The sequence below is a fragment of the Polyangiaceae bacterium genome (assembly GCA_020633205.1).
Lineage (GTDB): Bacteria > Myxococcota_A > Polyangia > Polyangiales > Polyangiaceae > JAHBVY01.
In genome coordinates, this window is record JACKEB010000019.1 from 1 (window position 1) to 57,671 (window position 57,671).

The following is a 57,671-nucleotide window of genomic DNA, read 5'->3' on the forward strand; positions in this document are numbered from 1 at the left end:
GCAATCCGATCCTCGTCGATGTGCTGCGAGACTACGGCTACGTGGACGCCCGAGGCATGGGCGTGCGCCGCAAGATGCCTCTAGTCCGCGCGGCAACAGGAAAGGACGCGCGCTTCGAAGCCACCGACCACTTCGTGCGCGTAATCCTGCCGAAGGGAGACGGCGCCACAAGCCCTGGAGAGCAGCATGCTTGAGCACTTACCCCTGAAGAACGTAGGGCCGGCGCCGGAGATGGAGCTGGAGCTGGCACCGAGACTGAACTTGATCAGCCTTTCGTTCCTGGAGCGATGCGCGCCGTTCATCGCGCACGAGTTACGGCGTCAGAAGCAGTTGGTCCGAGGAGACGCCTGATGCACCCACTCCACGAGTACATCGCGACTCTCCTCGCCCACCAGCTCAAGCCCGCTCGAGTCGTGGTCTGGTACGATCCACGCTCGGAGTTTCAGCCGTTCGTGAACGAGCTTCGCGGTGGCGCCCGGAGCAGCGCGGAGCCGGTGTGGGTGGAGTTCGGGAGCCAGAGCACGCAGCTGCTCGAGTTTGCGGGGTCGATGTTCGAGCTGCGTCTGGCTGCGGAGCCGCTGGTTGGCGGCGACGCTCCGGCCATGCTCGTCCTCTATCTCCCCGGGGAAAAGCGAGACTCGAAGGCGTCTGTCTTGATGGAGCTCGAGAAGGCTGGAGAAACCTGGGAGCCAGGGCTCAAGCGACTGGCCCGGAACGTGCTCGAGCAACGCTACACCCAGGGCGTCGTTGACGAGATGTTGCGCCACGAGCGGAGCGTCACCTACGAAGATCTCGCACGGCTGACCAGCTCGAGCGGTGGCTCGGAGCCGCCATCCATCTTGCGGAGCATTTTCCACGATGCCAGCGGCAGCGATGGGCTCCTCGCGGCGTGGCTCTCGAACGACGATCGAGACGACCAGATCGCCGAGAAGCAAGCCGAGTCGGAACTTCTGAAGCTCATTCAATCGCGACTGGGTTTGGAGCCTGCGAGTGACTCGCCCTTAGCAAAGCTCCGCGCCATCACGCTGCGCTACGTGTTGGCGAGCGAGTTTCGGCTGGATCTGGCATGCGAGCCGCCCAGCAGCCTGGACGGCGTTCCCTCTCCCCCCAATCGAGACGCGGAAGCGGCGATCAGGGCCCTTGCGGAGCGGCTCCGGAACAGCCACGCGGAAACGTATCCAGCGCTGGCCGATCGAGTGGAAGCGGAGCTGGGACTGGCGAAGGCGCGCTTGGCTCCAGAGGCGCTCGGCAGCATCGACACCTTCCGCTTCGAGGAGCGCGCGCTGCTGCGTCACGCGGGCGAACTGGTCACTGGGAAAAAGTTCGATGACGCGCTCCGCCTCGTGACGGAGCGCGAGCGCAGCTTCTGGCTGGATCGCGACCTGGAGCGGAAGGCGCAGTGGGAGGCGCTGCGCAAGATGGCCGAGCTCGGGCGCGAAGCGGAGCTTGTCGGCAAAGCCGTGCGCAAGGTCTCGGGGGGCGCGGGCGCGTGGTTGAGCGCATATGTTGGCTCGGATGGTCGCGCAGGTTGGTTCCGCGTCGATCAAGCTCAGCGACGCCTGGAGGCCTGGGTCACGACGTTGCAAGACGAACCGGAGGAACAGCCGCTCGGCGTGGTGCGGCGGATCCACGAGGATACGTGCCACAAGATGGCGGAGGGATTCACGCGGGCGCTGAACGACAGCGGGTGGACGGTGCCGAACGTGTTGCACCAGACACGCATCTGGAGCGAGGTCGTCGCGAATCAACCCAAGCCTGTGGCCTACTTCCTGGTCGACGCGATGCGCTTCGAAATGGGGATCGAGCTCGCCGAGCGCCTGCCCAAGACCTCCGAGGTCTCGGTTCGCCCAGCCGTGGGTAGCTTGCCGAGCATCACACCCATCGGCATGGCGGCGCTCATGCCCGGTGCCTCAGCAAGCTTTTCGGTGACGGAGGCGAAGGGCAAGCTTGGGTCCCAGATCGACGACCGCTTCCTTCCAGACCTTGCCGCACGGAAGAAGCACATCAGCTCCAAGGTGCCGGAGTTGGTTGACCTCGCCCTGGACGAGCTACTCGGGCTCCAGCCGTCCAAGCTAAAGAAGAAGCTCGACGGCGCACAAGTCATCGTCGTGCGCTCTCAGGAGATCGACCACGCGGGCGAGACCGGGTTCACCTTCCAGGCGCGGCAGGTGATGAACACGGTGATCGACAACCTCGCGCGCGCGGTGCGAAAGCTCTCCGCCGCGGGCGTCGAGCACGCCGTGATCAGCGCCGACCACGGACACCTGTTCTTCGCAGACGATCGCGACGAGTCCATGCGCTGCGAAGCCCCAGGAGGCTCGACGGTGGAGCTTCACCGCCGCTGCTGGATCGGCCGAGGCGGCTCCACGCCAGCAGGGGCTGTGCGGGTCTCCGCCGCATCCCTGGGCTACGCCTCCGATCTGGACTTCGTGTTCCCCAGGTCCACTGGCGTGTTCAGGGCGGGTGGCGATCTGGCGTTTCACCACGGCGGCCCGTCGCTCCAGGAGCTGGTCATCCCGGTCATCACCGTGCGCACCAAATCGCGCCAATCTGCCCGTCCATCCGCGGGCCCCATCTCCGTCTCCTCGCTGCCTCCAGCGGTCACCAACCGCATCATCACGGTCACCCTGACCTTCGGCGAGAAGCAGCTCAGCTTCGACACCCCACGGATACAAGTGCGACCGCTCTTGATGTCCTCTGGCAAACAAGTTGGTGCCCTCGGCATGGCCGTGGACGCGCCGTTCGATGCGTCGACGGGCTGCGTCACCCTCGAGCCCAACAAGCCTGTCACGGTCGCGCTCCTGCTCGCCGACGACGCCGCCAGCTCGGTTCGCGTCGTGGTGCAGGATCCCAGCAGCGACGTCGAGCTGTACCGATCGCCCAGCGACCTCCCTGTGCGCATCCTCACCTGATCCCGACTGCGAGCATGAACATGAGCAACGGAAGCACTCCCACCCGCGACGCCCTCGACGACAAGCTGAATCGCCACTTCGCTGGCAAGGTCGTCCGCAAAGATCTCGTACGCAAGGTCAAGGTCGGCGCGAACGTCCCGGTCTTCGTGCTCGAATTTCTGCTCGGGAAATACTGTGCGTCCTCCGATGAGGTGGCGATCCAGATGGGTCTCCAGGTGGTGAGCGACACCCTCGCCAACAACTACATCCGCTCAGACGAGTCGATGAAGGCGCAGGCGATGGTGAAGGACCGCGGGCGCCACGCATTCATCGACAAGGTGAAGGTGCGCTTGGTCGACTCGGACTACTGGGCGGAGGTGACGAACTTCGGTCATAAGTACGTGCACGTTCCAGAGCACTACGTGCGCGACTACGAACGCCTCGTGATGGGTGGCGTGTGGGCGCAAATCGACATGCGCTTCGAATACGACGAGGAGTCCAAGGGAAAGAACCCCTTCTGGATTGATCGCCTGACTCCAATCCAGATCGCCACCTTCGACTTGGAGGAGTACCGCCGCGTCCGGAGCGAGTTCACTACCGATGAGTGGCTAGACCTGATGCTGCGTAGCATGGGCTACGAGCCAGGCGAGATGTCCCGGCGCCTCAAGCTACTCTTCCTGGTGCGCCTCATTCCACTTGCCGAGCGGAACTACAACCTCGTGGAGCTGGGCCCGCGAGGGACGGGAAAGAGCTACGTCGTGCAGGAGGTATCGCCGTACTCGGCGCTGCTTACGGGCGGCACCACCGTCGCGAACCTCTTCGGCCATATGACAGGACGTCAGAAGGGCATGGTGCAGATCTGGGACGTCGTGGGCTTCGACGAAGTCGCGGACCTCCAGAAGATGCCCAAGGAGGTCATCACCACGATGAAGACCTACTGTGAATCGGGGACCTTTCAACGCGGCCAGGAAGCCGTCTCCGGCGACGCGAGCATCGCCATGTTCGGTAACACGAATCAGCCCGTCGACGTGATGGTGCAAACGGGTCATCTGTTCGCGCCGATGCCGGACATCATCCGGGACGACATGGCGTTCATCGATCGCCTGCACTTCTACCTCCCGGGGTGGGAGATCCCCAAGATGCGCAACGATCTGTTCACGGACCACTATGGGTTCGTCGTCGACTACCTCGCGGAAGCGCTCCGCGAGATGCGCAAGCACAACTTCACTGAAGTCATCGACCGCCATTTCGCCATGGGCGCCCACCTCAACGCGCGAGACCGCAAAGCGGTGCGCAAGACGGTCTCCGGACTGATGAAGATCCTCTTCCCGCACGGCGACATAAGCCAGGAAGAGCTCGGCGAGCTCCTGGAGTTCGCCCTGGAGGGCCGGCGCCGCGTGAAGGAGCAGCTCAAGAAGATGGGCTCCTTCGAGTATTACCACACCTCGTTCAGCTACACCGTTCAGGAAACGGGTGAGGAGAAGTTCGTCGGTGTACCCGAGCAAGGTGGACGAGATCTGGTCTCCAGCGATCCATTACCTCCCGGAACTACCTATAGTGCTGGCGTCACTTCAGATGGCACCGTGGGCCTCTATCGCGTCGAGGTCTCGCTCTCCAGCGGCACCGGGAAGCTGAAGCTCGCGGGTGGCATCGCGGGAGCCACCAAGGAGTCGGTCCAGCGCGCTTTCGGTTACCTTCGCGCGAAGAAGAGCGACTTGGGGCTCGCGCGAGACCTGGACACCTCGGATATCCACGTGGAAGTCATCGACTTACTAGGCAACCACGTCGAGGCAGAGCTCGGCGTCGCGTTCTTCGTGGCTTGCTACTCCGCGCTGCGCAAGATGCCCGTGAGCCCGGCGCTGTTGGTGCTTGGTGACTTGAGCATCCAGGGCAACATCAAGCCCATGCGATCACTCACAGAGCCCTTGCAGGTCGCGAAGGACAACGGCGCCAAGCGCGCGCTGATCCCCATCGAGAACAAGCGCAACTTCCTCGATGTGAGCGCGGACATCATGGAACACGTCGACCCCATCTTCTTCAGTGATCCGAAGACGGCTGCGATGAAGGTGCTAGGCGGCTGAGCCTGATGACCAAGCCGAAGGTCGACCAACAGCTTCAAGCCTGGATAGACGCGCGACGGCGCCACCGGCTCTCCCACGCCCACGTCCAGATGGCACGGGAGCTTGGACTGAACCCAGCAAAGCTGGGCAAGCTCGACAACCACCGACAGGAGCCGTGGAAGGCTCCGCTCCCAGACTTCATCGAGCACCTCTACGAGCGGAGCTTCGGCAGGCGTCGTCCCGAGACGGTGCTCACCCTCGAGCAGGTCGCGCGGGAACGAACGAAGAAAGCCAGAGCCCGGCGCGAAGCGAAGAAGCAACGAAAACTCCAAGGCACGCAAGGCGAAACAAATTCTGCGGGCAACCCGACGGATCCGCCACCGAAGGACAACTTGGGCTCGAGCTGAACGCTACGTCCGCGGCGCTGAAGGTGTTTCTACGTCCTCTTTACTCCCTTCACCGGATCGGGCATCCGCTGTGGCATGGGGAAAGCAGGCGACCAGGACGTCCTGAACGACGTCGACCTCGACGCGATCAAGCAGCGCATTCAGCGCACTCACTCGCTGCCTATCCGGTCCTTGCCCGCACAGCTCTCTCGCAACGGGCGCCTTTGGTTGTTCGAACAACTCGAACGGGCTGGGTTCGAGCGCACGCCAAGCGCCATCAGACGCCCGTTGGAACAACAGCTGCTCGAACGGCTCGCGGATGGCCCCATCGCCAAAGCGGTGCTCCTCACCCAAATCAAAGGTGCGTCGAAGCAGGAGAGCACGCGCCTGCTGGCTCAGCTCGTGAAGGCGGGACGCGTCGCACTGGTACGCCGGGGGCGAGCGGATCTCGTGATCCTCCCGGAAGCGTGCGCCGCGGAAGAGCGCGTCGCTGAGCTGCGCAAGCTCAAGCAACAGTTGGATCGGATGCTCAAAGCGACTCGCGTGGGCAGTCAGCCGCGCCGGCTCTTGATAGCCGACGTGCAAAGGGTCCTCGACCTCGTGCCAGACGACGGTCGTAATCCTCAAACCTCGCTGCTCGAACGACTCAAGTCGCTTGGGGCGAAAGACCCCGTCGTGTTCATTCCAGAACTCTTGAAGGGCTTGGATTTTGGGGGTGAGGAAGCCACGAAGCTACTCCTCGAGTTGGCGCGCGCAAGGCGTATCGAGCTACGCCCTGAGAGCGCCAGCGGCCTGCTGAGCCCGGCGGACGCCGCGCTGTGTCCGATTGGACCCGGCGGGATCCCTTTGAGCTACGTGCGATTGATCGAAGGAGCCAGAGCATGAGCAGCCACCTGAACCCGTTTCGCGCGGAGCATGCGGATCCCTGGGGAGACTCCCCTGACGTCCTGAGCCTTAACAAAAGCGCCAGCGATTCGGTCGTCAACGCGACGAAACGAGTGCGCAGCGAAGCTCGAGAAGCGGCACCTCGTTCGAGTATCATCACCATCCTCGGCCCTGCCGGCATCGGGAAGACGCACCTCTTTCAGCGACTCAGGCGGCAGTGTGGAGCGAAAGCCGCCTTCGTGTTGCTGCGCCCCGATCTGGCGGCTCCTTCGACCCCACGGCACGTGCTGATGAGCGTGATCGACTCGTTGAAGCATTCGCCAACGAACATTTCCGATCCGCAACTCGACGTGTTGGTTGGAGCGTTCCTCACCGAGTGCGACCCGCTAACGGGGGAGTGGCCGCAAGTCCTCCTTGAACAGTACCGCGCAGCACCAGCGGACGAAGTCGAACGCCTCGTGGAAGCCGGCGTGGAGCTGCTGGAAGACCGCCTTGGAGGCGAGATCAGCACCGACTACCTGGAGCTGCTCCTGCGCACGCCGTTCATGTCGAGAACCGACCGGCGCGCCGCGCTCACCTGGCTCTCTGGACGCGAACCAAGCGAACCCCACCTGAAGCGACTGGGTCGGACCCAGCCGCTGTCGGACGCCGAGATCGTCCCCGCGCTACGTACGCTCTCTGCTGTGGCCAGCTTCGGTGCGCCGATTGTGTTGGTATTCGACCAACTCGAGAACTTGATCGGCCCAGGAGACGACACGGACAAAGTGATTGCCCACGCGAATCTAGTCGCGGAGCTCTTCGACAGCATGCGCGGGATGGTCGTCGTACAGATGGGCCTCGACAGCGAATGGCGGCGCCGGTTCCGTCCGGTACTGAGCGATGCCCAGCTCTCGCGGCTGGAGCGCGAGTTGATCCAGCTCGACCTACCTGACCCAGAGCAGAAAGAAGAGCTGGTCCGACAATGGATAGCCCGCTTGCCTGAGGAAGACCGAGCGCACCCCTACCCGTTTCCCTTCACGGAGGGACAGATCTCCACCTGGCTCGACACCCCAGGCTGGACCCCACGTCGTTTGATGCTTGCCTGCCGCGACGTACTCGATGGCACGCAAAGCGACGCCTCGGAGGTGAACGCGCAGGTGGAGCCCCTAGCGAGCAGCTCCCAGAGCGAGGAGCTGGAGCAACTGTGGCAGGCTCACCTACGCGTAATCCGCGCGGAACTCACCGATCTCGCGGTCGCCGGTCAATGCCTAGACGGAACTCGACTCATGAGTGGGCTGCTGGCCGCCATCGGTCTGCTGGACGGGGCTCAGGTCAAACAGCGCATGTCCAAAGACATGGCGGGAGCCAGCGTAGACCTCACTCCCCACAGCCTGCGCGTCTACGCGCTTCAGCAGTCCCACCACCGCAGTGTGGGGGCCGCGCTCAAGCGCATGCTCATCGAGTCGCAGGAGGCGACCGTGCTCGTGCTGCGAGAATGGGCGCAAGAGTTCCCTCCCACCTGGAAGTCGGTCAACACTGACGCCGCGAATTTCCTCGCGGCAGCCAATTCGACTCTACACTGGCTGTCACAAGATGACCTCAGCCAGTTGCTCGCCCTGCATGACTTGCTCCGTTCGGCGCGTTCTCAAGACGTAACGGGCCTGAACGGTGAACCAATTCCGTCACAGGAAATCCTCGCGTGGGCCAGTGAAACGTTGGGTTGGCGCGAGTGGCAGGTGATGCGCAGCCTGATGACTCTGCTCGGACTCGAGGTGGCTGCACTCGAGAGCGAAACTCTTCCAGACTCGACCCCGGAACTCGGTCTCGATGAGCCGAAGTCCACCGGGCCGGTAGCGCCCCGCACCTCGCACGCTCCAAAGACAGCGCTGGAAGCCCTGAATCTGCTGCGGTTCGCGTCCGTCGAGCGCCTCGTACGAGAGGTCCGCCACGGCGACTCCAGCATTACGCGAACGCGGATCCTCGAGGAATTAAAAGGGTTGGCGGGGGAGGTCCATTGGTTGGGCCAGAGCTTGGTCACCCTGAGCGCCGTCCTGCCCCTGGCACGTCATACGGAGGAAGCGTGACCAGCTTCAACGTAACCGAGGTTCGCAACGCGTTGCGCTGTCCCCGAGTATTCGCTCTGGGTCGCATCCGAGGGAATCAAGTTGCGTTCCCAATTGGCGCCTCGGCACTAGGCGGGACATTCCACCGGATCGCCGAGCGTTTGCACGCTCAAGCTGCAGACCCGCCCGCAGCCCTCACGGCGCTACCGGACAACGCACCCGCGGACACCATCGCTGAGGTGCTCAAGGACTGGGTTCTGGGATACCTCGCGGAAACTCTAGTAACCAACGCGGCACTTCAAAGCATGCCTACGGAGGTCGATGAGCTTGCCGAGGCGCTGCGAGAATTCGCGCAGTATCTCGCCGAACGCGTCGCGGCGCGCCCCGAAGGGCCAGCGACGGCGCTGGCGGCGTATCTCAAAGGTGCTGAGATAGCCGTGGAGCAAGTGCTCGGAGAGAAGAGTCAGGAACCAGTACGCCTTTCCGGACGCGTCGATGCGATCTTCGAACCCGAGGCACAGCTGTTCGAGGTCGCGGAGTACAAGCTCACGGACGAGGACAACGAGGAGCTGGATAGCGCGCAAGTCGCGCTCTATCGACAAATGCTGCGCTGGGATCGCGGTGTCGATGCCACCCCCGTCGTGCTCCGCTTCACTCCGACGCTGTCGACGACTCGGCTAGCACCCGAAGCCGCCGATCGGCTCGCCGAGCGAGAACTGTTTCCACTCATCCAGCGCATGGTCGTGTGGGAAGACGAGCCGTTGTCGGCGCCCGCAACCCAACGCAAAGACTTGTGCCCTTCGTGCCCGGTACGCGACGCGTGTCGAGAGACCTACTCCGAGCGACTCGCACAGCGGGACGAGCCACCCTCCAGTGCTTGGAGACCACGCCCAGATCCGACGGGCGAGATCGTCCTGCCTCCAGAACCGGAGCGACCAAAGAGCGTCGACGGCGATGAAGTCGGCGAGCGTGAGGCCAGCACACTCGCAAACGCCATCGCGGAGAGCTATCGCAGCCAGGGGGTGCATGCGCTGGTGAAGCCGCCACGGGTCGGAGCGCGCCTGATCACGCTGGAGGTGAGCGTTCAGCGTGGCTCGATCAACCAGATCGATCGGCGCAAAGATGACGTCCTCCATTCGCTGGAAGCCGCCCTCGAGATCAAGGCGGACTTCGAGCGCCAGCGCAGCCTTCGGATCTTCCGCGTGGCAAGGCGTCAACCAAGGGACGTCCAGCTCGCACCGCTCATCGAGCGAGAACGGGCCTGGCTAAGCGAGCGACCGGGGCGCTTCGTGCTCGGCGAGTCGACCGAAGGCGATGTGATCCGCGGGGATCTAGGCGACCATTCTTCATGCCACTTGTTGGTCGCAGGCATGACCGGCAGCGGCAAGTCTGTACTCCTGAAGGGCATCGTGGCGAGCCTCGTCGAGCTTCATGATCCCTCCTCGATTCAACTGACTCTGGTCGACCCAAAGCGAGTCACATTCGGCGGCTTTGCGAACTCAGTCTCCGCCTACCTCGCGCGCCCCTTGGCGTACGAGACCGAGCAGGTACTGACGTTGCTCGAAGAGCTAAACTCCGAGATGGATGAGCGCTATCGCGCCTTCGAGCCCCTCGCCGTTGAGAACCTCGACGACTACAACGACTCGGTCAAGACGCCCCAGCGCTTGCCCCGTCAGGTGCTGGTCGTGGATGAGTTCCAAGACCTGGTGACCACGAAGACAACCGCAGAGCCGTTCTTCGCGCTGGTGTCCCGACTCGGCGCCAAAGCGCGCGCCGCCGGCATCCACTTGATTCTTGCGACTCAGCGACCCGACGCGAAGGTCGTTCCGGGACGAATCAAAGCGAACCTCACCGGTCGCATCGCTTTGCGAGTCCCTGAAGCCATCAACTCGCGCATCATCCTGGATCGGAAAGGAGCCGAGCAGCTCCTTGGTCGAGGTGACATGCTCGTGAACCTGAGTGGAGAGACGATTCGCGGACAGGCACCTCGCATTTAGGGCGGGGCGCGATGTCCCCACTACCTCGGCTGCCAGTCGAAGAGCCCGCTGCTGTCGAAGATCTGCACCGGAGCAGAGGCAGCCAAGCCCTCCACCTTGAGCGCTTGGACCGTCGTGGTGCTCCCAGCCTTCTGCGTGTACAGAACGCGGTCGCCCCGCGGTGCCCAGCCAATCGCGCCCACGGTAACGAACTGGCTGCCAGTCGAGTAGACCGGCAGGCTGGTTCCGGGAGGATTCGCTGAAACATCTCGCAAGTAGACGCTACTCCCCACCGCGTAGAAAGCGGTCTGAGCGATGGGCGAGATGTGCACCGTGGTAGCCGGCGACACCAATCCGACCGACTCGACTGAGCTGGTGTCGAGGTAGGCGAGGTACGCGCCAGTCGCATTGGTGTAAGTCAGCCGCGTCTCATTGTGATTCCACACCGCGGACGACGGGTATGGGTCACCAGCCAGTCCCGAACTCGTTTGCGTCGCCGTGTCATACAGGGTCGCAGAGGTTGCGTCCCGCCACATGAAGTACTTTCCGCTGGGTGAGGCGCCAAACCCAGAGGCGCTTTCCGTGGAGAGGTCCGTGGGCGTCCCGACGTTGGCGGCGTCGAACAACCGCGCGGGAGAACTCCCATAAGTCGCGAACTGGTGACCGCCGGGGATCCAACTGAAGTAGGTTGAAGCTGGGATGGATGCTCCAGGGTCGGTTCCGCTCGCGTCCCGCGAAACCACGAAGCGCGTCTGCGATGACGTTCGGTACTGCACGTAGTCTCCGTCAGCAGACCAGGACATCTCACTGATGGCCGCTCCTGCTTCGCCGATTTGCCGCAGGGAACCGTCCGGAAGCCCCACATACAGCTGATTTGCGCTAGGGTACCCGTTCAGGAGCAAGAACTCATTGCGCGTAGGAGACCACTGCAGCTCGATTGCTTGGTAGGTGAGTACGGTGGTCGTGGGCAGGTCTTGGTACGCAGGCAAGAGGCGGAGCTCGCGATTCTCCGTTACAGCGCTCACGACTTGGCCGTCCCGAGACCATGCGGTGTCAGGGTAGTAGCCGTTGGCCGTGGTGATCGTGAAGCTCTCGGTCGGACCGGTCTCGTCAACCCGCTGGACGACAACCTTTCCCGCATCGTGAAGCAAGATCGCGTTTCCGTCGGGAGACCAGGCATGGAAGCCGCCGCTATTCGACAGGCGGGCCGACTTGATATCCGTCAGGTCCTCGATCCCAACCAGAGTCAGGTTTTGTCCGGAGGTCACCGCGAGCCACGGGTAAGACGTCGGAGCCGCACCGGCCGTACCACCGACACCGCCTAGACCCGCCGTTCCGCCGGTAGCTCCGCCCGTCCCACCAGCGCCGCCCGCACCGCCAGCCCCAGCGCCCGAACCGCCGGCGCCTGCCGCTCCCGAGCCTGCTGTGCCGGCGCTGCCTCCTACGCCACCCGCGCCCGCTGCGCCGGTGCCCCCCGTAGCGTCGCCGCCTGCACCGGCGGAACCAGCACCGGAGCCGCCCCCGCCCTCATTCGAATCGCCGGAGCAACCGCAGGTGAACACGACCGAGAGCGCTACGGCACACATCAAACCCTTTGAAGCCATCGTCGTGTGGATACCTGGATCGCGCCAGAGCGCAAGCATCTTCAGGGGTGACCGCGCGGCAGCGCGAGAAACCTACATCTGACCACGGAGTGCTCGTCCCACGCTCGTGCGGTCGCCAGGCATTGTCACATCGCATTGTCACATCGCATTGTCACATCGAGGGTTCAGCTTCACACTGTCGCGGCTTCCGCTGACTCCCTCACCCCCGAACCCTCCCGCAAAGGCACGCTGACTTCGAGGCGGGTGCCGCCTTCTTCCAGGCCCTCGAGGCTGAGCGTGGCGCTCAGCGCCGCGCAGCGCTCTTTGATGCCGGTGAGGCCGAGCCCGGGGGAGGCCGTGTCGGACTTGGGTTCGTCGAAGCGGCGACCGTCGTTTTCGACCAGCAGCAAGAGCTCGCGCCCGACGACCTCCACGCTGACGAACAGATTACGCGCGTTGCCGTGGACGAAGGCGTTGTTGATGGCTTCTTGAGCGATACGGTAGACGTGGAGTTCTGCGCTGCGGTCCAGCACGCCGTCCACGTCCCGGATCTCCGCGTCCAGGGTTAGCTCCGGTTGCTCCGGCAGATCGTCGACCAGGCCCTTGAGCGCCGCGGTCAGCCCCAAGCGATCGAGCCTGTCGGGGTGTAGCCCGTGACTCAAGGCTCGGGCCTCATCGATTCCGCGCGCAACCAAGTCACGTGCGCGCTCCGCAGCGCTTGAAGACTCCCCCGCAAGTACGCCCTTGAGCACGACCAGGAGCTGCCCGAGCCCGTCGTGGAGATCCCGCGCCACGCGCCGGCGATCGCGATCTTGCTGCTCCATCAAGCGAGTGAGGCCCCGGGCGCGCTCGCGCTGGATCTCGATCTCGCGACCAAGCCTGAGCTCGTTGCTCTCCTGCTTGGCGCGCTCGCGCTCCGCGTCGATCAGTCGGATGCGGTAACCCAGGGTGAAGCTCAAGAGCACCACCTCGAGCGCAGAGGCCACCTGCAGATGATACTCCGTGAGGTTGGTGTACGGCGTGAGGCCGAAATACCGCATGGAATAAACGATGCCGGTCACCAGGTACATCGACCAAGCCACCAGAAACAAGCGGGCGAGGCGATCGCCGCGACGGCTGAGCACGATCGCTGCCAGCAAGATCACGAACAGTGCGACGATCTGCGCGAGCGCCGCCAGGCCATCGGCATAGGTTCCATCGGTGAAGATCAGCGAAAGCATGCCAACCGCAGGCACCGCGGGCACCCAGCGCAAGATGCGGTCGAGCAGCGGCGTGTGACGCTGGGTATCCAGCAAATGGCGACAGAAACCCGTCATCGCGAGGGCGCTGATCCACAGCATCGCCACGGTCCAGAAGCGCGGGTTCGGCGCCATGAGCCCAGCAACCGGTCGCAGCCATGGCGCCTCGGCCACGTGCATGTTGCGCCCCAGGAAGTACCAGAGCGTTACGCCGACATGAGCCACGTAGTAGCCGTACGCGTGGCTCTTCAAGATCGCCCAGAGCACGAGGTTGTAGAGCATCAGCGCGAGCAACACCCCGTAAAACGCGCCGTGGGCGAGATTCGAGATAGCGTAGCTCTCATTGAAGGCTGCCTCGGGACCGACCACCAGCGTGGGCGCTTGCAAGCGGCCGGCGTAGCGGAAGTAGAGCGTCTCCGAATTTCCGGGAGGCAGCACAAAGCGCATCGTGAAGCCCGTGCGTGGATGCGTGGAAGGAACCTCGGTGCCTACCAGGTGCGCCACCTTTCCGCTCGGCAGGTAGGCGTCCAGCGTCATCGGCCAAGGGTGGCCCTGCCAGGCTACGAGCTCGCTCGAGTCGCTGTGGTTGACCACCCGTAACCGCACCCACCCGGCCGCGTCGCTGATGTGAAAGCGCGGATCGCTGCCGGGCGTCTGCCAGTCAGAGCTCTTGCGCGCAGCCTCGAAGTCGAGCACCCCCGTGGGATCCCGGAGCACGCTCACGCTGTATCGAGCCTGTACGACCTCCGCGTCGCGGATCTCCAACGCAACGTCCGTCGAACCATCAACCGCCACGCGGCTGACCCGTTCCTCAGCACGTCCGCAGGCGAGACACGCAAACGCCAACACCACGGCGACGAGTGCGCACCACCAGCGCCTCGCTTGAACCGCAAGCCTCAGGCTCCCCAACCCACCGAACGGCATTCCACATGAGGATCCCAGAGCGCTTTCGCGGCTACAAGGGCCGTTCGGAGGCTCGACCCATGCCAGCTGGGATAGACTCGGCTCCGATGACTGAGCGTCACCCCACCACGCGCTACTGGGGCTTTCCACCGAGCGATCGCCCGCTAACCGAAGGCATACAGCGCCTCAACTTGCGAGAGCTCGCGGCTCGACCAACGCGCTTCGAGCATCACTTGGTGGTGCTGGGGCGCGCGGGGGACGCCCAGCTCGAGATGGCGACGGCCAGCGAACCGCTCTATTTTGCCCATGGCAACATCACGGACGAGTACGCCATCCCGATGAACAGCGGGGATGCGCTCTTCGACTCGGTGCCGTTTCGCACTTTCCTGATGGACCGCGAATCAGGCGATGACCTCGGGCGCATCAATCACCGCTCCTGGGACCTCGTGCTGCATCCTCACGGATACTTGCACTGGCCAGGGCGCCTACGTCCGCCGTTTGCACCGCCGCGCTTTCCGGGCGACGAACGGCGCACCGGGCTCTCCCTGGTGTACTGCGGCTACCGCCCTCACCCCCCGCACCCTGAGCGACCGCTACGCGTCAGCCCCGGGCGCGAGGACGCCGCGAAGAGCTACACCCCGGAGGAGCCGCCGTTTCACTTGGTGAGCTTGAAGGACGACCAGGCACAAGTGCTGGGTCGCGTCGCCACGAGCCGCTTCGAGCTACTGGTCAATCCAGGGCAGCTCGTAGCGCCCCGAGGCGGCTACCTGTGCGTCGTGACCGCCAGCGGCGAAGTCCACGCCGAGTGCGATCTGCTCTTCTTGCCTCCCGGAACCAGTCTGGACTGCACTGGCATCGAGCGCGCGCTCTGGTTTTGCGACGCGGAGCACGACGCCGAGCCGCCCAGCGAGATCTGGCAGCGCATGCCGGAGCCCGACTTCTTGCCTTTCGAAGAGGCAGCGCCGGGCGCCCTGCCGTTCGCGCAAGGCGCGCTCAAGGTCGAGAGCATCAACGACCAGCTCGTCCGCGTCTGCATCGGCGAAACTTCGAGCGAGGTGCCGCGCTACTGGCTCGCGCGTTTTCTGTTTCGCTTGGGCCTCCACGGCTACCAGATCGGCTACCTCGAGACGTACGGCGGCTTTTTCTACGACGACCAGGGCGGGCATCGCCTAGGGGTTCGGGGGTTAGGATCGATAGACATCGCTCCCGAGAACATCCGCGATACGGTGGAGCGCCTTTACCGCGCGGTAGCGCCGCCAGGCTACGTCGAGCGGCTGAAGTAGCTTTTTTCGCGAAGCGTGCCCCCACACGGGCAACTGTGGGGCCAGCTACTCCCACTGCTAGACCAGCTTAGGACTAGGCTCCGCGCCAACCACCAACGTGGTTCAGCAGAGGGACCTCTCTCCAGTGACGCTCTAGCGCCTCGTGCATCTCCAGCGGTGCGAGGTGGGCCACGGTCGACCATGTATCCCGTGCGTTCTCAATTGCCTCAAGGAAACGCTGTTTCAGCGCTCCGCCATCTACGAGGCGTTCCATCAGTCGGTCAAGATGGACGACTCCAAGAGCGCGAAAACGGTCCTCTTTCCCAAGTCTCAGTCCCAGCGTCGGTCCCTTCTCGAGATCCCAGCCGAACGCCTGAGAATTCACGGCTATGGTACACACTTGATCGTAGACTGGCGCCAGAGTGGGCACCGCACTGTCCTCCCCATACACGAAGCTCCAGTTCTTGAGGTGCGCATCGTCATTCCCCGAGGCAACGACGAACGCGAAGCGTCGCATCAGCTCTTCGAGTACCTCGTGGTGACAAGCCTGCTGCACGATCTGGGCAATCGTGTCCATGCTCGCTCGCTTGCCCTCTTGCTTCCCGTACTTGTGACGAGGCTCGAAATTCAGGACCTGCGCAAAGTCCTCTTGGTGAACCCGCTTGCCTCCCTCCAGTCGATCGTAGCGCTGTATCGCAAACGCATGGTCGATTCCTCGACGAAGGAAGCTCTCCAAGCCCACCAAATCCGAGGTCTCCACGACTTGCGTTTCGGGCACCGGAAGGTTCATCGCGCGCGCCCAGGCCATCGTCGCGTGCTCGATCGCTGGCAACAGCGGCATGTCCACACCGGGAATCTTCACGATCCACTCGGTGTGCCCCCCATGAGCGGGTAACGTGTACTTGGTACCGCTCTTCGCCATCGAAAACTTCAGCTGGACGCCGGCAAGCGAAGAGAAGCGCAGGGCGTCGGTCTGTGGCGAGTCCGGAGGGGAATCCTCCGGGCTGTCGAGCACCCCGGCGTCACCCCGCACTTCCACGGCACCAGGCAGATCGCCGCCGAGCACCTGCAGCAGCGCCATCGACTGCCCGTCTCGCAACCCTAGACGCTTACACAGCAGGTTCCTTAGCTCGGAGTCACGCTCCGGTAGCAAGTTCTCGAACCATACCGGGAGATGCGCTGATACCCACGCCTTCGGCCGCTGCTGGTAGAGCTGAAAGCTCATCACCGGGATCCCGTTCCCCTCCCGCCAAGCAACCTCCGGCTCGAAGCGGTAGTTCTCATGGTGCCCATGGGAGAGGGTCCCCACTAGCTGTCCGTGGACCGTCACGTCGAGGAGCTTCATGCGCCGACCTCACCCTCATCGTCATCGAGATAATCCTCGAGTGGGTGCATGAATCGGGGAGACGGCGGCCAGGTTCCCGAAGCCTCCTGAATCACCACATCCACGTAGCCCAGGAGATCATTCGCTCGCGCCTCGAGGAACGCAGCATATTCTTTCGCGCACAGCAGTGCGAACGACTGCTCTGTGATCAGGTGCGAGTTCAGGATCTCGTGGTGCGCCTCGTACGTTAGCGCGCGGAAACGGGTACCCAGCCCGGTGTGGCCCTCCTCTTCCTCGAGCAACACGCGGTTCGCTCCCGAGCGCGCAAGGCGCTTGTGCTCGTCTGAGAGGTTCCGCCAATCCGGTGATGCTATGATCTCCCGGGCCACTCGAGTCTGGCTCACCAAAGCACCCACAGCGATCTCACGGCTATCGACCGCAACCCCCTCAGCTTCATGGGGCAAGGAGCGTGGGTGCAAGCTCAACAGCGCGAGCACTTCGATCCGACTATGGGCGCTCTGACCGTTGAATCGTTTCAGCTCCCACTGGGGCAGTTCCTTCGTCGGATCGACAGCGCGGAGCAAGCGATCCATTGATGTGGCCTCGTCCCCGTCGATCAGACGCAACTGTTCCCGCAGCTTGGACACCTCTGCCCGCTGGTGCGCTGCTGTCGCGGCTCCCGCCCAGAGCCACCAGCCAAGGCGCCGACGGTTCCACGCGCTCGTATCGGGAAACTCTCGGAACCAGCGCGCCAAGATTGTGAGCACGACTGGGTACGGAATCAGGCGCAGGTGCGGTACGCCCGCCTCCAGCTTCAGGAAGTCGATCACCAGGCGAATCGTCTCCTCGGCCGTGTCCTGGTTCACGAACTCGGCCAGATCCTTCTCGCTGAACCGCTCCACGCGATTGGTCGGGTCCTGACGGCTCATCGCAAGCACCATCTTCAGCACATCAGCGCGCGAAGGCGTACCAAACTCCGAACTCTCGAACACCTGTTGCAGGGCGCTCAGGTCCAAGCCTTGCGCGCCATGGCTACCAAATAGCGCATGGAAAACTTCTTCACTACGCATGCGAGCGCCCGTGCTGTTCAGCCGCGCGAAGATCGCCTTGAGTGCCCCCTCGTCGTCCGCTTCCACGACGTATGCAGGGATTTCGTAGTCCAGCAGTCGCTGTTGCGCGAGCTCCGCGCGCGCAACCCAGTCTTCGTTGTCGGCCCAAATCGCGGATTGGAGGTGTCGACCGAGACGCATCAAGCTGCCGAGGGCCCGGACAGGGATCGTCGTAGAGCTAGATGACGTACTGAAACCTGGAGCTTCGACGTCGAAGTAGAGCTCCCAGCGCTTTTCCCCGGGGGGCTGCGCAATGTCGAGTAGGCTGGCAGCCAGGGCCGTCACACGCTGCTGACCATCAACCACCCAGAAGGCACTCGCCTGCTCGCCTACGCTGATCCGCGCGGCACCAATCTGTATTTCACCAGGGTCCGCCCGCCTGTTCCAGAAGAGCAACGAGCCAATCGGATAGTTGCGCCACACACTATCGAGCAGCTCGAGGTTCTGCGCCTGGCGCCACCTGAGCGGACGCTGAAACTCCGGCACTCGGATGCGCCCCGCTTCAGCCAGCGCGAGCAGCTGCCGCACCGTGAACGTGCGCGCGGTTGGGCTGCTCTGCAGAGGCTGGTACGGAGGGGAGGTGTGTTGAACAGACATACGCTCGTGCGCAGGTTACCGCACCTTTGAAGATTCCTCCGGGCAATACTCAAGGATGTCTCCGGGCTGACACTGCAAGAACTCGCAGATCTTCGTCAGTGTCTCGAAGCGCACGCCTTTGACCTTACCCTGGCGGAGCAAGCTCATGTTGGCCTCGGTGATGCCGACGTGGGCGGCTAGGTCCTTCGACAGCACGCCGCGCTTGGCCATCACTTCAGCCAGTTTCACGCGGATGGGCACAGCGGGAGACTACACGAACTCGGAGTTTTCTTGGCTGAGGCGTCTGGTCTCCGTTAGCAGCGCGGCGAACAGCCAGGTGCCCCCAGCGCACAACACGCCCAACACCTGACCGGAGCCGATCCCCACGGAGAACCGTCCTTCGCCTGGCGGAACCCCATAGCTCAAGAGCAACGAGCAAACCGACGGCAACACCAAGCCCGCTAGCGCAGAGGCCAACATCAAGCCGGAGAACCGCCGTAGGCGCGCAACGGTGGACTCCTGAAAGTACTCGCCGCGTGCAAAGGCAGACAGCGCCTTGGCCAGCTGGAAGAGTGCGAGGGTCAGCAGCACACCGGGCGTCAGCATCAACACCAACGTCGACAGTTCCTGCCACGACTCGATGTAGGCCCCCGTGTGGAAGCCAAACTCTCGCGCCAGACCCGCGCGAGTCTTGATCCGCGTAGCCAGCGTGCCGAGCAGCAGCGCCGCACCCACGAGCCAACAACACACGCTCCCGACGCGGCTCCAGCGACGAAACTTGGGAGGCAGACCCGGGGCTTGGCTTGTCGTGTCAGTCATCGGTGGCTCACGGTTTCTGAGAAGCGAGCTTCAACTCCATGGTCGCGAACGAACCGCGCTGCTTGGTGACGCCAAAGCCAAACGAGAACGCGCCGTGGACTTGATCGAAGTGCTCCCCGTCGAGGCTGAGTCTTGGCGGGGAGTCCTCCGTGATCAAGAGCCAGAGCTTGCGTTTCGCCACGAGCTTCGCTCCGCCATCGCTCTTCAGGGCCACCACATCGCCGTGAGTGGTGACGTCGAGAGGCACACTCTCGCCCGCTTCGAACACGAGCAATATCGGGAGTTCCACGGGTCCCGTGGCGCCGAGTTGGTTTGCTGCGATGGGCGGAGGAAGCCCTGGGGAGGAAGCGCAGGCGGCGCAAACCAATACGCACGCAAGCGGTAAGAATGTTCGAAGCATGAGATCCTTTCCTTCGTTAAATCCACTGCCGCGACTTAACGCGCGGGCTGCTCTAGCATTGGCACCACGAAACGTTGGGTGAGGTCGAACGGCGCCTGGGAGATCTCCGGCGGCTGGTTGTACGCGTGTCCGGTGAAGACGACCAACGCATCGAAGGCTGGCAGCGCGATGATGTATTGCCCGCCATTGCCCCGCGCCTGATACGAGTGCGCCACGCCGTCACGCACAGGCTCGAGCCACCAGAGATAGCCATACTGTGGCCCCTGGTCGGGACTGAAGATCCAGGTACTCGGGGTGAGACTCGCCTCCACGTAAGAAGCACTCAGCAGACGCTTCCCCGCGTAAACGCCTCCTCCATGCATGAGGAGGCCCAGCTTAGCGAGGCTCTCCACGGACAGCCGTAGATGGCCGCCCGAATCGGTTACTCCGTGCGGCGCTTCGGCCCACTCGGCGTCTGTGATCCCGAGCGGCTCAAAGAGCCAGGCTTCTGCTAGCTCGGGCAGCGACCGCCCCGCGACCCGGCTCACGATCTCCCCAAGCGTGACGACTCCAGAAGTACAGTAGGAGAAGCGTTCCCCGGGCTCGCGCTTCGCCGGGATAGCGAAGAAGAAGTCGAGCCAATCGGCACTCAGATACATGCGCTCTTCATTGCCCGGCGAGGCTGCCCAGTCGTCGCAGTCGAGTCCGCTACTCATGGTGAGCAAGTCGCCGACGCGCATGGGCTGGTAGTCCCGCCAGGACGGATGCGCACTTTGCTCCGGGAAGAAGCTCTCGACGGAAGCCTGCAGATCCAACATTCCACGGTCCGTCGCAGCGCCGACCAACATGCTGGTGATCGACTTGGTCGCCGACCTCAGATCGTGCAGCGACCGCCGGGCGTGTCCCGGCGCGTAGTACTCCGCGACCACGGCGCCTCGATGCACGAGCAGCATCGCGTCGATCGGTAGCCGCCGATCTTCGAGGTCACGCAGCGCCGCGTCCCAGTACGCCCTATCAAGACCACCGTCTTCCAGTGAGCTGGTCGGCAAGCGCTCCGGTGATGACTCAGCCGCGTCGTCCGCAGCACCACAACTGCTCAGCGCACACAACACGACGATCAAGCACGCGCGCATGAAGCCGCTCGAGTCGTTTCCGCGCTGCAACCCAAGACGGGGATGTACTGGAAGCGCGCGCGTAGCTCGCGTAGTTCGAGAAACCACCTGGGGCCGAGACGTCGTCGGTTCGGCCACCAGCCGCGTTCGCTCCACACTACGAAGCACCATGGACTTATTGTTTTACGATAACTAGTTTCTGTCAAACAATAACTTCGCCGCCGAGATCGTGCTGTCTCGAAGCAGCGCGCCTCACCCCCAAAAATTCGTGCTTGGCACGCAGCGGCAACAATCCGGCTTTCTCCTGGCGTGACCCAGGGGGGGCATGGCATAGCGCGTCGCCCTCGAGGAACGTCATGCCCCTTCATCCCCGCGAAAAGCTCCGAAACATCGCCATCATCGCCCACGTCGATCACGGCAAGACCACGTTGGTCGACGCCATGCTGCGACAGACGGGCGTCTTCCGCGTCAACGAGGCGCTCACCGACCGCGTCATGGACTCGAACGACCTCGAGCGCGAACGCGGCATCACGATCTTGGCGAAGAACGCCAGCGTTCGTTACGGCGACTACAAGATCAACATCATCGATACCCCCGGCCACGCCGACTTCGGTGGTGAGGTGGAGCGCACGCTGCGGCTCGCCGACGGCGCGCTGCTCTTGGTGGACGCCGCCGAAGGCCCGCTGCCCCAGACGCGCTTCGTGCTCGGCAAGGCGATCGAGCTCGGCATGCCGATCATCCTGGTGATCAACAAGATCGACCGCCAGGACGCGCGCCCCGAAGCGGTGCTCGATGAGGCTTTCGACCTGTTCTGCGATCTCGACGCCAGCGACGACCAGGCCGCTTTCCCGGTGCTCTACGCGATCGGCAAGGATGGCGTCGCGAAGAAGGAGCTCGAAGACGAGCTCGTCGACCTGGAGCCGCTGTTCAAGACCATCCTCGACGTCGTGCCTTCGCCGAAGGGTGACGTGGAGGAGCCGGTGCGCATCCTCGTCAACAACATCGTTCACGACGAGTACGTCGGGCGCCTGGCGCTCGGCCGCATCGAACGCGGCAAGCTTGCCGTGGGGCACCGCCTGAAGTGCGTGGGTGAGTCGAGCACCGAAGAAGAGAAGGTCGGCACGCTGTTCGGCTTCGAAGGCCTGCAGCGCGTGAAGATCGACGAGGCAGGCGCCGGTGACATCGTCGCTGTCGCAGGTTTCGACGAAGTGCAAATCGGCGACACCCTGTGTGACCCGAACAAGGTCGACGCGCTGCCTCGCATCCGCGTCGAGGAGCCGACGATCAAGATCACGTTCTGCGTCTCCACTTCGCCCTTCGCCGGCAAGGTCGGCAAGTGGGTCACCTCGCGTCACATCCGCGAGCGCCTGATGAAGGAGAGCAAGCGCAACATCGCCCTGCGCGTCGAGCCGACGGCGGAGCCCGACGTCTTCACTGTGTACGGCCGTGGCGAGCTGATGCTCGCGGTGCTCGCTGAGACGATGCGCCGCGAGGGCTTCGAGTTCTGCATGGGCATGCCCGAAGTCGTCGTGCGTGAGATCGACGGCGTGAAGTCGGAGCCGATGGAGCGCGTCGTGGTGGACGTCCCGGAGGAGTACGTCGGCGCCGTGACCACCCGCCTGGGTGAGCGCAAGGGCATCATGACCAAGATGAACAACCTGGGTCATGGCCGCGCGCGCATCGAGTACCGCATTCCTTCTCGTGGCTTGATTGGCTTCCGCTCCTCCTTCCTTACGGAAACGCGTGGCACGGGCCTCTTGAACACCCTGTTCGACGGCTGGGAGCCCTACTCCGGTCCGATGCTGCGTCGCCCTTGCGGCGCCATCGTTTCCGACCGCGCTGGCACGGCGACGCCTTACGCCCTGTTCCACCTCGACCCTCGCGGCATCCTCTTCGTGCCGCCGGGCACCGACGTGTACGAGGGCATGATCATCGGCGAGCACAATCGCAACAACGACCTCGACGTGAACGTCACCCGCGAGAAGAAGCTCACGAACATTCGCGCCTCTGGCCGCGACGAGAACGTCGTCCTCGCCCCGCCGCGCGTGATGGGCATCGAAGAGGCCCTCGAGTGGGTCGACCGCGACGAGCTGGTGGAGATCACTCCCGACGCTGTCCGCGTGCGCAAGCGCATCCTTGCGTGCAACCGTCGCCCCAAGCGCGACGACGACCGCGCGGCTTGAGACGGCCTCTCAGCGCCGCCTGAGTGTCTTCGAACCAGGGGTGCGGCTCAGCGCTTGGAGCCGCACCACACCTGAAACGCATTGGTCTCGAGCAGAACCCGGCTGTTCTTGAAGGTGTCGTTGAACAACGTGCCCGCGCCGACGCTCTTCTGCACCACGCAGACCAAGACGCCGCTCACCGTGAGGTGAGCCGCAGCGCCTTGCACCAGCTCGTGGAGCACACCCATGTCTTCCTCGGTTCCGCGGTGAATCGGCGGGTTGCTCACGATGGCGTCGTAGCGTTCGCTCTTCGGCAGGTTCTTCCAGGCGTCGCTCAGGTAGCTCTTCGCGTCTGGCAGGTTCTGCTTCGCGGCTTCTAGGCTTGGGGCATCCACCTCGAGCAAGGATAGCTCCGCCTCTGGCCAGCGGCGCTTGGCCCACACGCCAACCACGCCAACACCAGCGCAGAAGTCGAGCACTTGCTTGCGCGGCTTCAGCTCTTCCAGGCCGCGCAGCAAGATCTCGGTGCCGGAATCGAGCCGGCCCCGAGCAAACGCCCCAGGGTAGCTCGCGAGGCTAACGTTGAAGGACGAACCACCGAGAGGGAGAGTGACGTCGGAGCTCGTACGGAAGTCGTCGAAGGATAGCTTCAAGCCCTCGTTCACATCGTTTCGCACGCACTCCAGCACTCGGGCGCGGCGCTTGAGGTGCACCGTCTCCGGCTCGGTGAAAAACGCCTCCGCGATGCGTCGCGGCGCCGAGCGGATCCCCTCGTCGTTGGCGCCGTAGACCCACAGCTTGCCGCCGGTCTTGATCCGCGAGGCAACGGCATGCAACGCAAAGTCAAAGCTCGGCCAGTCGCGCCCCAGGCGCACGACCGCCGCGGCGACCTCGCCCGCTTCTGGCCACGGCAAGGCACGCCGTCCATCCAGCGCGCGGCGGTTCCAGCGCCGCAGCTCCACACCCTCCGCGGTGAGCGCCTCAGCGACCAGGTCCGTGTCGTCGTCCACGACCAGTACCGCACCCTCACCGGCGTCGACTTCACCGATCAGGTGCTCGATCGCCACGCCGGCGATCACTGGATCGCGGTTCGCCAAGTTGCCGAGTCGTGCTTTGCGCTTCGCCACGGCGGGGTCTTAGCAAAAGCTCGCGTCAGTTGCAGTCGGGTTGAGCCGTGCAGGCTTGTTGCTGTTCGGGGCAGTTTGCTGCCACGCACTCCAAGCAGCCGAGGCTGGTGCTCGCGAGGGCCACCACACCGGCAAGCCCCGGCGCGACTTCACACGCCGACTCGCAGTGGGTCGCGCGGCACAGCGCGAGATCACGATAGGCCACGGGCGCGAGCTCGCAGCCTTGATTCCAGCAGCCCTGGAGCGCCGGCCCGAAGCCCGCAAGCCCCGCAGCCCACGCGCTGCTGATGCACTGCTCGATGCTCTGACAGCCAAAGCCGCCTGCCCCAACCACGCCCGACGTCGGCGAACCACACCACTCGTAGGGCGGTGGCAGGCGCTTCCCGTCCACGCCCGCGTAGCCGAGGGTCAGCGAACACATCTCATTCTCCACCGCGGACAGGCCCTGGTAGTAGGCGCGGTCTTCGTCATTCCGGTAGTCGCAGGCGAAGCGCACGCGACTGCCGCCGGGGATCTGCACGTTGGGCGCGAAGCTCTGCGTCGCCGAGTCCCAGTCCTGAGTCTCGAGCAAATCGCGGCGCGAACCGTCGGGGTCGATGATCCACGCCTGGAAGTTCGTGCCCCGCTGGTGCATATGACCGTGCCCGAAAGCCAGCTCGATATCCGCAGGGATATCACACTGCATTTCAGCGCGCCCCTCCCCCCGAGCCGGCACGTAGATCGCCCAGTCGTAGAAATGCAGCATGCCCGCCTCGCGCGTCGCCTGAGGCTCGGCAGCGAACACGTCGAGCTGAGCGTGGGCGTGCACCGCGTCGACCCCGGTGTTCACCACGTGTTGCTCCATCAACACCACCGCGCCACCAGGCAAGGTGAGCGAGGAGTCTTCAGGAAAGGCAACGCTGGCTCCCCCTGGTTGTCCTCCGTACAAGATGCCCGGCGCGACGAGCTTGCTCGGAGAGTCTCCCTCGCAGTCGTGGATGATGCCTTCGACCGGTATTTGATCGGGGGTGAGGTACGTTGGGAAGAGCAGCAAGTGATGGGTGCGGTCGCTCAGCGCGTGCTGAAAGCGCGCCACCGCGAGGCCCCCTTCGGGCACCACGAAATAGCGGCACACCGTCTCTTCGTCGCCCGCGGCGACGTCCGCCTCGAGCTCGAGGCTCCATGCCGGCGCTGGTCCCGCATCCACTCCAGCATCAGGCACCGGGTCCTGCTGGGGCGCCGCCTCGTCGCCATCACATCCCCACGGAACCAATAGCGCGAGGAGTAGCGGCGCCTGCCAAGCCACCTTGCGTGACAGGCGCGAAGCCATGACTCAGGTTCCGCTACTACCCGCGGCGCCACCGGTGGCCGCACCACCCGTACCGCTGCCACCTGTCGCCGCGCCGCCAGTCGCTGCGCCACCGGTGCCGGCTCCGCCGGTGGCGGTACCGCCGGTGCCACCAGAGGTCATGCCTCCAGCTCCCGCGCCACCGCTACCACCGGCGCCGCCCGCGGTACCGCCAGCGCCCCCAGCACCGCCCGCCGCGCCACCTGATCCGCCGCTGCCGGCGTTGCCCGTATTGCCGCTGCCACCATTGCCGCCGTTGGCGGCCCCAGCACTCCCGCCGTTACCAGCGTTACCTCCAGAGCCGCAGCTGCGCTCGTAGCCGTCGGGACAGAACTTACCCGTCTCACAGATGGCCGGCACCGTCTCGCCCGTTGCGCAGTCAGTGCAAAAGTAGCCGAGGCAGCTCTCGTTCGAGCTACTCCCGCCGTTCGCGATGCTTCCGGCATTGCCGCCGTTCTCACCAGGCGATGCACCCTCACCCACATCACCAGTGCAAGCAGCGAATAACGCGCCCGAAAGCACCAAGCCCAAGACTCCAACCCAAGTGCGACTCAACACGCCTGAAGCTTACACCGACTAGCGCCGGCCTGCGTAGCGTGCCGCGCAGCCAACTGCTCGGTTTCCCTCGACCTTTCGCCGCGATCTGTGGGGATTTCGCCCCGTTTCAGCGTCCGAATCGGGCGCTAGCCCCCATATCTTCCAGCTGCGACGGCGCATTTCCATATGAGTGTGCGCCCACACGAGGTGCGGCAGTGTCCTACACCGCCAGCCTCCCGCTAGTCGTTTCAGCGCGGAAGCGAGATCGCTAGATTACTGCTTCGCGAAGCGCCAAATCGGTTGAGCGCTGCCTTCACTCACCGTGAAGTAGGCGCCGCCATCGGCGGCGAAGGCCACCGCTTCGCCTTGGCCCTCCGCGGCTTGAGGCACCTCGCAAGGCGAGGCCTTGAGAGCATCGGCGACGCTGACACCTGAGTTGCGCAGGTAGAGGTGCACCGCGCCGTAGGTGCGGAGCGCGATGTAGCGACCATCGGGGCTGATGTCGCCGCCGGTCACCAGCTGGGTCATCACGCCACTGGCGTCGCCTTCGTAGGTCAGCGTCGTGCGACCCACGGTATGCGGCGCCGGCGCCCGATAGATCCCCGAGGAGACGAGACCCTTGGTGACGATGATCAAATCGCCGTTCAGCGGATCGCTGAGCAGCGTCTCTGCGTTGTGGGCGCCATCGGGGTACTCGAACTCCAGCGCCTCGGCGCCGCTCACGTCTTGAGTGCCGCCGCTAGCAGCAGCTGGCTCTGCCACACGGTACACCCGCACGAAGGCGCGCTGCGCGTTGTTGTCGCCGATATCCGCAAGGTAAAGGTAGTCGGTGCCTGCCGTGGGTCCCGGGCCAAGGGCTATGTCCTCCCAATCGGTGGCGCTTGCACCCGTCAGGTTGAAGACGCCGAGATCCGTGCCGTCGCTTTTCAGTGCGAACACGCGAGCGGAGTCGCCGGAGTCGTTGTGCAGCCAGAAGACGTCGCTTTGCTTGCGGCTGGCGACGAGGCCTGAGGCTTCCGTCACTTGAGCGTTGGCGACATTGCCGACGGTGACTCCGTCCGCGAACGTCGGGCAGCTCAAGGTGCCTCCGCTCCCGCCGCTCGCAGTACCACCGCTCGCAGTGCCTCCGCTCGCAGTGCCGCCATTGGCAGTACCGCCAGCCGCGGCGCCTCCCTCACCCCCAACTGCGCCGGATCCGGCGTTGCCTGACCCCGCGCTGCCCCCATTTGCGTTGCTCCCGCCTGACCCCCCGCCGGACTCATCGGAGGAGCAACCTACGAGGGAACCAGCGGAAGACAGCGTGAAGGCCACAGCGAGGACGAGACGGGAGACGCGCATGGGGGTGTCCTATTTCAACTCTGGGCTGCCGTGCGCTACGCGCGGGCGTCCGGTTGCTTGGTGCGCAGCTGAACCAGCTTTTCCTCCTGGATTTGTTGCGCAGAATTCGGATCGACGTAATCGGAGTGACACGAGGCCTTCGATTCCTCCGCGCCCACAGCGCGCTTGGTCTTGGAAGCCAGCTTGTGGATCTCCTCAGGACTCAGCACGCCGCGCTTCTCGAGGATCTCTTTCTGGTCCGCGGTGAGCGCCGCGGACTTCAGCACCCGCTCGCGCTGGTAGCCGTCCGCTTTTCCGGAGGCGAACTCGGCGATCTCCTTGGAGATGCGCACGGAGCACCAGTCGTGACCGCACATCGCGCAGAAGTCCGTGTCCACGTCGAGGTCTTCGTCGTGGAACGCGCGCGCGGTGTCGGAGTCGAAGGCGAGGTCGAAGTGCTTCTCCCAGTTGAGCGCGGCCCGCGCCTTGGTGAGATCATCGTCCCAGTCGCGGCTCGCGGGGATCCCCAGGGCAACGTCTGCGGCGTGAGCTGCGATCTTGTAGGCGATGCAGCCCTGCTTCACGTCGTCCTTCTTCGGTAGGCCGAGGTGCTCCTTGGGCGTGACGTAGCAGAGCATCGCCGCACCGTGGTAGCCCGCGGCGGTTGCGCCGATGCAGCTCGTGATGTGGTCGTAGCCGGGGAACACGTCGGTCACGAGCGGCCCCAGCACGTAGAAGGGCGCGCCGTGACACAGGCGGCGCTGGAGCTTCATGTTGTACTCGATCTGATCGAAGGGCACGTGACCGGGGCCTTCGACCATCACCTGGCAGCCCTTGCGCCACGCCTTCTCCGTGAGCTCGCCGAGGGTCGCGAGCTCCGAGAGCTGCGCCTCATCGGTCGCGTCTGCCAAGCCGCCGGGGCGCAGGCCGTCACCCAACGAGAACGAGACGTCGTACTCGCGCATGATGTCGCAGATCTCGTCGAAGTGCGTGTACATCGGGTTCTCTTTGCCGTGCACCAGCATCCACTTCGCGAGCAGCGAGCCGCCGCGACTCACGATGCCGATCACGCGCTTCTGCACGAGAGGCAAGTGCGCGCGCATCACGCCCGCGTGGATCGTGAAGTAGTCGACGCCCTGCTTCGCCTGATGAAGCAGCGTCTCCATGATGATCTTCTCCGTCAGATCTTCGATCTTGCGGCCAAGGATCATCGAGTAGATCGGCACGGTGCCGATCGGCACGCGTGCGTTGCGAATAATCGCGTCACGGCAGGCGTCGAGGTCGCCACCGGTGGAGAGATCCATCACGGTGTCCGCGCCCCAGCGCTCCGCCCAGCGCAGCTTCTCCACCTCTTGCTCGGTGCCAGAGGAGATCGGCGACGCGCCCATATTCGCGTTCACCTTCGTCTTCGAAGCGCGACCGATGCTCATCGGGTCGAGCTGGTAACCAAGGTGCACCTTGTTGGCGGGGAGGATCAGCCGCCCAGCGGCGACTTCGACTCGCACCTGCTCGGGTGTCAGGTGCGGCTCCCGCGCGGAAACGCGCTTCATCTCGGGGGTGATGGTGCCAAGGCGCGCGTGCTCGAGCTGCGTCACTGGGGTGAAGCCAGCGGGCGCGACCCAGGTGTCGCCGTGCTTCGACCAACCGCTGGGCATGAAGTCCCACGCCGTCTTGTCGCTGGGCGCGGGCATGCCGGGCGTGTCCGGGGACGAAAACGTCAACGGGCCACCGATGTCAGCGCGGTTCGCGAATGAGCCGGGAGTCGTTCCCTCGGCGGTGCTGGACGGGTTGTGGGCGCCGCGCAACGGCAGGCTGTGGTCGGTCATCTGGTTCTTCCTCTTTGCTTCCACGCACTGCGCGGCCTGGTTGGCCTGCACTGCTTTGAAGAGCTGCAGTGCTGCTCGCGGTCGATCACCGTCGAGGAGAAAGAGAGGAGAACTGTCGCTTCCCTACGCCGGTGCAAACCGGATCAGGTTCGACGGGTCCTTCTCAGCAGCCTTCGCGGGGCGTTTTTCGCCTCGCTGGGGCTGCGCCCCGAGCAACGGCGGCCAATGTAACGCTTGGTGAGCCTTCCGGGTAGGCGATTCGCCACTTTGCCTGAGTTCTGACGTAGTTTCTGCGGGTGCGGCCGAATGTCGACTCACCTCCGCAGCCTGCAAGGGCCTGGACCTGGCGGGCTGCGCTGCGCATGGTGCTGTGCTTAGCGCTGAGCCTGATCGCGCTTGGGCTCTGCCTGGGCGCGTCGGCGCCGCCTACGCCAGTCAGCCGCAGCGCAGGTCCATCAGAACTCTCCGCTGAGCGCGCGGCAGAGACCCTCGATCTGCTCCTCGGCCCCCGTCCCCACTCCGTCGCGAGCGATAGCAACCTAAGAGTGCGCAACCGTATCCTCCGGGAACTGCGCCGCCTGGGCTACGCCCCCAAGCTACAGCACGCTTTGAGCTGTCACCCGGGCCTTTGCGCGGAGGTCGACAACATCTTCTTCGGCGTGCCAGGGACCCATCCGGACGCCGGCACCATCCTGCTCGCAGCGCACTACGACTCCGTGCCCGCCGCCCAGGGCGCCGCGGACGACGGTATCGGCACGGCGACCCTGATCGAGTTCGCCCGCGCGCTCAAGCACCGCCCGCCGACCAAGCAGAGCTTGCTCTTCCTCTTCACCGACGGCGAAGAGGCTGGGCTCCTGGGCATGCGCGCGTTCGTCGGCCATCCAGATTTCCACTCGGTAACGTACGTGCTCAACTTCGAGGCGCGGGGCAATCGCGGCCCGATGCTGCTGTTCGAGACCGGAAACGGGGATGCCCCGCTCGTCGCCGCGTTTGGTCGCCACGCCTCACGCCCTTTAACGAGCTCGCTCTTCCAGAGCGTGTATCGCGAGCTACCGAACGACACGGACTTCAGCGTCGCCCTACGAACCGGCAGGCGCGGGCTGAACTTCGCATGCATCGGCGGCATGGAGCACTACCACACCGCCTACGACGACCTCGAGCACCTGAACATCGGGACGCTGCAGCACAGCCTAGACAACCTAGACGCTTCGCTCACAGGCATCGACGCGCTAGCAGGCACCCCCGCGGCCGCACCGGTTGAAAGCGAGCCAAACTACTTCGATCTGCTAGGCAGCAGGATTGTCTTCATTCCGACCTGGTTCGGCTATCTGGCAACGCTGCTGGGGCTGTTACTTCCGTGCGGCATTGCCGCTTGGCAACGCTCGACGCTGCGCTGGCGTGCCCTCTTCGGCTCTCTCGGGTTGACTCTGTGTGGCCTCCTCGTCAGTGTGCTCTTGAACGCCGCCTTCGGCCTGTTGCTGCACTGGGCGGGCCGCGCACCAGCGCCATGGGTGGCCCACGGCGGCTATGTCGTCGTCACGGCCGCCGGGCTCGGCCTCTCTTGGCTGTTCTGGCAAGCTGGCCTGAATCGCGGCGACCGCGAACCCGCCAGTCTCGAGCCTCTGCCAAGCCTCGAACAGCTCATTCCGATCGGATTGCTGTTTGGTCTGCTGGGGCTCGCCCTGCTCGGTGCGCTGCCAGGTGCTGCGTATTTGGCTTACCTACCGGGCCTCGGCCTAGCGTTGCTCAGCACCGCCACCGCCTGCGTTCGCCAGCATCAACGGCGGAGCGGTAACAAAAGCGGCAGCAAGCTCGCGTGGCTGGTTTGGGGGGGAGGAGCAGCCATCGCTTTCTGCGTGGCAATTGCGTGGTTTCCCGTGCTGACTCAGCTGTATGCCGCCCTCGGCTTGATCGCGCTACCCGCAATGGGCGCGCTGTGGCTGCTTTGGGGGATCAGCCTGTTGCCGCTGATGCCCGCCCAGAGCCGCCGCCTGCTGCCTTGGGCGCTGCTCCTCTGCTGCAGCATCGGCGGCATCACACTCCTGCAAGAGCCTTACACGCACGAGGTGCCACAGCGCGCATCCGTGGGTGTCGTCTACGACGCCACCCAGCAGACGGGTCGCGTGCTCGTCGACACCAGCTACGGTGATGTACCTCCCAAGCTCCGAGAGGTCCTGAAGCTCGATACCCCCGCCGGCCCTAGCTTCCCCTGGCTGGGCGGCTGGCGAGATCTCAGCGAGAGCGGGCCGAGTGACTGGAAGAGCCCCATCCGCTCCAACCTGGTCACCCGAAAGCGCCAGGCGTTTCCCGACGGAATTCACTTCGAGTTGGACTGGCGACGCCAGCTCTGGGCCGAGGCCGTCAGCCTGAGCCTGCCCCACGACACTCCTGCAGAGCTGAGCTACATGCTGAACGGTGGCGAACCCCAACTCGCCACGCCAAAGTTTGTTCAAGGAGCGAGCGACCCGACCAAGAGCATGCCCACGAACTGGAAGCGCTGGGCACTCGTCGGTAACCCTCGCGCTCCGCTACGGGTACTGCTCAAGGTACCGGCGCAGCCGGCCAAGCTACAGGTGCTGGTTTGCGAACATCGCTTCAATCTGCCAGACGACGTCGCCCGAGACGTTGAGGCCAATCGACCGAGCAACGCCGTGCCGTCCCAGTTTGGCGACAACTCGGCCATTTGCCACACGGAAACACTTTAGCCGACCTACCCTCGCTGAGCGGAAGCAAACCGCGCCAGAGGCTCAGAGCGGCTGCGAGAGGGCGCGCTCGAGCTCTGCGGCACGCCCCGGGTCGATGCTCCCCAGCGTGTACTGCTGCTGCTGAGCCGCCGCCATGTTGCCTGCACGCGCGAAGCACAGCGCCAGCTCGAACAACACATCCGGGTTCCGCGGCGAGAGCCGCAGGGCGTGCTGATACGGCGCGACTGCCTCGGTGTAGTAGCCAAGACGCGCCAAGGTGCTAGCCAGCTTGAGCTGTGCTTGGAGATCGTTCGGCCTGAGCAGCGCCACCTGCCGCAGCGCTGCCACCGCCTCGTCCAGGCGCCCCAGCTGAAGCAAGATGCGGCTGGTGTTCGCGTAGATGTCGGGATCCTCGAGGCCAAGCTCCAGGGTGGCCTGGTAGGCAGCCAGCGCCTCGTCGAGGCGCCCCACGCGCATGTAGACGAAGGCCAGAGACGCACGCAGCACGCCGTCGTTTGGCGAAGACTCCACCGCCGCCTCGAGCTCCCGGGTGGCCTCCACGTCGCGTCCGAGATGAGTCAGCGCGAGCCCGAGGCCGGTGCGCGCTGCGACCAGGCTCGGATCGATGGATATTGCCTTGCGGAAACTGTCGATGGCCTCGGAGTGTCGCCCTTGAGCGCTGAGCAGCGCCGCGCGCTGGCGAACATAGTCCGCGTTGTCCGGATCGAGGGCGCACGCCTGGTCCACGCTACCAAGGGCGGCCGCAGGGTCACCGAGTGCGGTCTGTGCCCGCGCCAGATCGAAGAGGATCAGGGCGTTGTTCCCGTCCAGCTTGCTCGCTTGATCCAAGCGGATCTTTGCTTCGGGAGCGCGGCCGCCCTTGAGCAAGCAACGCCCCAACGCGTACACCAGCCTCGGGTCCTGCCCGCTCCGCTCGACGAGCTGCTGGTAGGCGCTGATCGCTTGATCGAGGCGGCCGGTGCGTTCGCTGGCCTCGGCCAACAGCTCTTGAGCTTCGACATCCGCGGGGTTCTGGTTCAGGGCGGTGCGCGCCTCATTGCCCACGTCATCCCAGCGTGAAACCTCGCGATAGGCGCGCGCCAACTTGACGTGGCCGCGAGCGTTGCCGGGCTCAGCCGCAGCGACCCGTTCGAGCCAGGTGATCGCCTGCTGATGTTTCCCCTCGGAGACAAGCAAGTCGGCGATCTTTGCCGGGATACCTGGGAGAGTCGGGTCCACACCGAACGCCCCCTCGAACGCCTCGATGGCGCCGGCGGTGCGCTTCGCGTCCAGGCGCGCCTCGGCCAGCTGGAGCCGCAGCGGCGCGACGCTCGGAGCAAGGCGCACCAGCTCCTCGAGCTGCTCGATGTGTTCGTCCTTGCGCCCAGTGCGCTCATAGGCCGAGGACAGCTGGGCTCTCAGCACGCGGCTCTCGGGTTCACCCTTCAGCGCCGTGCGCAGGGGCAGGATCGCCTCTTCGAAGCGCCCCCCCCGAATCAGCAAGCCGCCGAGTTCACCGAACAGCGCGAACTCCTCTGGCGCCGCCTGGGTCGCCAGGGTCAGCTCGGAGATCGCCTCATTGAGGCGGTCGAGCGCGACGTAGTTCCGCGCGAGACCTTGGCGAGACTTCACGTCATCCGGCGCAATGCCAAGCAGCTGCTTGCGCGCCTGCATGGCGCTGCGATGGTCGCCGAGCTGTTCGAAGCATGCGGCGGCCTGTCGGAAGGCGTCGGCAAAGTCGGGTATCAAGCGCGTTGCCTGACGGAAATGATTCGCTGCCTCCTGGGTGCGTCCCAGAGTCATCAGCGCCGAGCCCATCTCGAACTGCGCCTGGCCATCGTCGGGCCTCTGCGCGACGACCTGCGCGAGGTTTTGTGCGGCGTCCGCGGCATTACCGGAGAAGCGCAGGAGCTTTCCTAGGTCGAAGCGGATGCCCACTTCGTGCGGGTGTTGTTGCAGAACCGCGGAGAGAGTCTCGATGGCTTCGCGAGTGCGCCCCAGGTCCTTCAAGGAGCCGCCGAGGTGGCGGGCCACTTCAGCGTTGTCCGGCTGAACCCATTGCACCTTCTCGAAGCACTCCACTGCCTCGGCGTGTCTTCCGCTGCTGGCATGTACCTGGCCCAGGGCGAGCAACAGATCCGGGTTGTTGGGGTCCACCTTCAGACCGCGGCGTAGCGTCAGCTCCGCGCCATCGGTGTCTCCAATCGCGACCTGAGCGAGGGCGAGCTGCGCGATGGTGGTGACATCCTCTGGTCGCTGAGACGCTGTCTTCTTCAGGGTGTCGATGGCCTGGTTGGTCTCACCCAACACGCGCTGGGAAGTGCCGAGGTACCCGAGCACGTCCAAGTCCTCGGGCTTGACCTCCAACGCGCGCTGAAAGTGCTCAACGGCAACGGGGTGTTCGCCCAGCTTCTGATAGGAGAGCCCTAGCGCCACGCGCACATCGAAGTTCGTTGGTTGGAGTTGCGCCGCTGCCTCCAAGGCGCGGATGGCTTCGCGATGGCGCTCCAGCGAACGAAACACCTCACCGAGGCGCTGATGCGCAACGGCTAGCTCCGGGCGGAGCTCACAAGCGCGCTGCAGGGGCTCGAGCGCCTCCGCATAACGAGCAAAGCCTTGGAGGATGGTGCCCATCTGCAACAGCGCGTCGGGGTTCTCCGGACGCACCTTCACCGAACGCCGGTAGGCGTCCAAGGCCTTGTCGAGGTTGCCTTCGGCTTGCTGCTGGTTCGCGAACGTATCGAGCACGTCGGGGTCCGACGGATTGATCTCGATGGCGCGTTCGAGCGCCTTGGTCGCCTCCTCGCGGCGATTCAGCTTCGAGTACGACACGCCAAGATTCGCCCAGGCGTAGCCCGATCGCGGGTCGATGGTGGTCGCCTGCTCGAGCTCCGCCGCAGCCTCGATGTACTTGGCCAGGGAGTTGTAAGCGGCGCCCAGCCCAGCATGCGCGAGCCCGTTTGGGGTCTCGCTGTGCTTCTGTGCGTGCTCGAACGCGGCGACGGCTTGCTCTGCCTCCCGCAAGCGGAGCAACACCTGGCCGTGCTCCACCGCGAGATCTGGATCCTTAGGGCTCAACGCACGAGCGCGTTCGTAGGCGCTCTTGGCTTGATCGTCCCGCCCCAGCTCGCGACATATCCGCGCGGCTTCGTTCGCTGCCTCGACGTGGGAGGCCTCCAGCCGCAGCACGCGCTCGAAGGCGTCCAGTGCTTCGTCGGACCGATTCAGCGCGCGCAAGCTCCGCCCGCTCTGCTCCCAGACCTCCACGCTGTCGTGCTTCAAGCCGAGGGCACGCTGCATCAAGGAGTAGAGCTCCTCGTTGCGCTTCAAGGCTGCAAACGAGCGCCCCAGCTCGAGCATCAGCTCGAAGTCAGGTTGAGCGTTCAGGGCGCCTTCGTAAGCGAGCACTGCGAGGTCGTGCTGTTCAAGCTTGGCGCGCAAGCGTGCCGCGGCGACCAAGAGATCGTTTCTTTGCGGATTCAGCCGGATGGCCTTGTCATAGGCTTCCACCGCGCGGTCGTTTTCTCCGCGCGCCGACGCCGTCTCCGCGAGCATGACGTAGCCGTCGAAGAAGTCGGGCTGGTGCTTGGTGCTCTCGCCGAACGCGTTGGCCGCCTCCTCGGTGTTGCCCAGCTCCCGCGCCACCAAACCGAGCTGGTAGTGGGCTTCGGAGTTGTCCGGCTTGTTTTTGATAGAACGTCGGAACGCGTCAGCCGCCTCCGCGGGGCGACCCATGCGTGCCAGCGTGCGGCCCAAATGGAACCGCTTCCAAGGATCGTTCGGATGCAGCAAGAGCTGCGTCTTGAGTCGATCCAGCGTCTCCTCGAGTTGTTCGCTCATCTTCCCCGGGCAGAGCAGCCTACCCGAGTTGACTAGGGACTAGTGCTGAAATGGGCAGCGACCATTCGGGCAGTGGTCACGGTCGTGAAACGCGTAGCGCTCGCGTTGTCCACACCCCACGGCTTCGTAGTGTTCGTTACCCATGTAGGTCACGCGGATCGCCCGCTCGTCGCAGTTGAGATCCGCAGCAGCCTCATCCCTCACGAGCCCGGCGTTTCCCCCTCCACAGCCGAACAGCAGCCACGCGGTCAGCGGGACGAACGCCTGACGCAGCGCACCAAGAAGCCAGCGATTGACGCCCGCGGGCCGCGGACGAGGCCCTCTCACCGAAAATCGCTCCCAAAGGGACGCACGTACTTACCGTACACGAAGCCTTCGGTGCCTTTGAGCTTGCCGTCCAAGACCTGCACGAACTGCCACTTTCCAAAACGATTGATCACCTTCAGCTGGGTGCCATCGTCCAGCTTGCCGAGCAAGTTGGCTTCGCGGGCGGGTCGAGAACGCAACGCCAAGTAGGGTTCCTTGTCCGTGGCGGTTCCGAACACCTCATGCACCATCGCACGAGGACTCTGAAAGAAGCCGGGAGGCAACGTCGGCTTCTTCGCTGCAGAATCATCCGTCGCGACCGCTGCCTCTTCGGCCTTCGCCTCAGGCTCTGCCTTTTCCTTTTCGGGGGGTGAGGCGCTCTGCTCAGCGGCGGAGCTGACCGGTGCTGCAGCGGGAAGCTCGATCTTCGGCACTGGATCCTGCGGATCGAGGCTCGACTGGAACTGCGCTGGCGGCAGCCGTGGGGGCTCAGCAGCTGGCGAACGCACACCGAACCAAATCACGGCGATCGCGAGGCTGAGAGCACTGCCAACCAACGCCACGATCCCTGCGAGGTGCAGGAAGTCAGCGAGGGGACCGCGATCCGACGCAGTCATCGCCAAAAAGCGATTCAAGCGAAGGAAGGCGGGCGAACTGGGATCCGGAGGTACGACCTGAGACGACACAGCGCGTCCAGCCTTAGCCAAGATCCAGCAGTTGGCCCAAAAAGCGGATCGCGCACTGTCACTCGGCTGCTTGGGGAGACGCACGTCGCGCCTCCCCCAAATGCAGAACTCTTGAACGACTAGAAGCGCCGCGGGCGTTTGACCCCGTCACGCAGGAACGGATTCAACAACAGCGGCTCCAGCATCGGACGAGTGTACGGGTCCTGCTCATCGAGCAACTTGAGCGCGCCTCGCAGCGCGATCTCGTACTCGGGCGCCATCTCCTTCTTGCGGGCCATCGGAGAGTCCCGCTGATCCGTGAGCTTGCCCTGCAGCGCGGTCATGAAGTTGATGTACTCGGTGAGCTTCTGTGGGGTGCCGGTACCGTCAGAGTCGCGGGGCGGCGCCCCGAACTCGAGCAACGGCAAGAAAGCACTCTCCATCGGTGACAGCGGCTGTACCTCTTTCGGTCCCCCCCCGGCGCCAGAGTCCCGTAGCTTGAGCGCCATGCGCAGGCGAGTCGCGTACTGCCTCTTCTTGCGCTCCCACAGCTCCTTGCCAGCTTTGGAGAGTTCGCTCTCATCCACGTGGATACGGGCATTTTCCGCAAGGGAACGAATGAGCCGAAGGTAAGGCCACTCCGGCTCCGAAAGCGCACCGAACAGCTTGATCGACTCGTCGTCGTTCGCGGGCTTCTTGACCTCGATGTCCAGGAACAGCTCGCGCCACTGCTTCTCGTAGGTACTGAAGTAGCGATCGCGCAGCTTTTCCATGGTGTCGGCCGTCTGGGTCTCGCTGTCCTTGACCGTTTCAGCCAGCACCCAGGTCTCCGTCTCGAGCTGCACCTTCTGAGACTTCAGCACCTTCTTGATCGCGAGGTAGCCTTCCTTGGTGTAGGCACCGCTGATCTGCACGTCCTTCTTGGGTTTCACCCACTTCGCGGACTCGCCGTAGAAGAAGTCCGTCAGCTTGATTGGCGCGACGTCACGATTCGCGTCTCGCACGAGCATCGTGTAGAGGCGGTCGACCCGCGGAGCCTTCAGCATCGTCTGGCGCGAGTGATCGATCAGCTGCTTGTCATGATCCCACGGGCGCGCTTCGCCCTTCTTCATCATCTTCAGGTAGAGCTTCGCGTGGGGTAAGAGCAGCTCCGCATCTTCCTGTGGCTTGGCAGAGCGCAGCGCCTTGGCCCAGTAGCGGGAGACTTCTTTTGCCGCGAAGTCGACCTCTAGCCGCTGCGTGTCACCCATCATCAAGTACAGCTTGAGCTGATCGTACTGCTTGCTGAAGGTATCGCCCTCTGCGTCGGCGACCTTGAAAGCACGCAGCTGAGCCTCGAGCTCGGGTCGCGTAGGCACCGTGAATCCGCGATGCAGCTGCTCGATATAGATTGCTTGCACCGGCTCGAGCAAGCTGCCGCCGGCGTACATGCCCCACCGATATCCAGTGGGCGGTCCGTCGTCGTCCCAGCTCTTGAGTGTCGCGTATTCCGCGCGGAGCCGATCCAGCTTCGCCAACTTCTCGCTAAGTGGAGACGAGTCGTTCCAGTCGATGCTCGACGCAGAGCGGCCCACCGCCTCGATGCGGCTAACTAGATCCTGATTGCGCGTGTACGTGATCGCTGAGGGAATCGCGATCGCCAGCGAGACGAAGAGGCAGCTCGCCGCAAACACGATGCGAGTCAGCGTGCGGCGCCGGCGCTGGCCCTCGGTAGCCGCAGCGACATTCTGATCGGGAAACACGACGCGCTGGAACAGATCGGTGACGAAGTAACTCTTCGCCTCGACCTGCGCTACCTGCGCGCCCGGATCCGGCGGCAAGCCGAACGCCTGAGCCATACGCCCGATCATGCGCGACACCGGGTTCCCCTCCTGGGTGCCACTCGTGAAGTAGAACCCGCGGAAGATGGGCGTGCCCTGGAAGCGGTTCGGCTGGAACAGCTGTGCGACGAGGCTGCTGGTATTGTCGCGCAGAGCCTGAAATTCCACAGGGAATTCCAAGATCTTCTGTCGTCCCTGGAAGCTACGGTGCGTCTTGATCCGCCGCAGCGCATTGGCATGCAGCACGTTGACCACTTGGTCGAACTCTCGCGCGAACTCGCTCGCGGCGTCACGCTCCCCTCCGCGCAACGCGAACGTCGCGCCGAGGATCTGATCGCGCTCGCTCTTACGCATGTCGCCGAAGGTCTCGACGAAGCCACCGATCAGGTCGGTCTTGGTGAACATCAGGTAGACCGGGACCACCATCTCGAGCCGCGACATCAGCTCATCGATGCGGGTACGGAGCTGACGCGCCATGTCGGCGATTTGGTCATCGCGGGCGTCGATCAAATCGGTCACGCTGACCGCGACGAGCACGCCATTGATCGGCTTTTGGTTGCGGAAACGCTTCAGCAAGCCGAGAAAGGCAAGCCACTCGTCGCGATCGTCGGTCTCCGTGGCATAACGCCCTGCGGTGTCCAGCAGGATCGCGTCGTTCGTGAACCACCAGTCGCAGTTTCGCGTTCCGCCCACTCCTCGTAGACCACCCTCCTCGGGGTTGAACGCAAAGTTGAGTCCCGACTTCTTGAGCGCGGTGGTCTTACCGGAGCCCGGCGGTCCGATGATCATGTACCAGGGCAGGGCGTAGAGGGCCTGGCCGCCCTTGCCGCCACCGAGGCGGCTGCTCTTGAGAGAGCCGATCCCCTGCTCCATCTGTTGGCGTAGCTCGAGGATCTCGGCGCGGCGATCAGGCCGTGCGTACGCAGCTTGTTGCTCGCTCTGCTTGAGGATCTCCGCCTCGAACGCCCGCGCCGCACGCCGCGCCTTGAGTCGCCGGAGCGCGATCACGCCGCCAACGAACAGGGCCACCAAGAAGCTCGCGAGGATGCGCCAGCCAACGCCGATGTTGACGTCGAACCAGCTGGCCACCCAGCTCCCGAGCCAGATCACCGCAAGTGCGATTACGCCGAAAAACCATACCCACATAGCGTCAGTCCTGGGTCTCCTTCGCCGCGATTTCCGTGGCGAGCCCCGGGTGAATCCTCAAGGTCGCGGCGTCGCCGTCCTCCACGACGGCACGCACCCCAAGCCACGGCGCCGCCAGCTCTTCTAGACTGCCATCGCGCGCCAGAGCCTGGAACTCTCGCAGCGCGCCACCGCCCACCACGAGGCGTCGCAGCTCCTCGCCACGCCGTTTCCCCACGGCATCAACATGGTGTAAGCTCGGCTGCTCTCCACGCGCTGCAGCCGTGCGCAGCGCATTCGCTATGAGGTCGAGAAACTCCGCTGTGTTGCCCGATGCGAGCTGATCCGCTGCGGCCACCACGCTGGGTTCCAGCGCCACCCGCGACATACGCCGCTTGAAGACCTCGTGGTGAAACTCTGCGCGACCACTCACGGGCAGCGGCCGGAGTGCAATGCGGGGCTCGCGACTGGTCACGTAGGCGAAGTCCTTCGAATAGTCGAGGCGCCGCGGGTAGCTCATGACCACCGGTACCGAGAGGGTCTGCCAGAGCGAGGCCACTCGTGGCAGCAAGCGGTCGGCGCCACCAGCAAGATCGAGTTCGTTCACGTCGTCCACGATCAGCACGATCTTGGAACCCGTGCTGAGCACCTTGGTGAGCCCAGTAACGACCTCCGCCCAGTCGGCGAACGACATGCTCGGCTCGGCCTCGATCTGCTCCAGGAAGGTCGGGCTCTTCATGCGCTGGATCGTCACGAAGAGCGCCTGACCCAATGAATTCACCCAGTCGGAGCGAGTGCGTGGAGCCTGCAGCATGCTGAGCACCCGCAGCGCCTCGACCAAACGCAGAGCGGCGCGCTCAGCGGAGTTGTCCAGCTGATGGTTGCCGTCGGGCAACGCCCGTAGCAGCCAGAAGGCGGTGACCATCACCATCGCGGTCGGGCCGATGGCTCGCCCTGGCTCGGCGCGCCCCAGCATGCTGATGCGCACAGGACGCCAACCGCTACCCGAGAGTTCCTCACCCAGGCGTGCCAGCTGCGTCGAGAGCCCTGCGCCGCTTGGCGCAGTAACCCAGATCACCCCCCTCTCGCGACCCGCGGAAAGCTCGGTTACAATTTCCTGAAGGAAACTTTCGTCTCTGGGGACGTACCAACGCTCGCTCGGCACCTCCCAAGCGAGCTTCTGGCGCAATGGCGCGAAGGAATCTGTCATACCGAAACCTCCCAGGGCGTCGGCGTGCCACGGCTATTCGCGACCCGCTGGATATGCAGCGCTGGGTTTGCCGATTCGGGCGGCGGTGCGCCGCTGTCCATACTGAGCAGCCAGGCGATGAGGCCCGCACCGAGCCCAAACACCACCACCAAGATGATGACCACGATCACGATCATCTTCGTGTTCTTCCCCGAGGACGGTGTGTAGATGATGGTCGCATCGCGTCGCGCCTCGGGTAACGGTACCCCGAGCTGACTCATGCCGAGAGGATTGGGTTCAGGCCGCTGTGCCGCCGGGGCCACCTTGACGTCGGCGTTGGTCGCGCCGAGGTTCACTGCGCCGCCGGTCACCATCGCAGGCTGAATCGGACCGCCACCACCGAAGCTGCTGCCGGAATTCAAGGCAGGTGGTGGCGCCGCGGGAGGTGGTGGCGCGCCGCCGCCTTGAGAGATCCCCATGGATTCCAACATCGCGAATGCTTCCGACGCGTCGGCGACCATCGTGCCATGGATCTTGCGCTTGTTGCCGCCACCGCCTCCGCCGCCACCACCTGCGAGTTCGGGATTGGTGGCACCAAGGGCGTCTAGGCCAGAACCGGAGACCACCGGTGGCGGCGCGATGCCTCCAGACACGACAGGCGGAGGCGCGATGTCAGCCATGGGGGGGGGCGCCATCCCGCCAGAGACCACCGCAGGTGGCGCGACACCACCGACCATCGCCGGCGCCGCGATCCCCCCGGAAACGACCGGAGGAGGCGCGAGCGCCCCGACGGGAGGCGGAGCCGCTGGTGAGGGCATGGGCATGGGAACCGACGCGGGAGCAGCGTCCGACTCCGAGCGCTTGGCGGCGAGGAGCGCGTCGATCTCCGCCCTGGCACGCGCCACCGCGTCATCTGTCAGCACCTGCGTGCCGTGCAGCGCGCCGCGAGGAGAACCGGACACCATCGGCGGCGGCACCAGGGGGCCACGCGCGCCAGCCGGCGCTGCAACGGCAGGCATCTGCTGGGAGGCCGAGCGAGCAGCGCGCGCAAGGTCTTGCGCCAGCTCCCCAACGCTCTGGTGGCGCATGCCGGGATCCGGCGCCAATGCGCGCTGAAAGATCTCGTCGAATAAAGGTGGGACGACGCCGCCGAGCTCCGCCGCGCGATCGCTCGCCGCGGGCAACGTGTGCATCTCCTCCCAAAGCCGCTGAGGTTCGGGTGTTGGCAACTTGAGCGCGAAGAAGATGGGTCGCCCCACCATGGAGTAGAACGCAAGCAAAGCGCTCGAGTAGACGTCCATGGTCGCCATCAGGGGTGAGCCACCGACTTGCTCTGGCGCCCCCCACCCGTAGGCGCAGGGCCAAGGCGCTGGAGCAGCCATTCGCAGGGAGGCGACCCCGAAGTCCGTGACTCGCACCACGGGGCCCTTGAGCCCGGTGCCAAAGAACACGTTTTGCGGCTTCAGGTCGCCATGAACCAAGCCCGACGCATGAGCGCGGTCGAGACCGGGGGCGAGGCACCCCATGAACTCCGCCATTTCTACGGGGCTCAAGGGTCCCTTCTTCTCGAGATAGCGATCCAGCGACCGAGTGCTCACCGCTGGGAGCAGAGCAAATGGGCCGTTTGGGTCCATGCCCAGCTCTTGAATAGCCACGAACTCTTGCGCGACTTGCCCCGACTGTCGCGAGGCGCGGTCGAAAGCGGCGGAGGCGTTCGAGTCCTGCATCGCGGGCGTGGTGAAGAGTTTCAGCATGTAGCTGAGGCCTGATTTCGGGTCTTTGACCCGGTAGACCTCCCCCACATCCCCTCGCCCGATGACGCTCTCAACTTGAAAGCGACCTCCAACGATCATCCCGGGCGCTAGTCTTTCCCTCATGCTCCCCGTCTGCTGCACGCCAGTCGGCGGCGAACACCATCTCGCGCCCAATCCAAGCGCCGGAAGTCCGGTACCTGGGTCCCCAAAAGGGGGCGCCGTTCAAGCTCTCGAGCGACGAACGATGACCCGAGCAAGCTCGGGATTTCAAGCGGCTCGTGTATCCGTTCCTGGATAGGCACGGGGCCACAACCCCGGTCCCGCGTTCCGAATCGGAGCCTCCCGCGGGAACAGGCTCGGCGCACTATCCACGGGGGTCGCCGCGTCCCGGCGGATGGCGTGCCAAGATCCGAGCGATGCTCGCACGAATTGCGACGAAAACTTGCAAGGTTGGCGGGCAAATCTGTCGCCCAGGTCGAGTACGATACCCGCAGTGGAAGAGCGACACATGCGTGGGCAGTTCGTGTTGCGGGGCTCCGCCCTGCCCGCGGACATCGACACCCTGAGCTATCGAGCCGTCGAAGAAATCTCGGCGCCGTTCACCGTCGACATTCGTTTCAAGACGAAGGACGACGGCTTCGACGTACTCACGGCACTCCGCACGGCCGCCGTACTCACCGTGATCAACGAGCAGGGTCAGACGCGTTTCTATCACGGGGTGGTTGAACGCGCGCGCTTCGTCAAGATGCAGGCTGAGAACCTGATCTTCGAAGTTCGTCTGATGCCTGAGCTTCAAGCGCTCGCGCATCGCGAGAACTGCCGCATCTTCCAAGACAAGAGTATCGTCGACGTCGTCACGGAGATCTTCAACGAAGCAGGCTTCGGGGATCGAGTGCAGTGGGACGTGACCGGCACCTACGCTGCGAAGGAGTTCATCGTTCAGTACCGTGAGTCGGAGTTCAACTTCGTTTCGCGGGTGTTCGAGCAGGCCGGCCTCTTCTACTTCTTCGAGCACTCCGAGGATCAGCACAAGCTGATCGTCTCAGACAACCCCGAGGGCTTCGTGCTCCTGGACGCTCCCCAGGTGGAGGTTCAGGTAGCGGCCGCGGGCTCCGAAACCGCCGTCGTGGTTCAAGGCCTCGCGCGCACCCGAAGCTTGCGCACGGGCTCCATCCACCTCTTGGACTACGACTTCAAAGCGCCGGCCGCGCCGCCAGAGTCGAGCCTCCCGCCGGTGGAGTCGTGGAGCATGCCCTTCTTCGAATATCCAGGCGGCTTTGTCGATGGCTCCGAAGGTGCGCTGCTGGCCTCGGCGCGCATGCGAGAGCTACGCCACGACTCCGACATCCTGACCGGTTCCTCGGAGGCAGTAGACCTGCGGGTCGGCGCCCCCTTCGTGGTCGATGGTGCTGACGAAGAAGACCTCAACGGAAGCTTCGTACCAACGCGTCTCGTCTCGTGGGGCCACCAGCACAACGAGCATGACGACCGCGACGTCGCTTGCAAGAACGAGTTCCGAGCCATTCCGGAGGGCGCTCCGTTCGCCGCTCCCAGGCGCGCGAAGCGGGTGCGCATCCACGGCGTGCAAACCGCGATCGTGACGGGGCACGACGACCAGGACCAGACGATTTGCGTCGATGAGTTCGGTCGCATCAAGGTGCGCTTCTACTGGGATCGCGTCGGTCAGCAGGACGAAAACTCGAGCTGCTGGATTCGCACCAATCAGCTCCCGCTCGGCGGCTCGATGATTCTCCCCCGCGTGAACTGGGAGGTCTCCATCGCGTTCCTGGACGGCGACCCCGATCGACCGATGATGCTGGGCAAGGTCTACAACGCCGAAAATCAGCCGCCGGACGCGCTCCCTGGCGCAAAGGCGTCCGGCTCGCTGAAGAGTATGTCATCCCCCGCAGGCGCCGGACACAACCTAATCGGTGCCTGCGACACGGGCGGCAGCCAGGGCTTCAATATCCACGCGCAAAAAGACCTCAACATCACGACAGAGCATGACTTCATCGAGGAAGTCGGCGTGGATGAGGAACACAACGTCACGAAGAACGTGTCCAACGAGACCGGCGTGAACGACAGCGCGTCCGTTGGCGGAAACCAGTCGCTAAACGTTGGGGCGAACCACTCTCAGAAGATCGGCGGCAGCCAATCGATTTCGATCGGCGGCAACGACGACAGCAACTCGACTGCGGACACCCAGGAGACGGTGGGCGGGGCACGAAGCTACACGGTAAGCGGAAATCAGATAACGATCTGCAACGGTATCACCCAGAACGTCACTGGCGATTACAACGTCACCGTAGGGGCCGTCGAGGTGGTGGGCAGCGTCGCGTCCATCTCCGACAACATCGCCGCTACGAGCAGCTCGACCGTGGGCGCGATTCGCGTGCACCTGGTCAACGGGACCCACGGTGAAACGGTCGGCGGCTTGAAGAACCAAACCTCGGCGGCAGCCGAGATCCACATCAATGGAGCAAACCACGCGGCGAGCTGCGACGCTGCGACCACAATGCTGATCGGCGGCCTGCATTACCGCAAGGTAACCGGCGCATACACGGTCAAGGCGCCGATGATCACGCTGGTCGGGGCGACCGGAGACCTGAAGGGCGGCAAGAGCAGCATGAAGCTCGGAGGCGGCCCGGTGGTCATGAAGGGCAAGAAGATCGTGGTCAAGAGCGCGCTGAGCATCAAGATGGGCGCATCGTTGAAGGAGGGTTGAGATGAGCGACGACGACAGCGTCAAGAACCGCCTGGAGTTCACCCTCGACGTTGATGGCACCGCCCTCGACGTTTTGGACTTCGATCTCGTCGAGCAGCTGAATGAGATCAGCACACTCGAAGTTCGCGTAACCAAGTACGGCGACTCCGGGGACAGCACCGCTCCGGGCTCGCTAGTCGACAAGCCAGCCAAGTTTCGCTTCTGCCGCGAAGACGGCTCCCAGGAGCGCTTCTTCCACGGCTTCGTAATCGAGGCGGTCCGCTCCCCTCGCGCGGATCGCACCCTCGCCACCAAGCTCACGATCGTTCCGACACTCTGGAACGCCACCAAGCGTGCCGACTGCCGTGTCTTCCAAGAGAAGTCGGTGGTGGACATCGTCACTGAAGTGCTCACGGGCGCCGGAGTGGACGGTAGTCGCCACGAATGGCGAGTCAGTGGGAGCTACGAGCCGCGCATCTCTTGCAGTCAGTATCGAGAGACCGACTTCGACTTTATCCGCCGTCTCCTCGCGGAAGAGGGCATCTGGTTTTCGATCCTGATGGACGAGGGGAAGGATCTGGTCGTTCTGAGCGACGACCCAGCGGGGCTCGACCCGATCTCCGCCGCGGAGACGGCGCTGAGCTATCTGCCTGAGCTGAGTTCCCAAACCGCGCCCACCCACGTCGGTGACCTTTCGCACACCCAGCAGGTGCGCTCCGACAAGGCCTTCTTGCGCGACTATGACCCGCTGAAGCCGAAAGTTCAGCTCGAGAAGGCAGTGGAAGGCACCGACGATGGGGCCCACTCGCTGGAGGTGTACGAGTATCCGGGTCGTTTCGTCGAGCAAGCCGTGTGCGACCACTACACCCAGGTCTTGCTAGAGCAACTGCAAGCGGATCGTGAGCTGGTGGAAGGCAGCACCGGCGTGCTGGTGATGCGCCCAGGCGAGACGTTTAGCGTGGAAGAGCACCCATACGCTCCGCTCAATCAGGAGTACCTGCTCGTTCGGGTCCAGTACTCCGGTCGCAGCTTGGGCCACGCCGAGATCGAAGGCGAGGAGACGATGTCCTTCCACGGCGGTTTCCACGCGGTACCTCCGTCGCGAGTAAAGTATCGCCCTCCGCGTCGTGAGCGCGCAGTCGTCATCCCCGGTCTACAGAGCGGCTGGACCGCGGGCCCGGGGGGTGAGGAGATCCACGTAGACGAGAGCGGCCAAGTGAAGGTGCACTACCACTGGGACCGTATCAACCCGCTGGATGACACCTGCAGCCAGTGGATGCGCAGCAGCCAGCTCGCACTGGGCGGCTCCATGCTGCTGCCTCGCATGAACTGGGAAGTCACCATCTCCCACAACGAAGGCGACGCCGACAAGCCCGTCGTGATGGGGCGCCTCTACAACCCACAGACGCCGCCGCCCTACAAGCTGCCCGACGAGAAGTCCAAGAGCTCGGTGCAGACCGCAACCACCCCCGGTGGCGGTTCGAGCAACGAGTTTCGCATGGGAGACGCTGGAGGAGCAGAGTTGATGTTCTTCAACGCCAGCTACGACATGACCATCGACGTCCTGAACAACACCACGCACTCGGTCGGTAACGACATGAAGCGCAAGGTCGGCGGGAACCAGGCGGTCAACGTCACCGACAGCGTCACCACGAAGGTCGGCTCCAATCAGACGGTGGACGTCGGCGGCAACCAAGACATCGCCGTCGAGACGTACATGGTGGATGACTGCGGCGGAGACCACACGCTGGATGTTGGTGGCAACCGCACGATGATGATCGGCGGCGACCACAAGCGCGACGTCAGCGGTAGCAGCGAGCTAACCGTTAACGGTATGCACATCGACTTGGTCGTCGGAGCGATCGTGAACAGTACGCTCGCGAATCACAAGCAGGACGTCAGCGCAGCGCTGGTCGAGCTAACGACCGCCGATCGCAGCGTCATCGTCGGTGGCATGCGTACGGAGAACACGGGCGCCGCCAAGATCATCGCGACCAAGGGCGGACGCGGGGTCGATGTGTCGGGCGTCTTCAACCAGAACGTGGGCGGCGCCATCATCACGAGCATCAAGGGCAGTCGCTCCGACTCCGCCGGCGCGACGTACACGGAAATCGTGGGCGCGGCGCAGGTCACCAAGGCCAATGACATCGTTTACGAGGCCGACGGGATGATCACCGTCGCCATGGGCGCGTCGGTGTTGCTCATCACACCTGCGTCCGTCTCCGTGCTGGGTGTCAGCTGCAAGTTCGACGGCGACGTCGTCGACACTGCCATCACCATGGACAACTGAGGGTAGCGTGACACGAACACTCGACGTCTACATCCGCAACGAAATCTTCGTCTCCGACAAGGTGACGAGGCTCGACGAGTACCATCGTGCAGGGATCCCGGCTTACGCAGTGATCGAAGCCGTGGCGGTCGACTACGCCTCGATTCAGGATCTCGTCGGCTCCCGAGCAGAGATCGTCCATGGCTACGATGGGGAGACGAAGCACTCATTCACGGGCCGCATCGACTCGGCAACGGTTATTGCCGGACGGAAAGAATCAGACGGCGCAGCGTCGTGGACGTATCGCCTGAAGGTAATCGCGACGGTTGGGCTCCTGGATCGCAACGTGGACTCGTGGATCTTCCAGAACCTGACCACCGAGGAGATCATCAAGCAGCTCTTCGAACAGAACGGGATCAGCCCCGAAGAATATGACATCACCCTCGACGCGACCTACCCGAAGCGGGAGTACTGCGTCCAGTACCAGGAAAGCGCCCTGGCGTTCATCTCCAGGCTCTGCGAAGAGGAGGGTATCTACTTCTACTCGTACACCGAAGAAGGTGACGAGAACGAGAAGCTCTACTTCCGCGACGATTCGTCCTCCGCGGAGGCTATTCCTGACGGAGCTGAGCTGCCATGTCGCGAGGCGAGCCACGGCGACATCAACGAAGACTCGTTCAGTGAGCTGCACGCGGCCCACCGCGTGCGCTCCGGCAAGTTCGTCTCCCGTGATTTCAACTTCATGACGCCGCAGCTCGACGTCACGAGCAACGATCTGACCAAGACAGCAGAAGCGGAGGCGCACACCGACTTCGAGGTCTACGATTACCCCGCATGCTACCTAGAGCTCGCGGACGGGTCCACGGTAGGTGAAATCAAGGCGACCACGCTGGAGCGGCTCAACCAGGTTCGGCTGGAGGCAGAGCAAGTCCTGGTCCACACGGTGGCTGCTGTCTCGAACTCGCCGCGACTAGCGATCGGACACCAAGTCACGCTGACGGACTCCGACGATCTGGACGCCGACTATTTCATCTTCGGCTGCAGCTATCACTTCGCCATCACCATGGGCAAGCAAGAAGATGGCAGCGTCGTGGAACTCGACAGCTACCGCGCGGAAGTAGACCTGTTACCGATCGCGACGAAGTATCGCTGTCCCCAGGTCACCCCGAAGCCGGTGATTCATGGCCCACAGACAGCGCGTGTCGTAGCCCCCGAGGGCTCGGAGTCCGAAGAGATTCACACCGATGAGCACGGCCGTGTCCAAGTGAAGTTCTTCTGGGACCGCGGTAGCAACGCCTTCGCTGACGCTTCGTGTTGGATGCGCGTGCAACAGCTACAGACTTCTGGCTCCATGGTTCTGCCCCGCGTGAACTGGGAGGTCATCGTGGAGTTCATGGAAGGCAACCCAGATCGGCCCTTGGTCACTGGCCGCCTCTACAACGGGACGTTCATGCCGCCGTACGCGCTTCCGGAAGGAAAGACCCGGACGGCGATGCGCACCAACAGCCATCCCAGCGGCGGCGGAAGTAACGAGATCCGCTTCGAGGACAAGGCCGGCGCCGAAGAGATCATGATCCACTCGCAGTTCGACACTCAGATGGTCACTGCGAACAACAAGAAGAAGAGCGTCGGCAACAACGAGTCGCTGAACGTGAAGAACAACTCCGAGAGCGGAGTCTCCGGCAATTCCGACACCAAGATCACGAAGGGCAACCAGAACGACATCGGCGCCGATCAAACCGTGAGCGTCGGCGGGAACCGGAAGCAAGAGATCAACGCCGTCTACGGCCTCACCAGCGGTGGCGGTACCACCGTCACCGTTGGGGGCAACCAGTTCGAGATGACGGGTAACCCACTGGAGGCGCTGCTCGCCATTGCGATGGAGCGCGCCGCGGAGATGGCCGCGGCCGCAGCGGCAAACGTGGTCGGTCAAGTCACTGCGGCGGTGCAGGGCGCGGTCGACCAGGTGATGGGCCCCGTGGATGCCTTGTGCGCACAGGCTGACGCGATCACCGGCAACATGAACGCGCTCGCAAACGGTGACCTGGGCACCGCCGCCGGTTTGGTCGCAGGCGCCTCAGGCCTACCCGGGGCGGGAGCGATGGCCTCGGCGATCGCTGGCCCACCCGCCGCGATGACTCCGGCAGCTGGTCAGAGCGCAGGCGACATCGCTGGCGTCAACGCGCTGCGCGCGGCGGCTACGGGGATGATCCAGCAGGGCGCGAGCGGCGCGATGGATGCGGTGAACAACGCCCTCGGCACCGGCGGCGGAGACGGTGGCGGTGCTAGCGGCGCCAACGCGGCCGGCCCAGAGGGCAACGTGGACGGCGTCGATGAAGCGAAGAACACGAAGGGCCCTGGACACCAGATCAACAAGGTTGGGGGTTCCCACACGGAAACATCCGCCGCGCTGCGGGTCATGGCCGCCGTGAACGGCATCAACACCAACGTCGGTGCAAGCGCCACCCAGACGGTCGGTGCTGCCTACCTTGAGCTGATTCTCGGAGACCGGGCAGAGTCGGTGGAAGGCATGAAGAGTGAGACTTCGATCGGTCTCATCGTGCTGAGCAAAGGCGACGAGACCGAGCACGTTGGCGGCGCCAAGAACACCATGGTGGGCGGCGCCATCCTGCAGTCCATCAAGGGCGACTACTCAGTGGAGGCAGGCGGCCCCGCTACATTGATCGGCGCGCTACACAAGATGGACGCCAAAGGCAGCATCACCTTCAAGTGCGGTGCGAGCGAAGTCGTGCTGGACGGCGCGGGCATCACCATCACGGCTCCGATCTTCACCTGTACCCTGCCGAAGCATCACCTTCCGAAGAAGGTCTCCGACTCCTGACCCGCTTCGCTTAGTTCAGGCGCAGGATTCGGCCAACGATGCGGAACAGGCCGCGCGACGCGGCACTGATGCGCGAGCCCACCAGCTCGACGTCTCCGTCCTTGCGCAGACGAGCCCCTGCGCGGCCTGATCGAAGGGTGACTTCTTGTTCCCCTTCGATCAGGATCTCTCGAGCTCGCAGCTCTACTCGCTCCGGTAACCTGACCTGAAGGATGCCAACCAGCCAAAGGCGCTCACCGTCCGCTTCGACCAACACCGAATCCCGATTCCGCAGGGCAAGGTTGAGGAGCCGTGGATCCACCTCAGGTGCCACCTGAGCTGTCACCTTCTGAGTCTTTCCCCGGAACCGCACCGTCGCCTCACGCCCATCGACGGACACGAGTTGCGCGCTGCGGAGTCCGCTCGCTTGGGGCGCTGATGCTTCGGAGCGTGCAGGTTGCTCCTCGGAGGGCGCATCGGCGCTCCTCCCCCCCAAGAAATCCTCGAGATTGCTCGTGTCTGCTTGTTCGCCGGGCTCGGGAGTCAGCTCCGCTTCGAGCTCCGATAGCAGGGCTTGCCCCTTCTGCGTCGCTTCACCATCAGCCATCCGGGACAGCCTAGCTTGAGGTCGCGACCCTCAGCAGCTGGAATCACGCACCGGGCCCAAACATTGGCTCGCTCTCGACGGGTCGTCAGCTGATGCCCGCTTTTCGATCGGGGGGTGAGGGAGTTCCCAACGTCGTTGCCGTCAACCGCCTACTGACAGCCCTCTGCGCTGCGGATTTGCTGCAGCGCGCTCTGTAGCGCGCTCTGCGCGTTTCCCACTGCAACCAGCTTCGCCGTGCCGGTGCCACCCGCTTGTGCCACTTGGTCGAGCTCCGCGATCCCTCCGAGCGCCACGACGTAGGTCCGCACCGACGGAGACCCCTTGTAGGCGCTATCTGCGACGCCAGCCACGCTCTGCACCGTGTTGAACGTGCAGCCAGTCGGCTCGCCGTCTGTCAACAGCACGACCGCTGAAGGACGTCCAGCCTGCGCGGCGCCCTTGGCGTACTGCAAGGCACCAGCAAGCGCGGGAGTCATTGGGGTGGACCCACCATCCGGGCTCACACCGCCCAGCGATGTCTGGATCTGGCTCGAAGCGCCGGGAAAGCCTGACATCGAGACCGCGGGGTGCGTGTAGTCAGAGAGCTCGCAGGAGTCGATGGGAGACGAAATGGATCCATTGCACTGGTTGAAGACCGGCACGCAAGGCCCGTAGGCCCCGCAGTCCGAGTCCATGCTGCATGTCTGCGGCAACATCGGATCCACCGCTGGTTCCACAGGGAAAAATCCAGCTCCCATTCGAAGCTTGGCGGTTGCCGACTCCTGCACGAACGCGTTGACCGCGCCGGTTAGATCCTGCCACTTCGAGGAGTCCATCATGGACCCAGAGCGATCGACCAGTAGGTAGAGATCGCCGCAGCCACCGCCGCTTCCTCCATTGCCGCCATTGCCGCCATTCCCAGCGCTGCCGCCATTCCCAGCGCTGCCGCCATTCCCAGCGCTGCCGCCGTTTCCGGAGCTGCCGCCGTTTCCGGAGCTGCCACCGTCACCACCAGCGCCGCCTGCTCCGCTGCCATCCGAGCGGCAGGTATTTTCCACGCAGATTTTACCAACGCCACAGTCGGCTGACTCGATGCATTGGTAGCAGTGAAGACGCGCGGGGTCGCAGACTTCGCCCGACGGGCAATCCAGTGAGTTGGCGCAGGTTGTGATGGGGTGGCAGCTGCCAGCCAGGCACTCCGCGGTATCACCGCAATCGACGTTCGAGAGGCAGGAGACACACTCCCCCAGGGATTTGTTGCACAGGAGCCCCAGCGGCGTGCAGTCCTTGTCCGAGTCGCAGGACACCGGACCCGTCGCGCCGCTTCCTCCTTCACCCCCGCTGGCGCCCGAGCCCCCAGCGGAGCTCCCGCCAGCTTCGACTCCGCCATCGCCAGCCAGGCCAGATCCGTTGCTGGAACCGCAACCGGAGAGGACGGCGCAGATCGCCAGCACACTCCACGCTACCTGCTTCGTGGCTATCGGCCACGCGTTCGTCCTCGCCATACGCACACCTCCTACGTCCCCGCTCGGTCAGGCCTTCCACCCGGGATCGCTCGCACTCGGCTGAGGACGAAGCCTAGAGCGTTTCGCGCGCGTCTAGCCGCCAGATCACGCGGTGCGGATAGAAGCGAAACTTCTTTTTGAAGCGACGCATGGGCGGAGCCGCGCCGAAGTAGGTGCCGTACATGAAGTAGCGTACGGCGGGGTATCGCTTGTAAACCTGCTCGGCGATGCCGATGAGCATCATCGGGACGATACCGTCCGACTGGAAGTTAGCGTGTCCCAGGATGTGCTGGAGCGAGCAGAGTTCCCCGCTGATGAAGCAGGAGGAATACGCGACCAGCTTATCCTTAAGGAAAACGCCGAAGTACGGATAGTCGTGGTACGCATTCCGCGACTTGGGGTTCTGGTGTGCTTCGACCTCACCACGCAAGTAGCTCTCGGGCATCACGCCCTGGCGCTCCGGTGTGGATTGCCTGATCTCGGCTACCGCCTCCAAGTTCGCGTTGAAGTCCAGCGGGGCGAAGCGATACCCAGCCTTCTGCGCCTTCTTGAAGTTCCGACGGGCGGACGCTTCGATATACATGAAGTATTCTTCATGGGTGCGAGGCAGCACGCAGAGCGCGCATCCCCAAGCCTTGCTACGGATCAGTGGGAACTTCGGGTGCGGCCGAGTCGCATCCGCATACCAGCGCTGAGTGCAGTCGGCGTAGAACGGGTCGTTGTCCACGGTACGCTTGAGCATCAAGTTGACCGTGAGCACCGGCATGCGAGCTAGCTCAGCGAGATCTGCGCGCACCGCCTCTCCTCGAGTGCGAAGCATGGCGGCGTAATATGACAGCCGGCCGGTGGCGCCTTGTTCTTCCGGCGCAGCTGCTTCCTCGCCGGGTTGTTTGCTCGAAGTGACTGCGTTCACGCGGTGGCCGTTGCTGGTGGAGCGAGTATTCAAACTGACACTACGCGGTGCGCTCCCATGGTGGTGTTCCCAAAGGGGTGTTCCGAACCTACCGCACGCGGGCACACCTCCCAAGCGGAAGCGTAGTCGATATCGTTCATCGCTAACAACCGCGCGGCAGCAAACCTGACCATTTCACCGAGCGGCCACTCGTTGCGCGCTCGCTCTCGCCGGACCAAGAGGAGCCCGGCCGAGCCGAGCGTCTCAAATGTGAGCATGAACACATGTTCTGATCGGTGTGACCCGATTTGGCCGGGAGATCGCCTACACCGGCGTGATTCAGCCGCCGCAGCTAAGCTGCACATCAATCACATCCACATCGGTGAGCACCATCACCGATTCGGCTCCAGTCGCTGACATGAGCTTGATTTCATGGGCGCCTGACGAGTTACCCGCACGGCTTAGTACGAGAGAAGCCACTGCACCGGAAGGCAAGACGCACGGGGAGTTGTCATTGGGGAAATCCCCAAGCTGGGCTGCTTGGCCGCCGCTCAACGACCAAATGCGCTCTCCCGTGTCTGGCCGATTCATCTCAAAAACGAGTCCACCATTGGGCGCCATTGCCGGGTGATGCAGGGCGGTCGCTTCAGCCGCGAATCCACTCCCGGGCGCGGCTTCAACCTTGAATCCACTCCCGTCCACCCCAACCGAGCACACAGCGTTCCCGGCGCCGCCGTAGGGTTCGTTTCCACAGTCAAAAACTACGCGCTTGCCATCCGGAGTCGGCGAGGGCTGAGTGTTGTACGCGTAGCCGGAGCTAGCGGTCAGTAGCTGCTTGGTGCTCCAACTGCCTCCAGACTTGCGAGTGACGAAGAGATCTCGGCTGTGGCTTCCGCCGTCTGCGGAGTAGACGACCCACCCGCCGCCTGGCCCCACCGCCAAGGCCCGATCCGGATGCACGTCTTCACCGCCCGCTTGCACCCGCTCCCCGCTCTTGAGCCCGCGATCAACGAGCACCAAGCAGTCCCAGTCTCCACAGCCAAAACGGGTTGTCGTCAACGCCAGGGCTTTGCCATCCAAGGAGATAGCGAGACTCTTGTCCTCACCTGGGGACACGGAGTTCAGCGCCGAGCTCACGTTAGTGAGCTTGCCCGATGCTTGGGCAGTGACCCACGCGGCGTAGCCGTCTGGGTGCATGAACGCGATCACGCCGCCAGTGGGCACGCCACCAGTCGCGCCTGTCCCGTTGCGAGCGCCGCTCCCTCCGGTCCCGCTGGCATCGGATGCGGCTCCACCGGTGCCCGCCCCAGGAGCGCTGTCATCTGACGCGTCCCGCACGCTCTGGTTGCTCGAGCCGCTGTTGTGACAAGCGACCAGCGCTGCGACGGTTCCCAGCAGGCCGAAGTAGCACCTGGCGGACCTCCCCCCAAAAACCTCCCAAGACATAGGCGGGCTCTAGCACGGAACGCCCCGAGAGCCAGGCCTCCCGGGGTCGTGTTGGGCTTGCTTGTCTTTCCTCGAGGAAGCGTGCCCCTCAGGCCCGGCGGGCGTGGGACCTGCGGCGCCGTGCAGCTGCGAACGCCAGTCCGGAGGCCAGCAGTAGCCAAGGCACTGAGGAACGCTTCGAGTCGCTGCCTGGCGCTGCCACGCGACACGTTGAGCCTTCATCGACGCCCTTGATCAGGCCATCGGTGCCCGCAGTACCACCGACGACTCCAGCGTCAGGCAGACCGCCACCAGCGCCACCAGTGGCGCCGCCAACACCGCCAGCACCGCCCGTAGTGCCACCGGCACCTGCGCTGCCCGCCACACCGGCCGTGCCGCCAGTTCCAGCCATACCACCCGCGCCACCCACGCCGATCGCTTCGCAGGAGCCGTTCACGCAGTCGAACCCAGAGGTGCACTCCGACGGGTCCGTGCAGGTGGTGGCGCAAGTCGTTCCACTGCAGAGATAAGGAGCACAGCTCGTCTGGAGCCCGTTGAGGCAGCTGCCGGTTCCGTTGCAGGCTGCCGCCGGCGTGGCGATGCCCGCCGAGCAGGAGCCGACGCCGCAAGCGATGCTTCCGTCGGGATACGCGCACTGGCCGCTGGTGCCGTCACAAGAGCCAGCACACACGCCGGTCCCACCACAGCTCGCTCGACCGTTGCGCGGGGTCCCCGTGACCGCCGTACAGGTGCCGACGGATCCGGCCTCGTTGCACGCTTCACACTGGCCGTTGCACGCCGTATCGCAACACACGCCATCCACGCAGAAGCCAGAAGCGCACTGCGCTGTCGCGCTGCAAGCAGCGCCTGGCGGCTGCGGGTCGACACAGACGCCGCCTGCGCAGTACTGACCCCCGCTGCAGTCGGTGTCGACGCTACAGTTGCCATCGCAGCGCGGATCCGTCGCGTGGCAGATGAACGGCGAACAGGTCTGCTGTTGCAGAGGCGAGCAGCTGCCACCACCCGTGCAGTGGCCCTCCAAGGTCGCGACACCCGCGCTACACGCGGCGTTGCGACACGCCGTCGCGCTTCCAGGATAGGCACACGCTGCGGTGGTCGCACCATCGCAAGTGCCAGCGCACGAGGTGCCATCGGTTGCACACGCCGGACGAGCGCCGCGAGGTGACCCGGTGACCGCGCTGCACACGCCTTCGTTGCCAGTGATGTTGCACGCTTCGCACTGGCCGTCACAGGCGCTGTTGCAGCAGTAGCCATCCACGCAGCGCCCGCTAACGCACATGCTGTCTCGGGCACACTGCTCGCCGTTGCTCTTGGTCGGCGTACACACGCCCGCGGCGCAGTACTCCGCGCCAGCGCTGCAGTCACCGTCCACCGTGCAGTTGCCCTCACACAAGGTCCCTGCGCAGTTGCCTGTGGGACACGTCAGGGTCTGAACCGCGGGGCAGCTGCCAGCGCCATTGCAGCCGGCGGAGAGCGTCGCCGTGCCGCTCGTACAGTCGGCGGCGCGGCACTCTGTGGATCCGCCCGGATACGCACACGCAGCGCGCTGCACGCCGTTGCAGGACCCGCCGCACACGCTGCCATCGTCCGCGCACGAAGGACGCGAACCGACGGGCGCGCCGGTGACCTCGGTGCAGGTGCCCTCGGAGCCGGAGACGCTGCACGCTTCACACTGGCCATTGCACGGTGCGTTGCAGCAGAAGCCATCCACGCAGAAGCCGCTGGCGCACTCGGTACCACCGCCACACGTCTCGCCATTGGTCTTGGCCGGCACGCAGGCACCCGCATCACAACGGAAACCGGTTTGACACTGCGTGTCCGTGGTGCACGTCGTCAGACACACCGTCGCGCTGCAACGATAGGGATCACACGTCTGCTGTTGTTGCGCCGGGCAGTTGCCCGCGCCGTCGCAGAACGCTTCGACCACCGACTGACCGTTGTTGCAATTGGGCGCGCGGCACTGGGTCGTGCCCCCAGCGAAACCACATGCAGTGCGGTTCGCGCCATCGCACTGACCGTTGCACACCGAACCATCGCCGGTGCAGGCGGTGCGACCTCCATGAGGTGCGCCGCTGACCGGCGAGCAAGTGCCTGCGTTGCCAGCGACATCGCACGCTTCGCACTGACCGGTGCAGGCCGCGTTGCAGCACACACCGTCGACGCACAGGTTGCTCGAGCACTGACGCGCCTCGGTGCAGGCATTCCCGTTCGGGAACTTAGCCACGCACGAAGTGCCGTTGCACCAGTTGGTCGAGGTGCAGTTCGCGTCACTCGAGCACGTGTTCTGGCAAGACGTGGCACCACACACATAAGGGGCGCAGGCGTTCGTCTGAATGGTCGGGCAAGCTGCGTTCGCGCCGTCGCAGGTGGCGGCGAGAGTCTCGGTCCCGCTGCTGCAGCTCGCTGCACGACACTGGGTGGTCGAGTCGAACGCGTTCGCCGGACAGTTCATCGATGAGCCGTTGCAGGTCTCAGCTGGATCACACACCCCAGCGCTTGGCCGGCAAGTGACGCTGCCAGCGGGCACCGCGGTACAGGTGCCCTGGGAACCGGCCACATTGCACGCGCGACAGTCGTTTGGATTCGAGTCGCCGCAGTCGGCGTTGCAGCAGAAGCCGTCTTCACACTGATTGCTGGAGCAATCTGAGTTCTGAGTGCACGAGTTGCCGTTGGTCGGCAGACACTGGCCGCCGGCGTTGCACGTGACGGCTCCGGAACAACTGCCGGGATCGTCCTGATTCGAGATCACCGTGGTGCAGGTGCCCGCCGCGTTCGCACACGAACGGCACGGAGTAGTACAAGTGCTCGTGCAGCAGCGGCCATCGACGCAGTTGCCAGTGCCGCACTGATGGTTGCCCGACGAGTCGATGGTGTCGCCGGAGCAAACCGCACCAGCCGACTTGTCCGGTTGGCACGTCCCACCGCTGTTCGAGCTGCAGTAGTGATCCGCGTCACACTGGTTGTCTGCGGTACAGCTGGTGGTACACGAACCACCGTTGCAAGAGCCGGGATCGCACTGGTTCTTCGGATCCGTGAAGGGATCGATGTTGGCGCAGGTGCCGTTTGCTCCCACGGAGATGCTCGCACTGCAAGCCTGACAGGTCGGGCAGCTGGAGGTGTTGCAGCAGATGTTGTCAACGCACTGGTTGTTCGCGCACTCGTTGTTGCCGCCGCACGACTGCCCGACGGCCTTCTTGGCGACGCAGGAGCTGCCGCTGCAGTAG

At 64.3% G+C, this 57,671-nt stretch carries 38 protein-coding genes and 1 riboswitch (1 of these 39 running past the window's edge); of the genes, 14 read left to right on the plus strand and 24 right to left on the minus strand.

Going from position 1 to position 57,671, the window contains the following annotated elements:
• From H6718_29830 to H6718_29865, 8 genes are all read left to right on the plus strand, one after another.
• Positions 1–194, plus strand: a 194-nt coding sequence (locus H6718_29830; protein MCB9589651.1) for a transcriptional regulator, incomplete at its 5' end; no start/stop codon positions are given.
• Positions 187–351, plus strand: coding sequence for a hypothetical protein (locus H6718_29835; GenBank protein MCB9589652.1), 165 nt, complete (start codon positions 187–189; stop codon positions 349–351). The genes H6718_29830 and H6718_29835, both read left to right, overlap by 8 nt.
• On the plus strand, positions 351–2,912 hold the full coding sequence (locus tag H6718_29840; GenBank protein MCB9589653.1) for a PglZ domain-containing protein: 2,562 nt from the start codon (positions 351–353) through the stop codon (positions 2,910–2,912). Before H6718_29835 ends, H6718_29840 begins: the two co-directional genes overlap by 1 nt.
• A gap of 20 nt (positions 2,913–2,932) precedes the next feature.
• The gene (brxL, locus tag H6718_29845; GenBank protein ID MCB9589654.1) at positions 2,933–4,972 is read left to right on the plus strand and encodes a protease Lon-related BREX system protein BrxL; all 2,040 of its coding nucleotides are present in this window, start codon (positions 2,933–2,935) and stop codon (positions 4,970–4,972) included.
• 5 nt (positions 4,973–4,977) lie between these two features.
• A complete protein-coding gene (locus H6718_29850; GenBank protein MCB9589655.1) occupies positions 4,978–5,358 on the plus strand; it encodes a hypothetical protein in 381 nt (126 codons plus the stop codon).
• A 75-nt stretch (positions 5,359–5,433) separates the two neighbouring features.
• Positions 5,434–6,222 (plus strand): hypothetical protein, encoded by a 789-nt coding sequence (locus tag H6718_29855; protein ID MCB9589656.1) that lies wholly within the window; start codon positions 5,434–5,436, stop codon positions 6,220–6,222.
• Positions 6,219–8,285, plus strand: coding sequence for a hypothetical protein (locus tag H6718_29860; GenBank protein ID MCB9589657.1), 2,067 nt, complete (start codon positions 6,219–6,221; stop codon positions 8,283–8,285). The genes H6718_29855 and H6718_29860 overlap by 4 nt, the downstream gene beginning before the upstream one ends.
• Positions 8,282–10,261, plus strand: coding sequence for a PD-(D/E)XK nuclease family protein (locus tag H6718_29865; protein MCB9589658.1), 1,980 nt, complete (start codon positions 8,282–8,284; stop codon positions 10,259–10,261). Before H6718_29860 ends, H6718_29865 begins: the two co-directional genes overlap by 4 nt.
• Before the next feature lie 20 nt (positions 10,262–10,281).
• Here the strand turns inward: H6718_29865 and H6718_29870 are convergent, their stop codons facing one another.
• Together H6718_29870 and H6718_29875 are read right to left on the minus strand one after the other, a co-directional pair.
• Positions 10,282–11,844, minus strand: a complete 1,563-nt coding sequence (locus tag H6718_29870) for a hypothetical protein (protein ID MCB9589659.1) — start codon at positions 11,842–11,844, stop codon at positions 10,282–10,284.
• Positions 11,845–12,014: 170 nt separating this feature from the next.
• Positions 12,015–13,985 (minus strand): hypothetical protein, encoded by a 1,971-nt coding sequence (locus H6718_29875; GenBank protein ID MCB9589660.1) that lies wholly within the window; start codon positions 13,983–13,985, stop codon positions 12,015–12,017.
• Positions 13,986–14,071: 86 nt separating this feature from the next.
• On the opposite strand from H6718_29875, the gene H6718_29880 reads away from it, so the two are divergent.
• Complete coding sequence (locus H6718_29880; protein ID MCB9589661.1) at positions 14,072–15,247, plus strand: hypothetical protein; 1,176 nt, start codon at positions 14,072–14,074, stop codon at positions 15,245–15,247.
• A 73-nt stretch (positions 15,248–15,320) separates the two neighbouring features.
• On the opposite strand, the gene H6718_29885 is transcribed toward H6718_29880, so the two are convergent.
• Genes H6718_29885 through H6718_29910 form a run of 6 tightly spaced genes read right to left on the minus strand, consistent with a single transcriptional unit; the run spans position 15,321 to position 20,596 of the window.
• Positions 15,321–16,571: a HipA domain-containing protein gene (locus H6718_29885; protein ID MCB9589662.1), complete on the minus strand. Its 1,251-nt coding sequence runs from the start codon at positions 16,569–16,571 to the stop codon at positions 15,321–15,323.
• Positions 16,568–18,256 carry a DUF262 domain-containing protein gene (locus H6718_29890; GenBank protein ID MCB9589663.1) on the minus strand — a complete coding sequence of 563 codons (1,689 nt, stop codon included), beginning with the start codon at positions 18,254–18,256 and terminating at the stop codon, positions 16,568–16,570. Before H6718_29890 ends, H6718_29885 begins: the two co-directional genes overlap by 4 nt.
• 15 nt (positions 18,257–18,271) lie before the next feature.
• Positions 18,272–18,496 carry a helix-turn-helix transcriptional regulator gene (locus tag H6718_29895; GenBank protein MCB9589664.1) on the minus strand — a complete coding sequence of 75 codons (225 nt, stop codon included), beginning with the start codon at positions 18,494–18,496 and terminating at the stop codon, positions 18,272–18,274.
• Between the two features lie 9 nt (positions 18,497–18,505).
• The gene (locus tag H6718_29900) at positions 18,506–19,054 is read right to left on the minus strand and encodes a DUF2975 domain-containing protein (GenBank protein MCB9589665.1); all 549 of its coding nucleotides are present in this window, start codon (positions 19,052–19,054) and stop codon (positions 18,506–18,508) included.
• A gap of 7 nt (positions 19,055–19,061) precedes the next feature.
• Positions 19,062–19,454 carry a hypothetical protein gene (locus tag H6718_29905; protein ID MCB9589666.1) on the minus strand — a complete coding sequence of 131 codons (393 nt, stop codon included), beginning with the start codon at positions 19,452–19,454 and terminating at the stop codon, positions 19,062–19,064.
• A 35-nt stretch (positions 19,455–19,489) separates the two neighbouring features.
• Positions 19,490–20,596: a serine hydrolase gene (locus H6718_29910; GenBank protein MCB9589667.1), complete on the minus strand. Its 1,107-nt coding sequence runs from the start codon at positions 20,594–20,596 to the stop codon at positions 19,490–19,492.
• Positions 20,597–20,901: 305 nt separating this feature from the next.
• Here H6718_29910 and typA point away from each other — a divergent pair, with 305 nt between their 5' ends.
• Complete coding sequence (gene typA / locus H6718_29915; GenBank protein ID MCB9589668.1) at positions 20,902–22,728, plus strand: translational GTPase TypA; 1,827 nt, start codon at positions 20,902–20,904, stop codon at positions 22,726–22,728.
• Positions 22,729–22,775: 47 nt separating this feature from the next.
• Here typA and H6718_29920 read toward each other — a convergent pair whose 3' ends face one another.
• The 5 genes from H6718_29920 to thiC all read right to left on the minus strand — a co-directional run bounded on the left by H6718_29920 (position 22,776) and on the right by thiC (position 28,841).
• Positions 22,776–23,834 carry a methyltransferase gene (locus tag H6718_29920; protein ID MCB9589669.1) on the minus strand — a complete coding sequence of 353 codons (1,059 nt, stop codon included), beginning with the start codon at positions 23,832–23,834 and terminating at the stop codon, positions 22,776–22,778.
• A gap of 25 nt (positions 23,835–23,859) precedes the next feature.
• Complete coding sequence (locus H6718_29925; GenBank protein ID MCB9589670.1) at positions 23,860–25,143, minus strand: hypothetical protein; 1,284 nt, start codon at positions 25,141–25,143, stop codon at positions 23,860–23,862.
• Between the two features lie 3 nt (positions 25,144–25,146).
• Positions 25,147–25,719 (minus strand): hypothetical protein, encoded by a 573-nt coding sequence (locus H6718_29930; GenBank protein MCB9589671.1) that lies wholly within the window; start codon positions 25,717–25,719, stop codon positions 25,147–25,149.
• A 252-nt stretch (positions 25,720–25,971) separates the two neighbouring features.
• Positions 25,972–27,036 (minus strand): hypothetical protein, encoded by a 1,065-nt coding sequence (locus H6718_29935; protein MCB9589672.1) that lies wholly within the window; start codon positions 27,034–27,036, stop codon positions 25,972–25,974.
• Positions 27,037–27,071: 35 nt separating this feature from the next.
• Positions 27,072–28,841 carry a phosphomethylpyrimidine synthase ThiC gene (gene thiC / locus H6718_29940; GenBank protein ID MCB9589673.1) on the minus strand — a complete coding sequence of 590 codons (1,770 nt, stop codon included), beginning with the start codon at positions 28,839–28,841 and terminating at the stop codon, positions 27,072–27,074.
• Between the two features lie 103 nt (positions 28,842–28,944).
• Positions 28,945–29,062: riboswitch (TPP riboswitch) on the minus strand.
• 75 nt (positions 29,063–29,137) lie between these two features.
• Here thiC and H6718_29945 point away from each other — a divergent pair.
• Positions 29,138–31,546: a M28 family peptidase gene (locus H6718_29945; GenBank protein ID MCB9589674.1), complete on the plus strand. Its 2,409-nt coding sequence runs from the start codon at positions 29,138–29,140 to the stop codon at positions 31,544–31,546.
• 42 nt (positions 31,547–31,588) lie between these two features.
• Here H6718_29945 and H6718_29950 read toward each other — a convergent pair whose 3' ends face one another.
• The 6 genes from H6718_29950 to H6718_29975 all read right to left on the minus strand — a co-directional run bounded on the left by H6718_29950 (position 31,589) and on the right by H6718_29975 (position 42,347).
• Positions 31,589–35,365 carry a tetratricopeptide repeat protein gene (locus H6718_29950; GenBank protein ID MCB9589675.1) on the minus strand — a complete coding sequence of 1,259 codons (3,777 nt, stop codon included), beginning with the start codon at positions 35,363–35,365 and terminating at the stop codon, positions 31,589–31,591.
• A 39-nt stretch (positions 35,366–35,404) separates the two neighbouring features.
• Complete coding sequence (locus H6718_29955) at positions 35,405–35,692, minus strand: hypothetical protein (protein ID MCB9589676.1); 288 nt, start codon at positions 35,690–35,692, stop codon at positions 35,405–35,407.
• Positions 35,689–36,357, minus strand: coding sequence for an SH3 domain-containing protein (locus H6718_29960; protein MCB9589677.1), 669 nt, complete (start codon positions 36,355–36,357; stop codon positions 35,689–35,691). Before H6718_29960 ends, H6718_29955 begins: the two co-directional genes overlap by 4 nt.
• A gap of 119 nt (positions 36,358–36,476) precedes the next feature.
• Positions 36,477–39,302, minus strand: a complete 2,826-nt coding sequence (gene tssM / locus H6718_29965; GenBank protein MCB9589678.1) for a type VI secretion system membrane subunit TssM — start codon at positions 39,300–39,302, stop codon at positions 36,477–36,479.
• A 4-nt stretch (positions 39,303–39,306) separates the two neighbouring features.
• Entirely contained in the window at positions 39,307–40,491 is a 1,185-nt protein-coding gene (locus H6718_29970; protein ID MCB9589679.1) for a hypothetical protein, read from the minus strand.
• Positions 40,488–42,347 (minus strand): protein kinase, encoded by a 1,860-nt coding sequence (locus H6718_29975; protein MCB9589680.1) that lies wholly within the window; start codon positions 42,345–42,347, stop codon positions 40,488–40,490. Before H6718_29975 ends, H6718_29970 begins: the two co-directional genes overlap by 4 nt.
• A gap of 385 nt (positions 42,348–42,732) precedes the next feature.
• Here H6718_29975 and tssI (H6718_29980) point away from each other — a divergent pair, with 385 nt between their 5' ends.
• From tssI (H6718_29980) to tssI (H6718_29990), 3 genes are read left to right on the plus strand one after another with little or no spacing between them, the layout of a single operon-like run.
• Positions 42,733–44,949, plus strand: a complete 2,217-nt coding sequence (gene tssI, locus H6718_29980; protein ID MCB9589681.1) for a type VI secretion system tip protein VgrG — start codon at positions 42,733–42,735, stop codon at positions 44,947–44,949.
• A 1-nt stretch (position 44,950) separates the two neighbouring features.
• Positions 44,951–47,218 carry a type VI secretion system tip protein VgrG gene (tssI, locus tag H6718_29985; protein ID MCB9589682.1) on the plus strand — a complete coding sequence of 756 codons (2,268 nt, stop codon included), beginning with the start codon at positions 44,951–44,953 and terminating at the stop codon, positions 47,216–47,218.
• Positions 47,219–47,225: 7 nt separating this feature from the next.
• Positions 47,226–50,039: a type VI secretion system tip protein VgrG gene (gene tssI, locus H6718_29990; GenBank protein MCB9589683.1), complete on the plus strand. Its 2,814-nt coding sequence runs from the start codon at positions 47,226–47,228 to the stop codon at positions 50,037–50,039.
• A gap of 10 nt (positions 50,040–50,049) precedes the next feature.
• Here the strand turns inward: tssI (H6718_29990) and H6718_29995 are convergent, their stop codons facing one another.
• From H6718_29995 to H6718_30015, 5 genes are all read right to left on the minus strand, one after another.
• The gene (locus H6718_29995; GenBank protein MCB9589684.1) at positions 50,050–50,625 is read right to left on the minus strand and encodes a hypothetical protein; all 576 of its coding nucleotides are present in this window, start codon (positions 50,623–50,625) and stop codon (positions 50,050–50,052) included.
• A 149-nt stretch (positions 50,626–50,774) separates the two neighbouring features.
• Positions 50,775–52,109 (minus strand): VWA domain-containing protein, encoded by a 1,335-nt coding sequence (locus tag H6718_30000; GenBank protein ID MCB9589685.1) that lies wholly within the window; start codon positions 52,107–52,109, stop codon positions 50,775–50,777.
• Between the two features lie 73 nt (positions 52,110–52,182).
• The gene (locus H6718_30005) at positions 52,183–52,929 is read right to left on the minus strand and encodes a hypothetical protein (protein MCB9589686.1); all 747 of its coding nucleotides are present in this window, start codon (positions 52,927–52,929) and stop codon (positions 52,183–52,185) included.
• A gap of 411 nt (positions 52,930–53,340) precedes the next feature.
• Positions 53,341–54,447 carry a PD40 domain-containing protein gene (locus tag H6718_30010; protein ID MCB9589687.1) on the minus strand — a complete coding sequence of 369 codons (1,107 nt, stop codon included), beginning with the start codon at positions 54,445–54,447 and terminating at the stop codon, positions 53,341–53,343.
• Between the two features lie 88 nt (positions 54,448–54,535).
• Positions 54,536–57,671 carry the 3' portion of a DNRLRE domain-containing protein gene (locus H6718_30015; protein MCB9589688.1) on the minus strand. It continues 821 nt past the right edge of the window, so only the last 3,136 of its 3,957 coding nucleotides appear in the window; its start codon lies off the right edge, out of view; its stop codon occupies positions 54,536–54,538.

Coding starts and splice junctions, on each gene's coding strand:
- H6718_29880 (MCB9589661.1), top strand. CDS start 14,072: ATGACTGAGCGTCACCCCACCACGCGCTACTGGGGCTTTCCACCGAGC.
- H6718_29875 (MCB9589660.1), bottom strand. CDS start 13,985: ATGCCGTTCGGTGGGTTGGGGAGCCTGAGGCTTGCGGTTCAAGCGAGG.
- tssI (MCB9589681.1), top strand. CDS start 42,733: ATGCGTGGGCAGTTCGTGTTGCGGGGCTCCGCCCTGCCCGCGGACATC.
- brxL (MCB9589654.1), top strand. CDS start 2,933: ATGAGCAACGGAAGCACTCCCACCCGCGACGCCCTCGACGACAAGCTG.
- tssM (MCB9589678.1), bottom strand. CDS start 39,302: ATGTGGGTATGGTTTTTCGGCGTAATCGCACTTGCGGTGATCTGGCTC.
- H6718_29975 (MCB9589680.1), bottom strand. CDS start 42,347: ATGAGGGAAAGACTAGCGCCCGGGATGATCGTTGGAGGTCGCTTTCAA.
- H6718_29840 (MCB9589653.1), top strand. CDS start 351: ATGCACCCACTCCACGAGTACATCGCGACTCTCCTCGCCCACCAGCTC.
- H6718_29970 (MCB9589679.1), bottom strand. CDS start 40,491: ATGACAGATTCCTTCGCGCCATTGCGCCAGAAGCTCGCTTGGGAGGTG.
- typA (MCB9589668.1), top strand. CDS start 20,902: ATGCCCCTTCATCCCCGCGAAAAGCTCCGAAACATCGCCATCATCGCC.
- H6718_29850 (MCB9589655.1), top strand. CDS start 4,978: ATGACCAAGCCGAAGGTCGACCAACAGCTTCAAGCCTGGATAGACGCG.
- H6718_29935 (MCB9589672.1), bottom strand. CDS start 27,036: ATGCGCGTCTCCCGTCTCGTCCTCGCTGTGGCCTTCACGCTGTCTTCC.
- H6718_29860 (MCB9589657.1), top strand. CDS start 6,219: ATGAGCAGCCACCTGAACCCGTTTCGCGCGGAGCATGCGGATCCCTGG.
- tssI (MCB9589682.1), top strand. CDS start 44,951: ATGAGCGACGACGACAGCGTCAAGAACCGCCTGGAGTTCACCCTCGAC.
- H6718_29995 (MCB9589684.1), bottom strand. CDS start 50,625: ATGGCTGATGGTGAAGCGACGCAGAAGGGGCAAGCCCTGCTATCGGAG.
- H6718_30005 (MCB9589686.1), bottom strand. CDS start 52,929: ATGCTTCGCACTCGAGGAGAGGCGGTGCGCGCAGATCTCGCTGAGCTA.
- H6718_29885 (MCB9589662.1), bottom strand. CDS start 16,571: ATGAAGCTCCTCGACGTGACGGTCCACGGACAGCTAGTGGGGACCCTC.
- H6718_29835 (MCB9589652.1), top strand. CDS start 187: ATGCTTGAGCACTTACCCCTGAAGAACGTAGGGCCGGCGCCGGAGATG.
- H6718_29890 (MCB9589663.1), bottom strand. CDS start 18,256: ATGTCTGTTCAACACACCTCCCCTCCGTACCAGCCTCTGCAGAGCAGC.
- H6718_29950 (MCB9589675.1), bottom strand. CDS start 35,365: ATGAGCGAACAACTCGAGGAGACGCTGGATCGACTCAAGACGCAGCTC.
- H6718_30010 (MCB9589687.1), bottom strand. CDS start 54,447: ATGTCTTGGGAGGTTTTTGGGGGGAGGTCCGCCAGGTGCTACTTCGGC.
- H6718_29905 (MCB9589666.1), bottom strand. CDS start 19,454: ATGCTTCGAACATTCTTACCGCTTGCGTGCGTATTGGTTTGCGCCGCC.
- H6718_29870 (MCB9589659.1), bottom strand. CDS start 11,844: ATGGCTTCAAAGGGTTTGATGTGTGCCGTAGCGCTCTCGGTCGTGTTC.
- thiC (MCB9589673.1), bottom strand. CDS start 28,841: ATGACCGACCACAGCCTGCCGTTGCGCGGCGCCCACAACCCGTCCAGC.
- H6718_29900 (MCB9589665.1), bottom strand. CDS start 19,054: ATGACTGACACGACAAGCCAAGCCCCGGGTCTGCCTCCCAAGTTTCGT.
- H6718_29855 (MCB9589656.1), top strand. CDS start 5,434: ATGGGGAAAGCAGGCGACCAGGACGTCCTGAACGACGTCGACCTCGAC.
- H6718_30000 (MCB9589685.1), bottom strand. CDS start 52,109: ATGGCGAGGACGAACGCGTGGCCGATAGCCACGAAGCAGGTAGCGTGG.
- H6718_29925 (MCB9589670.1), bottom strand. CDS start 25,143: ATGGCTTCGCGCCTGTCACGCAAGGTGGCTTGGCAGGCGCCGCTACTC.